This window comes from uncultured Polaribacter sp., assembly GCF_947501385.1.
Lineage (GTDB): Bacteria > Bacteroidota > Bacteroidia > Flavobacteriales > Flavobacteriaceae > Polaribacter.
On the sequence record NZ_CANMVP010000008.1, the window covers coordinates 115344 to 156560 of the forward strand.

Genomic DNA, 41217 nt, shown 5'->3' on the forward strand with positions numbered 1-41217 from the left:
TCAGCAAAAATTGCAAGTACTGGTTCAGTTGCATTTACTGGAACTATAAATACAACTGATGTAAATGATGTTGCTGTTTCTACTGCAGGAAATGGTTTTAATTTATTAGGAGTGCCTTATACATCTTATGTTAGTAGTCAAACTTTTTTAAATAATAATTCAAATTTAGACCAAACTCAAATTTGGGTATGGAAACAAGACAATACAACTGGAGGTAATTTTATTGCAATGACCGCTAAAGCAGATAATTTTATTTTAGCTCCTGGTCAAGGATTTTTTGTAAAAGCAACTTCTGGGACTACTGTTAATTTTGCAAAATCTAATCAAACTGCAAATGCAGATACTTTTCAAAAATCATCAAGAACAGAAGTTCAACTTTTAGTGAATGATGGTGAAGTTAATCGTTTTGCAAAGTTGTACTACCTAAATAATGTAACCAAAGGTTTTGATGCTGGATACGAAGGAGAAATTTTTGGCGGAATAAAAAATAGTTTTGAATTGTTTTCTCAATTAGTAGAAGGCAATCAAGGTAAGAGCTATCAAGTACAATCTTTGCCTTTATCAGAAATGGAAACAATAGTTATTCCTGTGGGAATTAAAGCAGGCGTTGATAAAGAAATTACGTTTACTGCTGATGCTCAAAACTTACCAAACGGAATTAATGTGTATTTAGAAGATAGGCAGTTAAATACCTTTACTCGTTTAGACGAAGCCAACACAAACTACAAAGTTACTTTGGATCAAGCATCAAATGGTACTGGTAGATTCTATATGCATACTGCTTCTAAATCATTAAGCACGGATACAGAGATTTTAAACAGCGTAAGTATTTACAAAACCAATAATACTAACTTAAGAATTGCTGGTTTACAAAATGGAGACGCATCTATTAAAATTTTCAATCTTCTTGGAAAACAAGTCTTACAAAAATCTTTCACTGCAAATGGTGCAAAAGATATTCCATTACCAAATTTAGCAAGCGGTATTTACATTGTAAAATTACAGAATGAAGAAGGTAGCATTAGTAAGAAAATAATTTTAGAATAATTAAAGAATCTCAAAAACGACAATAATTATGAAAAAAAATATAAAAAATACTCAAGATAAGACTGAAGAAATTTCAAGAAAAGATGCGTTAAAGAAGATTGGTAATTATAGTAAATATGCCGCTCTAACAGCATTAGGAACGTATATGATTCTAAGTCCACAAAAAGCACAAGCACAAAGCCCTGAAGCTCCTGGAACAGGATTTTAAAACAATAATATTTTATTTCATCTTAGATTTTTTTCTAAGATGAAATTTAATTAAATAAGAGAATTAAGAAATAAAAAATGTAGATGGGAATACGAAGTAAAATATCTGTAATATGCTTTTAAAAAAAATAAGACAATACATCCCAATGGTAGCTTTATTTGTAGTAGCTATTGGCTTTGGTCAGAAAGTTTTAGACTTAAATGACTTTGGTATTAAAATCACTAAAGATGCAACACCAATTGTGGCAGAAGCATTGAAGAAAGTCAAGGAAGAAGGAATAAGCAAGTTAGTTTTCCCAAAAGGTACTTATCATTTCTACCCAACTTTTGCTCCAGAAAGATATTGCGAAATTACAAATAATGATAACGGATTAAAAAGAACCTCTTTTCCTTTAATTGATTTTCATAATTTTGAAATAGATGCAAACGGATCTGATTTTATTTTTCATGGAAAAATGATTCCTTTTATCATTGAAGAAAGTACAAATATAAAAATCACAAACTTAAGCATAGATTGGGAAATACCATTTTCTTTAGAGGGTTTAGTAGTCGCAAACAACAAAAAAGATCAAACATTTGATATTAAGGTTAAATCACCTTATATAGTTCAATTTGGGCATTTATATCTTTCTTTAGAACGACCAGATTCACCATATGAAAGAAAATATGGAAAACGTTTTGCAACTTGGGAACATTATAACATAGAAGTTGGACAAAATATATTCTGGGATCCAAAAACTATGGCGCCTTTATACAATACCAGACAGTATAATATGCCTGAAAAAGGTATTTATGCAGTTGAACTAGAAAAAGGACTCATAAGAATATCAACAGAAATGAAACAGCTTCCACCAAAAGGTTCTGTTATGGTTTCTAAAGGAGAGTATTTACAAAACAGAACTAGTCCTGCTTTTCGTGTTTTTAAATCTAAAGATTTGGAATTTAAAAATGTTAACGTGCATCATGCAGGTGCAATGGGATTAATTGCAGAAAGGTCTGAAAATATAACTTTAGATTCTTTTAATGTAGTTTTAAAAGAAGGTTCTGGCAGAATGGTTACCACTACTGCAGATGCAACCCATTTTTGTAATGTAAAAGGTTTAGTTACTATTAAGAATTGCACGTTCGAAAATATGTTAGATGATGCAACAAATATTCATGGAACATATGTTAGAGTAAATAAAATAATTGACGACTATACGTTAGCAGTAGAAACTTATCATCCACATCAAAACGGATATTTGTTTGGAGAAGAAGGAGATATGGTACAGGTTATAGATCAAGAAAATTTACAATCTAGAACAGAGCCTCTAATCTTAAAAAAAGTAGAAAGAGTTAATGAAAAAATTTCTTATATCACTTTTAATGAATCTATTAAAAACAAAGTAAGTACATATGATGGTGTAGAAAATATTTCTTGGCATGCTTCTGCGATTATAGAAAATAATGTTGTTCGTAACAACAGAGCTCGTAGTTTTTTAATTTCTACACCGAGAAAAGTAGTAGTAAGAAATAATCATTTATCTTCCCAAATGGCAAATTTTAGACTAACAGGAGATTTAGGACTTTGGAATGAATCTGGACCAAATACAGATTTGCTTATTGAAAACAATACAATAGAAAATTCTGTTTACGGTGGAAATGGGCCACAAGCAATTTTTTTAATTGATCCACAATACGCAGATAAAAAGGATATTGAAGGAGTTTACAGCAAAAATATTGTGATTAGAAATAATACTATAAAGACCTTTGATAGCTCTATTATGATAGCGATGTCTGTTGACGGATTAGTATTTGAAAATAATACAATTATACAAACTAATACTTACAAACCAATTTTTCCAAATGAAGATAACATACAAATCATAAATTGTAATAATGTTACCATCAAAGGAAATGAATTTGAAGGGTTAAAAAGAAAAAAAGAAATAATTACTGTTGACGATAAATCTACAAATGTTAGCATTTCAAGAAAAGATGATTACAAACCAAAAACCAAAAAAAATGAATAATAAAAAGATAATTTTTCTGCTGTTTTCAATAGTAATCTTTCAATTTGGTTTTTCTCAAACCACAGTAACTGGTAAAGTTAAAGACGTTAATGGAGACCTATTACCAGGCGTAACCGTTTTAATTAAGGGAACAGAAATTGGAGCAGTTTCTAATTTTGATGGAGAATATAACATAAATACAAACCAAACCAAGTTCACTTTAGTTTTTAGCTATTTAGGAATGAAAACCGAAGAAGTAGAATACAATGGACAAAAAGTTATTGATGTCGTTTTAGAAGAAGAAGCGAATAGTCTAAATGAAATTGTAGTAATTGGTTATGGAGTCCAGAAAAAAGGTGACTTAACTGGTTCTATAGCGGGTATAAAATCAGAAACACTTGTAGAATCTCAAACTACAGATGTGTTCTCTGCAATGCAAGGAAGAGTAGCTGGTGTTAATATATCATCCGATTCAGGTCAGCCTGGAGGAGGAAGCAACATTACAATTAGAGGTCAAACGTCAATAAACGGTACATCATCTCCGCTTTTTGTAATAGATGGTGTTCAGATTGATATAAATTATGATGAGGTGGCATCTACTGGTTCTTCACAAGCAAGAATCAATCCGTTAACAGGTATAAATCCTGCCGATATTGAATCTGTTGATATCTTAAAAGATGCTTCTGCAACTGCTATTTATGGTTCAAGAGGAGCAAATGGAGTTGTAATTATTACCACAAAATCAGGATCATCAGATGGACGTTTAACCGCTGAGTATACGTATAATTTGGGAATTTCAGAAGTGATAAAAAAATTGTCTGTCTTATCTGCTGATGACTATTTAATATATCAACAAGAACGAGGAAATACACAATTTTTAAATCAAGATACTGACAATGATGGTGTTTTTGAAACACCTAGAAATTTTGACGAATTACCTTCTTTTGATTGGCAGAAAGAAGCCTTGAGAACAGCATTAAGCGGACAACATCAGTTATCTTTTAGAGGAGGTAATAAAACAACCAATTATTCTGCTGGTTTAGGTATTCTTGACCAAGAGGGACTTGTAATTAATAACAATTACGATCAATATAATTTAAGATTACGACTAAAAACAGAAGTTAACGATAGACTTGGTATTACATTTAACACCAATAGTTCGTATTCTATATTGAGTGGTATCGCAAACAACGGTGGGCCAGATAGCTTTACAGGAGTTACTCAAATGTTAGTTATAGGTAATCCATGGAATATAAGAACAGATGATATCGATTTTGCTGATGATGCTTTTGTGAGCCCGTTGGATTTGATTAGAGAATCCGATAAACAAACGAGTATTTTTAGATTTATCGGAAACATGAGTATTGACTATAAGCTCACTGATAATTTAACCTATACAGGTTTTACAGGAGGAAATATTAGCCATTCTAAAGTAAAGGAATTTTACAATTCTAATACTGGCTGGGGAAGATTACAGAATGGTCGTGCTCGAGTGAAAGAAGTAAACACCTATTCTATTAATCATTCCTCACAATTAAATTTTAAAAAGAATTTTAATCCAAATCATAGAATTGATGTGTTAGCAGGCGTTGAGGTATTTCATTATAATTTTGAAGACTTCTCGAATGAGATTATTGGGTTCGAAAACCAAACAACTGGTGTTAATAATATTAGCGTAGGAACTTCAGTTAGTGAGTACAGTACCCGAAGATTTTCAAATAATAGGCTTTCTTTTTTAAGTAGAATTAATTACACTTTATATAAAAGATTTATTATAACCGGAACAATGAGAGCTGATGGATCTGATAAGTTTGGAGCAGGTAACAGATGGGGATATTTCCCTTCTGCAGCATTAGCTTGGAAAATGACTAATGAATCATTCATAAAAACTATCAAAGCTATTTCTAACTTAAAATTAAGGTTAAGCTATGGAGCTAGTGGTAACGAACGCATTCCTGCTTATAGTTCTTTAGCTCAACTAGACCCAGCTTTCTATGCTAGTAATGACAATCTTATTTTCGGTCTTGCACCTTCTAATTTAGCTAACCCTGATTTAAAGTGGGAAACAACCAAACAATACAATGCAGGTATAGATTTAGATCTCTTCAAAAATAAGATAAGCCTAAGTGCCGATGTTTATAAAAAAATCACCACAGATTTATTGTTAAACGCTCCTATTCCTTCACAAAGTGGATTCAATTCTCAATTTCAGAATATAGGTAGAATTGATAATTCGGGACTTGAATTACAAATAAGCACTGTAAACATAAATAAAAAAGGATTTAAGTGGGAAACAGACTTTAACATCTCTTTCAATGAAAATGAAGTAAAAGATTTAGGAGGAGCAGAGTTTATACCAATAAGTACTTTTGGAGGATGGCAGGCCAACGTTGGTAGAGTTATAGTTGGAGAACCAATTGGAACTATGTACGGCTACAACTTTGAAGGAATCTATCAAATTGAAGATTTCACATGGGAAAACAATAGTGACCCTAGCATACCCTTTGAAGATAGAACTCTTGTTTTAAGAGACAATCTCCCAGTGTATTCTGGAACTGCTCTTCCAGGTAGAATGAAATACAGAGATATTAACGGAGATGGTTTTGTGAATGATGAAGACAGAACAGTAATTGGTGATAGTAACCCTGTTCATTTTGGTGGAATAAATAATACATTTAGATATAAGAACTTCGATTTATCTGTGTTTTTTCAATGGTCTTATGGTAATGATCTTTACAATGCTGCCAAAGTAAGACTAAATGGGGTAGCACCGTGGATGAATATTTCACAAGATTATTTTGAAAATCACTGGACTCCAGAAAACCCAAGTAATACAGACCCTGCATATAGAGAAATTGATCAACAAATTGCATCATCATATTATGTAGAAGATGGATCTTACCTTAGGTTAAGAACTGTTTCTTTAGGTTACAGACTTCCAAAAGATATCACAAAAAAATTAGGATTTAGTTCCTTGCGACTAAACATCATAGGAAATAATTTGGCCACTTGGACTAATTATTCAGGTTGGGATCCTGAAGTTAATTTTAATAATCCTCTATTATCTGGATTAGACAGAATAGCTTATCCAAGAGCAAGAAATTTCACGTTAAGTTTTAATGCAACTTTTTAAAAAATACATTATGAAAACTAGTATAAAATTTATATCATTTTTAGTTCTTTTTTTAACAATGTCGTCTTGTGATGATATTTTAGAACCAACACCATATTCTTTTACATCACCCGAAAATTTTTATAAAACGGCACAAGATGCTGAAATAGCATTGGTAGGTGTGTATAATACGCTTACTGCAGGAGATATTCAAGGACAAGGAAATGCAGATTCTTTTAGAAGAGATCTTTATGAAATGTTAGTAGGGGGTACAGGTGAAGGTGTTGTTCCAGTAAGATTTGCAAACAATAGAGGATCGCAGTTTGGGACAGCAGCTTTTACAAGTCAAGATAATGAAATTAATTTCACTTGGTTTTTCCTTTACGCAGGTATTAGTAGAGCAAATAGTCTTCTTGAAAATTTACCAGACATTCCTAATGATGATTTTAACGGTACAAGAAAAGTAGAAATTGAAGCAGAAGCTAGACTTTTAAGAGGTTTTTATCATACAATATTGACTATGATGCATGGAGCCATACCTGTTTATACAAGAACAGATGAAAACCCAACAAAAGCAAGACAGTCTGTTGAAGAAGTTTATGCACAAATTCTTTCAGATTATGAATTTGGCTACCAAAATCTCCAAAATAGAGGTCCTTTAGCTTCTAGTGTTAATAAATGGACTGCTGCAGGTTTGCTGTTAAAAGTACATACTTATCTAGCAAGTATGAAAATTAATGGGCTTAGTGATTTTGGATATGCACTAAATAGTTTCAATTGGGTAGACGCAGATGCTAGTTATGGAAGTGCAGTTACCATATCTCAAGACATCGTTAATAATAGTGGTTATGGGTTAACACAAAACTATGATCGCCTCTTTAGAGAATCAACCAAATCTGCACAGGCAGCAGAAGTCATGTTTGCTGCTGAAGGTTCGTCAGATGCCTCTCAACAAGTAATTACTATTGTTGTAAATAATTTTATACCTCAAGGAAATCCTATTAGAACTGGTGCTGGTTCTGGTTGGACACGTCCAACAGGAGAACTTTTTGACCTCTATAATTCAGATGATTTCCGTTTTAGTCACAATATTTCTGGAAATTTAGGTGGTAATCCTAGTGTGCTTGACGTACTCGAAATAGATGGAGTTAGGTATTACCAGCCAAGAAATTTACCTGGTAAAAACGCTGGAATTATGAGCGTTGGTAAGTACAGAATGAAAGATCCTGCTCAAAAAAACTATGCACCTTGGGCTTCTGGTATATCATTTCCTTTGTTAAGATATGGAGACATTCTTCTATTGAGAGCTGAAGCGCTTTTTTATACTGGAAACGAACCTGGGGCTAGAGCAATATTAACGGAATTACGTCGACGATCTGTTGTTGCACCTGCTTTGGTTGAAGACCTTAACGCCGCTTATTTTAATCCAGATTTTGTTAAAGAACTACAAGAGGAGCGATCTAGAGAGCTTTGTTTTGAAATCTGGAGAAGGTTTGATTTGGCAAGATTCAATATCTATGACACAACCATTAATTCGCTCGATGTAAATAATGGATTCTATAATGATGATGTAGTCTTATTACAACAGAATTGGATACCAGAGAAAGTATGGTTTCCCATACCAACACAGCAGATAGATTTAAATCCAAATCTAGAACAAAATAAAGGCTATTAGAATTCATAAAAAAATAGTCCTCTTTAATTAATAAAACAAATATGAAAAGGATAATTATAATTGCTTTAATAATGGTTGCATGTTCTAATTTGGGTCAGGCTCAAAAACAGAATCCAGTAATTGTAAAATCGAATAATGGAGATATGACACCCATTATAAGGGACATTATAGAAAATACCCAAACAAAAGATCTGCATTTAGTTTTTGAGAAAGGAACCTATACATTTATGCCCAATTATGCATTCGGGAAATACCTAAATATTACAAATCATGGCAATGGTTACAAGAGAATTGTTTTTGATTTAAGCAAATTTCGTAATGTAACTATAGAAGGCAATGGTGCTGAATTTATATTTCATGGACAAGTGATGCCATTTCTTTTTGACAGTTCTGAGGCTGTTAACATAAGTAATATTACCATCGATTGGGATATTCCTTTTACATTTTTAGGTGAAGTAATTGCTGTAAACAAAGAGGAAGGCTGGCGAGATATTAAACCATTTAAAAAAGGTTTTTCTTGGAAAGTTAAAAAAGGGCATTTAGAATTTCCTAATATAGATGGTTTTAGCTATAATTACCCAGGAAGCACATTGGCATTTGATGCTGTTGAAAAACGACCTATTCACGGAACATGGGATATTCACAGCAAACCAGAACGGGTAGAAGAATTACCTGGAGGTGTTTTAAGATTTCATGAAAAACTTAAGTATTATCCGCCAATAGGATCTTTGTTAAGTTCTAAAGGAGATCGTGAGCATGATCGTTATGCTCCCGCTTTTGACTTTAAAAAATCTTCAAACATCGAGTTAAATGAAATTGTTATTCATCATGCTTTAGGAATGGGTTTTCTTTTTGAGCGCTCTGAGAATATTCGAATACTAAATTCTGGTATTTATTTGAGAGAAGGAACAAATCGTGTGATATCTTCTACAGCAGATGCTACGCACTTTGCTAACTGTAAAGGAGATATTCTAATAGAGAATTGTAGGTTTGAAAATATGTTAGACGATGGCACCAATATTCATGGTACATATGTAGAACTAGATAAAGTTATTGACGACAATACATTAATGGTAAAATTAATGCATTTTGAACAGCAAGGTTTTGAGTTTGTGCTACCTGGTGATGAAGTGTGGTTCATCAAACAACCGTCTCCAAAACGCAAGGAAACTGCTGTAGTTAAGAATGTGAAATTCATAAACGATCAGGTTATGAAAATATCTTTTACCTCAAAACTTCCAAAAGATCTTAAATCTGGTGATATTTTAGAAAATAAAACATGGAACCCTCAATTTACCATGCGAGGTTGTACCATCAAAAATCATAGAGCAAGAAATGTGGTTCTTAAAACACCTTTAAAAACGGTTATAGAAAATAATTATTTTTCTTCTATGATGTCATCAATTTTTTTTAGAGGTGAAACATTTTTTTGGTATGAATCTGGAGCAGTTAACGATGTTCTTATCCAGAATAATAATTTTGAATATTGCGCTTATAGTGGAATGGAACATTCTGTGCTTAACATTACACCTAGACTTTCTAAAACGTTTGACACATCAATTACTTATGATTGTAACATTCGTTTTATAAATAATACGATACACACATTTGGAAATAGAATTGTAAGTGCAGATAGAGTTGATGGCTTAATCATTAAAAATAATACTATTATAAAAACTAAAGATTTTCCAGAAATTTATCCCAACACACCGTTGATAGAATTGAAAAACTGTGAAAATACTATCATAGAAAAAAACAGCTATAAAAGTGATGCTAAAATAAGTGTTGATATTGACGAACAGAGTGCCAAAACTCTTTTTGAAAAAGACAATAAAGGTTTCAAAATAGGGAAAATATTCAGCGATCAAAAACAATAGGACAATTTACTTTATAGCATACAAAAGCAATTTTTAACTTTTAAAGTTACAATTATCTAAAGATAAAAATTTTTAATAGATATTGTTTGGTATGTTAGTTACAGATAGTACTAATTATCAAAAAAAATACACAGAAGTTACATTATTTTAGTTTTTTGTTACATTACAAAGTGTGATTTAGCAACATATCATATAGCTTTGGAAGTGTATTTAGCATATTGCAAATAAGATATTTCTATAAGGATATTAAGAAATTATTTAGCTAGAAATAACCTTTAGAAACAAATAGTAAAAAAAAGCTTTAACTTAAAATAAAGGATATTAATAATTACTAAAACAACAAATCATGAAAAAAAATTACTTATCACTTATCTTATTATTATTTGTATCAATAATAACAGCTCAAAATAACGATTTTAATAACGGAGGAGGAGATTTTCTTTGGTCTAATTCAGCAAACTGGAGTCTTGGAACTGTCCCTGTAGCTTCAAATAATGTTAGATTACCATTAGTAGTAGAATCTTTAGTAGATACAGATATTACGATAGCTAAAATACAAACTGCTTTTGCTACTTCAGGAGATGCTGCAGTTGCTGGAGATAGCAACTTAACAATTGATGTAGCTGCTAATGCTGTTTTTGGGATTGAAAATGTTTCAAATAATAGTGTAAGCTTAATTTTTAAAGGAAACTTAACCATTAATAATTCAACTACAGCTGGAATAGCGAACACATTAATGCGAAATCAAAACGGCAGTAATAACTCAATTATTTTTTCTGACGGTTCAGTATTAAATTTAACTACACCGCTAGAAGCAAGAACTGGATCAAATAATAATTTTAGCTTCAATGGCAGTCTTGCTGGTACTGCTCCACTAAGAGTCAATGCGAATACCATTAGTACTTTTGGTGCTACATCTAATAATACTGGTTATGAAGGAGATTTTGTTTGGGTTGGTGCAAATGCATCAGTTATTGTAAATTCTGCTAATAATAACACTTTTTTACCAACTGATAGAAAAATACAAATAAATGCTATAAATGGAGCTATTGAAGTAAATGGTGAAAATGTTTTTAAAGGAAATATCTCTATAAATGGAGATCGTTCTTTTGCTTTTGATGTGAATAAAAATCAAAATAGTATGGGAACAATTACATTTGCTGGTGGTACAGCAGATGGAACACTAAATTTAGATATCGACTCTAGCATTACAGAACTTTCTTTTGCAGATAGCTCTGAAGTAGAATGGAACATGGGTACTTTAAACATTATAGGTTACAAAGAAGGCGTTTTAAGATTTGGTACAGACAATACTGGATTAACAGCAGCACAAATCTCTCAAATTACAGCAGATGGAGTTGCTGGTGGACAAACTTTGGCACTAGAGACAGATGGTTCCTTAGTTTTAGCTTCATCTTTAAGTATTGAAGATTATGACTACCAAAATAAAGGAAGGTTATCTTTTCCTACCATAGTTTCAAATAAAAATCTTCAAATTAAAGTACCAATTACTTCGTATAAAATATTCAATCTTATGGGGCAAAAAGTACAAAGCGTTTCTAGTAAAAGTGAATTTCAAGAAATAAATGTAGATAATTTAAAAGCTGGAATCTATATCTTATCTATAGAAGGTAAAGTTTCAGAAAGATTTATAAAGCAATAAAATAAAATGAGCAGTAGAAAGTTTATCATAAAAGGAAAGCAAATTTTAGCTATTTGTATGCTAATCTGTACTTTTAGTTATAGCACATTTGCACAGCAAATTACGTTTGAACCCATTCCAGATTTTTTTAGGATAAAAAGAGAGTTACCATTAATTGAACTTTCTACTGCTACTACCATTAATGTATCTGACTACGGAGCTATTATTAATGATGGTAATGACGATACACAAGCCATTACAGACGCATTAAAATTTGCAGAAGATAATGCGAGTGCAAGCAATCCTATAGAAGTAAAATTTAAAACAGGAGTTTATGATATTGGTAAAGCATACATAAATAATGATGATTTTGAAGTAAATGATGAAACTCATACATTTTTTATAGATAGAGCAAACAATATTGTGGTTAATGGAAATAATGCAGAAATACTTTTACATGATCCTTCAGTTGGGTTCATGAGAACTTCCAATTCCGAAAATATCATCATAAAAGATTTTATTGTTGATTATAGTGAGCTTCCATTTACACAAGGAACTGTCGTTCAAAAAAATTCTGGTGAAGGTAATTTCTATCTAGAAATAGATGAAGGTTTTCCAATGATGAACAGAGGACATATTAGAAATGCTCCTCAACGCTGGGGAATGTTAAAAAATACCGATGGAAGTCTTAAAGAAGGTGCTCCAAATTTAATTAGTACCTATGATGATGCGTTCCAATTTATAAGAGCAGGAACTTTTAGATACAGAGTATCCAATTCAGACCATTTAAATTATATGGAAATTGGTGATAAATTCGTCTTTATAGCAAGGTATAATGGTAAAACAACATTTACAACAAATAATTGCAAACAAGTAACCTATTTAAGAAACACTTCTTACACAAGTGTTGCAGGTTCTTACAATGGATCTAACAATAGAGAGTGGAATGTAATCAACTGTAAATTAACATTTAAACCAGACTCTAGCAGATTACACACAGCAAACGCAGATTGTTTTCATATTAATAGTGGTTTTATAGGACCATGGATACAAGGTTCTCTTTTTGAGGGTTATAGTGATGATGCTATGAATTTAAAACATACTAGAAGAGAAATACTTTCTGTACAAGCAAATAACCAACTTACATTACAGTTTGATGTTGTTGTAGGCGATACGTTACGATTTTACAACCCAAGAGATGGCATAGATTTAGGTACAGCAAATGTTACAGCTGTACAAAATTTAGGGAATAATGAGTTTAGAACTACTTTATCAAAAGCAATAAACATAACCACTATAAGTGGTAATGATCATCAAACAGATGATCGATGTTATATAGAAAATAGATCTAGCGAATCTTTTGTGTTAAGAGATAATGTTTTTAGAAATGCAAGACGCTATGGTTTATTAATTCAAGGAACCTACGGAATTGTAGAAAACAACACCTTTGAAAATTTGAGTACTGGAGGAATTAAAATACGAAATGCTGCTGGTTGGGGAGAAGGTTTTGCCGCCAAACATATTACCATAAACAACAATGTTTTTAGAAACTGTGGCTATGACACCACTTATTTAGAGGATGTTAAATCTGCTGCAATTACGGTCTACCTGTCAAAACTAGTCGAAAGTTGTTCCCCAAGTACAACAAGTAGATGTGACGTAGTACCTACTAACTGGCAAGGTATTGAAAACATTACTATAACCAATAATGATATAAGTTACAATAAAAAGGGTATTGACATGCGAAATGTGAATACTGCTTTAATTCAATGTAATACGATAAACCCAAATAGTTCTTTTATAGGTAGCGATTTAGGCAAAATAACAAGAGTTAATAATTCAAACGTTACACAAGCCAATGATAACTGTAATTTATCTATCAATGAATTTAAAAAACAATGTTGGGATTTTAGAATAAAAACGAATCAAATTGATTTTAATAATAATTGTAATGCTTCTGAAGGAAACTGGTTTTTATACGATTTGGCTGGTAGATTAATTTCATCAGATAAATTTGAATCAACTCAAAACGATTTCAATGAAATTAATATCAACCATCTTAAAACTGGAATTTATTTATTAACAATAACTTCTAACGAAGGTACAATCACAAAAAAAATATTTAAAAGATAAATATATGAAAAAATCGCTTTTAATAGTTTCGCTATGTTTTGTTGGGTTTTCATTTTATGGACAATATAAATTTACACAACCAGATTTTTTCAGAAAGCAAAGAGAATTGCCTTTGATTGATATGGTTACAAGTGTGAATGTAAATGTATCAGATTTTGGAGGAATTCCTGACGATGGTAAAAATGACAGACAAGCAATTATGAAGGCTTTGAATTTTTGTAAAAAAGTAGCATTAACAGGCGCAAATATTAAATTAATTTTTAAAAAAGGAACCTATGATTTATTTAGTGCAGAAACAGACAAAAAGTCGCACATGATCATGCTTAACGGTGCCAATAATATTTTAATTGAGGGAAACGGAGCAGAAATAATCATCCATAATCCATCAAAAGGTTTTTTTTCAATATTTAAAAGTAAAAATATTATAGTTAAAGATTTATTTATCGATTATGACCCTTTGCCTTTTACACAAGGGAAAATAGTAAATGTAGATCTTAAAGAACGATTTTTCGATTTAAAAATAGATGCAGGTTTCCCGCAATTAAGTCATGAAATGTTTCAAAAAGCAAATAGAGTTTGGGGAATGGTAATGGATGCTAATATTCCAGGAAAATTAAAAGATGGTGCTCCAAATTTATATGGTATTAAAAAATTTGAAGAAATATCATCAGGTGTTTTTCGCTTAAGAACAAAACGAATATTATTACTAAATCATTTAGCAGTTGGTGACCCTTATGTTCACATTGCAAGAACAAATGGAAGAACTATTTTCAATACAGCTGGTAGTAAAAATATTACCTACTTAAATATTACAAGTTACTCAAGTCCTGCAGGTAGTTATGCTGCTAACAGTATGGAAGAATGGAACGTAATTGGTTGTCAAGTAAAGCTAAAAACAGGAAGAATTCATAGCGCAAATGCAGACTGTTTTCACATTAATGGAGGCACTTTTGGACCTTGGATAGAAAATAGTCTTTTTGAAGGTTATAGTGATGATGCTATAAATATGAAAGCAACTAGAGCGCCTATTTTAGAACAAAAATCATCCACAGAATTAGTGGTAAAACAAGGCGTGAGAAAAGGTGATATTATCAAAATTTTTAACCCAAGAGAAGGTATTTTAATTGGCGAATTTGAAGTTATCGAAAATAAATTTTTAGGAGATAGGAAAATGCATATCACTTTAAAAACTCCAATAGAACAAACTTTAGATGTGGGAGGTACTAAACTTAATGATATTGCTTACGTAGATACTCAGTCTAACGAATCTTTTGTAATTAGAAATAATACCTTTAGAAATGCGAGAAGATATGGAATATTATTGCAAAATTCTTACGGAATTATTGAACGTAATGTATTTGAAAATTTAAGCCAATCTGCAATTAGTGCATATAATGGCGCAGATTGGGGTGAAGGTTTTGTGGCTCATCATATAAAAATTAACCAAAATATATTTAATAATTGTGGTTATGATGCCACTTATTTAAAAGAATATAATGCAGCAACTATTCGTTTAAATGTAAATAAATTGAAAAATTTAGAAGCAAAAGGTAAATGGAATGGTGTAGAAGCGACAGAGTGGCAAGGATTAGAAGATTTTACAATTACTAATAATACTTTTTTATATAACAAACACGCTTTATCTATTGAATGTTCTGTAAATACTATAATAAAATCGAATAAATTTATTAGAAACTCTAAAGATCTTTCAAAGAAAGGAGAAATTATTTTTAAAAACAATAATTCCAATTTAGTTTTCGAGGAATAAATATTGCTAAAAAACCTTTGCATATTAATAATTAATTTTGACTACTGTTTCTGATGAAAACTAAAAAACTTAATTACCTGATATTTTTACTTACAACTACACTTTTGTTTAGTTGTACTAGTAAAGCTCAATCAGAAAAAATCACTAAAAAATCACCTAAACCAAACATTATACTTTTTTTTGTAGATGATTTAGGTTGGTCTGATTTAGGGTTTAGAAACCCTGTTTTCGGAACTCCAAATATAGATGCACTTGCCAAATCTGGTGTAAGTTTTGAGCAAGCCTATATTGCAAGTCCAACTTGTAGCCCAAGTAGAGCAACATTATTAACAGGTCAGCACCCTGCAAGATTAAAAATGGTGCGTCATATTCCTGGAGGAAAAAAGAATGGGTTTGATAGATTCGATCGCACAGAAGTTGAGTTCAATTATTTAGAAAGAGATCCTGCTAAATTTCCTTCAAGAAATTGGTTGCCTTTAGAACATACAACTTATGCAGAAGCACTTTCTAAATTAGGATACTATAATTTGTTTGTTGGAAAATGGCATTTAGGTCATGAAAAATATCACCCAACAGCGCAAGGGTTTCATAGACAAATAGGTACTTCTAATGATGGGCATCCTAAATCATATTATCCACCTTATTTTAAACAAAAAGATATTTTTAAAGATGATAAAGGAACCTATTTGACAGACAAATTAACTAATAACGCTGTTGATTTTATAGCTAATTACAATAAAGAAAATCCTTTTATGCTAACCTTTTCTTATTACTCTGTGCATACACCTCATCAAGGAAGAGAAGATTTGGTGCAATATTTTAAAAATAAAGGTTTAGAAGATAGATATGCTAATTATGCCGCAATGGTAAAAGCAACAGATGAATCCATCGGAAAAGTATTAAAAGCAGTTAAAGAAAAAGGAATAGAGAAAGAAACCATCATTATATTCTTATCAGATCAAGGTGGCTTTTTTGAGAATGCACCATTTAGAGGAGGAAAAATGTCTGAAACCTTATTTGAAGGCGGATCTAGAGTGCCTTTTTTTGTGTATAGTCCTAATGTTACACAACCAAACAGCATTAATAATTCAGTAGTACAATCAACAGATTTATTTCCTACTTTAGTAGAAATAGCTCGTGGAGATGTTTCAAAACATAAAAATTTAGACGGAGTTTCCTTGCTTTCTACTATCAAAAATAACGATTATTTAAGACGAGAACCCATATATGGCTACAGAGCTTATGAAGATTTATATGTTTCGGTTAGACAAGATGATTGGAAATTATTAGCTTACAGAAGTGGTAAAATAGAACTATTTAATATTACTGAAGACATTAAAGAAACTACAGATGTATCAAAAAGTAATCCTGAAAAAGTAAAAGAATTAGTAAATGAACTAATGGAATGGGAAAAAGAAATGGAAGTGGAGAAATATTCTGGCATAAAATAAAATCAATTATGAAAACACTGCAATATTTTAATATAATCGTAATTTTTTTTAGCGTATTTATTATTTCAAAAAGTTGTACATCCCAAGAAAATAAACAGTCAAAAAAACCAAATATTCTTTTCTGTATTGCAGATGATGCCACTTGGAGACACATGAGTGCTTACGGTTCTAAATGGGTAAATACACCTGCTTTTGATGAAGTTGCAAAACAAGGAATACTTTTCAACAATGCGTACACACCAAACGCAAAATGTGGCCCATCAAGATCTATTATTTTAACAGGCAGAAATTCTTGGCAATTAGAAGAAGCAGCAAATCATTTGGCATATTTTCCAACTAAGTTTAAAACCTATCCAGAAGCACTTGCTGAAAAAGGGTATACAGTAGGTTATACAGGAAAAGGATGGGCGCCAGGAACTGCATTAAATGAAGATGGTTCAAAAAGAAATTTGTTAGTTAAAGCATACAATAAAATAAAGAAGGAAACACCTACAAAAGGAATTAATGCTGTTGATTACGTTTCCAATTTTAAAAATTTTTTAAAAGAAAAAAAAGACGATACTCCTTTTTGTTTTTGGTATGGAGGACATGAACCACATCGCTTTTATGAATATGGAACAGGTGTAAGTGTTGGTAAAAAAAAGCTATCACAAATAAATTCCGTTTTTTCTTATTGGCCTCAATCTGATGTTGTAAAAAATGATATGTTAGATTATGCTTTTGAGCTAGAATATTTTGATAAACAATTGGGAGGAATTCTCAAAGCTTTGGAAGAAAAGGGAGAATTAGAAAATACAATAATTGTGGTTACTGCAGATAATGGAATGCCTTTTCCAAGAGTAAAAGGATTAAGTTATGAGCATTCTAACCACATGCCATTGGCAATTATGTGGAAAAATGGAATTAATAATCCAGGAAGAGTTATCCAAGATTATGTCAGTTTTATTGATTTTGCTGCAACATTTATCGATTTTGCTGGATTTACTAATAAAGAATTAGGAATGCAACCTATTCAAGGAAAAAGTCTAAAACCTTTTTTTACATCAAAAAAAGAAAACCTTATAAAATCTAAAGATGATTATGTTTTGCTTGGGCAAGAAAGACACGATGTTGGTAGACCCAATGATGTTGGATATCCTGTAAGAGGCATTGTAAAAGATGGCTTTATGTATTTGATAAATTACAAAAATGATAGATGGCCTGCTGGAAATCCAGAAACAGGCTATACAAATACAGATGGAAGCCCAACAAAAACTGAAATTTTAGAGTTAAAACGAAGTGGAGAAAATAACGAATATTGGGATTTGAATTTTGGAAAACATCCAAAAGAAGAATTGTATCAGGTTCGTATTGATGAAAATTGTATGAATAATTTAGCTTCTAATAATCAATTCCAAAAAATAAAAACAGAATTAAAAAACATATTAGAATCGGAATTACAGAAACAAAACGATCCAAGAATGTTTGGCAGAGGTGATATTTTTGATAACTATGTTCCAGATAGAAATGTCAATTTTTATGAAAGATATATGAGAGGAGAAAAAATGAAATCAGGCTGGATAAATGATACAGATTTTGAAAAGAAAAAGAACTAATTTACTTTTAAATTTATAAATAATAACTCAATTTTTTTTTATATGAATGTATTAAAAAAACGAATTTTAATTGTGATTCTTGCAACGTTTTCAATATCGTGTTCAGCAGAAAAACAGAAGGGAAAACATCTTTTTATTTTGTCTGGCCAATCAAATATGGAACTTTTAAGACCTAAAGAATCTTTTACACCAGAACTCATTAAAAAATTCGGAAAAAAAAATGTGATCGTGGTTCAATTTGCCAAGGGTTCACAATCTATAAGAAAATGGTACAGAGACTGGGAGCCAGCAAAAGAAAACGAGTCTAAAGCAGAACCTTATTTGTATGATTCGCTAATGATAAAAATAAAAAAGGCGATTCGTAAAAAAAAGATATTAACTGTAACTTTTATCTGGATGCAAGGAGAACGTGATGCTAGAAAATCGCGTGGAGCCGTTTATGAAAAAAGTCTTTTAGGTTTGTACAAACAACTTTCTGCTGATTTGGGTAGAAAAGATATCAATTTTGTAATTGGCAGATTAAGCGATTGTGGTATCACTAAAAAAGGCTGGCCAGATTGGATGCAAATTAGAAATATTCAGGTAAAAGTTGCTGAATCAAACTCAAGATTTGGTTGGATTGATACAGATGATTTGAATACTGGTATCAATAGAAAAGGGAAAAAGATAAAAGATGGCATCCATATGACAGCAGATGGTTATGTAGTTATGGGAGAGCGTTTTGCTCATAAGGCTATAGAACTTATAAAGAACAATAAACAATAACGTTTATTGGGGCTCCATCTCATAAATGAAATAAAAATGCTTTGAGAAAATAACATTAACAAACTAACGCTAAAACCCTTTCAACAAAAGGATTAAAGAATACAAACGGAAAAGGATATAGAACTTTTAAAAATTTTAGAAGTGTAATTCTCTTTTTTAATAGAGGTTTAAATCTTTACCCACTAAAATGAGGGTAGAACCCGATATTAAAATGATCTAAAGCTCCGATCAATTCAGGAAGGTATTCTTCAAAAGTATTATACTTTGAATCCGATTCATATGTCTTAACTTGTCCTTCTAGGATTGGTAGAAAAATAAATCCCAATTCTTCTGTATGGTACGTCCTTAATTCTTCTGCCCATTTTATGTTTCCACTTCTTTCCGCAAGCCTAATTTCACCTAGTCTCACCAAATGTTCAGCTATGCAATCAAACTAATTATCATAATTTTGTTTTAGCATTACTTTCTGTAGAGATGGTGTAAACAGATATTCGTATTTTTCAACGATTCTACTATTTTTCTCCTTCGCCAAAATAGGATTGATAAAGGCGTGACCGAATTCGTGATAGGAATTCCTTAAAATGAATTCTTTGTTATTGAATCCAAATTCTAAGTAATCGTTTGCTAAAGAATCTTGACTAACGGGAAGTGTTGCGCTAATAACTTGATATATTAAAAGACCATCATCTGAATACACATAAGGTCCAATGCCTCTATATCCATATGCTCCTCCAGTTGGCATTTCTGGTGCTGGAATTATAGTGTACTTCACTTTGCTATCCCGATAGTAACTTTCTATTTGTTGTACAAAATCTTTTGGTGGTAAGTTTTTTTCTACTTCTGCACGAACACCTTTATAAAAATTTTGATGCTTATTTAAAAATTTCTCAACATTGGCGTCTTCGTAAAAGTCAGCTAGTTTCTCTATTCATTAATAACAACAGTTTTTTCTGAATATGGAGAATTTTCTAGAGAATATTTAAATTTTGTACTTGGAAACTCTTCAAGATATAATAGTATTTCTGTAAGTTCGTCAAAGTAGAAAATTTCATTTAAAAGTAGACTATCCGAAAATTTTACTGCTGGATGGTTTTTATAGGGTTCAAAATATGATTGAGCATCTACGACTACTGGTCTAGTAGGATAATTTCCAGGCCATACAAACAATTCTATAATATGTGAGGTTGATATATTTCGATTGAATTCTACGTCAATTTTTTTTGTTCTATGATTTGTTTATTTTCTGTACTTTGCTTTTCTTTTCGGCAAGAAAGGAATAACATTAAAACCCCAAGTAGTATCAGCTTTCTCATATAATTTAATTTTATAATTATTTAGTATAAGTTTTGTTTCATTTAAAGTTCTTTCTATGATTTTTCTTGGTTGAATATAGAATTGCTATCAATTTAAGTCACTATTTATAAATTTATTGACTTCACTTATTGGTTGCTCACTTTCAAGACCAACCCAAAGTAGATGTCCCCATTTATTAGCATAGACTTTTAAGTTAGAATTTCTTATGTTCTTATTTGCATAAGTAGCCATTTCAATACTAACAGATTTATCATTTTTACTATGTAAAATTAAAGTAGGACATTTAATCTTAGCTATAACACTAGCATCGATATTCTGTTCTAAATCTGTAATGAATCCTTCTTTAGATCTTTGATTAAAGGTCATTTGCCTTATTTCATCTATTTCTTGCTTCGTTATTTTTGGATTTTGTTTGGTTGAAAGTTCACCTATCAAAACTTTAGCCATTCTATTAGGAAAAAATCTAAAACAAATTCTATACAATTGCCAGATGAATTTCTCTCTTTTTGGCGAAAACAACCTTATACCTTGCTGATACATTTTATCTTTTGGATGTAACCATTTTTTTGTTACTGCTGAAATTAATATCAACTTTTCTACTCTTTCTGGAAAATTTGAAGTCAACTCAATTGCTGTTAGTCCCCCAGCAGAAATCCCTACTATAATTACTTTTTCAATATCTAATTTATTAAGCATAGATATAATTAGTTTTGCAGCAGCAATTGGTTGTTTGTTTTCGCCTAAAGGAGTTTCACCATATCCAGGTCTAGAAGGTATAATTAATTTAAAGGAATCAGTAGAATATCCTTTTAAAAACAAAGTTTCATGGCAGTTAGAGTGACCACCATGTAAAAACAGGATAGGTTTGCCTTTCCCTATAATGGAATACTCTATTTTGCCAAAATCAGTTTTAATTATAGTGTTCATTTCGTAAAAAATCAAAATTCATTATCTTTATTAATCACTTATTACCAGTTGTTTTTTGTTTCCTTGGTCATCAAAAGTATCAATATGAGGCTGTCCATCTTTGTCTACACATATCTGCAATTTTAATTTATTATTTTTGTCCATTAAAAAAAGCCCTGTTTGTTCGGCATACGTTCTACCAATAAAAAGGCGCTGTGGAGCACGATTTTCCACATCCTCATAAAACTGATTAAATTTCTTTTCACGAGCTACAGAATCGGTTATCTGCATAATATTATTATACTCTTTGTTGATGATATCAGATCTTTTAGGGGAGCGTTCTTGAATCAAAAGCCCATATTGTCTTTTCCATTCTCCATCTTCTAGGTATTCATCTTTGCGCAAAGCCATAATTTGATCCCCTTTATATTGATCAAAAGTTAAAAGTTGATACGTTCCTTCATCATCTATTCCGTAAACCAATCCACCAACTTCATCTCCTTCTTCGTTAAAAAACAATAGTCCAGCTGTTCCTCGTTCTGTTTTAGCTTCGTTTGAAACTTTTCCGTCTAGGGTTGCCAAGGCTTGTTTTTTAGGATTGCTCAATACCATAAACTTATTACCATCTTCGCCAACTATGTTTAGTCTTTCCGTAGTGATTTCTGGAATAATTTTTGGGTTTTCTGAAAGGTTTTCTTTCGATTTTGAAAGAAACAAATAAACAATGATTGAGAGCAATAGTATTAAATTGACAATGGATAGTTTTTTCATAATTGTATAATTTTTAAACGTTTTTTTCTATAATTATATTATATGCTCGAAATTTGTAAGAATGTCATCAATCACATCGCCATCAATATCACTTCCTTTTTGTTGTTGACCAATACTACGTAGTAGAGATAATAAACGTATGCATATTTGATTATTCATTATACAAATATTAGAGTTTTCAGAAAATCGGAAGACAAAATTACTAGTGTTTTTTTAAAGGGATTAGTCAGAAAGTCTTTTTTTTTTAATTTATTCATTGTTGTAAGTAACCCCATCTCATAAGTGAAATAAAAATTATTTGAGAAAATATAATTAACAAACTAACACTAAGCCTCTATCAATAAAGGGCTTAAAGAATATAAATACTTATTAATCAGTTCTTTCGAATTTTCGAATTACTAACTTAAGAAAAGCAACTTTTTCTTTTTTTTTGAATTCTTTTTCTACAATAAAATTTAGAATTGTTAAGTAGACTTTACAGAAAGTAACAAACATTTTTTAAGTTGTACTATTTTTTCATCATAGATGATTTGCAAGTCATCTATATTATGATTGATACTTGATGAGAATTCACTTCCTAAATATTTATGTGAATGGTCATTCTTCCAATAATAAGCTATAAAAGGTTTTATAGTTGATGTAAAATTAATTGTACTTTTTTATCTTACAAATAAAAGTGATTTCTTACTAAAAATAAAATCATTTTCGTTTTTTAAACCTTTTCGAATTTTCGAAAAAGTAATGCTAAAATATAATGTTTCGATATCTAAAAGGGGCTTAAAATACAATAACTCATTGATAATCAGGTATTAATTGATTCCATAGTAACACATAAAGGTGAGCTCATTTAAACCCATTCAAAAGTGTCAGTTTAAGACACTATCTTCTGATTTAATAGCATTCCCTAACATTATTCAATCATTTTACCTTAAATTCAAAATCTTCTTTTAAACCTCTAGATTTTGCTGTGATATTGATAGCTGATTCTGTATTACCAATCCTAATTAGTGCAGTTGCAATACCTGCTTCTGCCTTTATAGGATCTACATTTAAAATTTCTATGGCCTCACTTATACTTAATTCAATTGTTTCTGAAAAATTTGGATTTATAGTACCGTTATCATCAACCGCAGCGATATAACAAAACACGACATCATTAACACCTGTTTGCGGTTTTTTACCACTTTCGTCTATCCAAATTTTAAGCTTTGTTGGTTTTTGAGGTGTTTTTACCACATCTTCACCAACTTCTTTTCCGTTCATAAAACCAACTGCTTTTATAGTTCCTTTCTCAAATTTATTAATTTTAAAAGTAAATGGTGGATGATTTAGCTTATTGGTATTTTTCCCAGTGTCTGGTTTTTGTTTAGCTATTAATTCATCATTTAAATATAAACTAACTTCATCTGCATTAGAGAAAACTTTGATATCTAAAGGAGATTTCTCATTCCAAAAAGACGCAATTTTTAAAACAGCACCTTCATCAAAATCTCTTTGACTTTGATAAAAATAGTAACCAAATTTTGGTATTCTAAAAGTATCCATAATTCCAGAGCGTTCTATATCTTCATGATACCCCCTATTATAATCGTACATTACCCAATAACTGTCTGAATAAGCAACTGTATTTAAATTATCATTATGAGCCTCTTGTATATTGTGCGCTTGTTGTAGCATTCTCGTTTCTCCAAAACCTCTTGCTTGTCTACTACTCATTTCGTCTCGTAAATCTGGAGGTAAATTGTCTTGATTTAATCCTGCACTTTTAGAATAATATTCCCAATCTCCATATTCTGAAACTGAATAGGGTTTCTCAAAAGATGTTGGTGGGTGTAAAATTCGATGTTGACGCGCTTGCAGATAAATATCATAAACATCATCTTTCCAACCACAAGAAAATACGTTTTCTCCTGGATACTCTTCATGCACTATTTTATTCAATTTTTCCATAAAAAATAGAGGCATAGCTGTTTCGTTTAATGAGACTTCCCAAGCCAAAACTGAAGGTCTATTTCTATCTCTTTTAATTAATTCTTTGGCAGATTTATAACAGTAATTTCGAAATGCATCTGTATCATTATAATATTGCCAACCCATGATGGCATCAATAACTACCAAACCTAACTCATCACAAGCATCCATAAATGCAGGTGATTGTGGATAGTGTGATAATCTTATATAATTAAAACCAGCATCTTTTATTTTTTTTGCATCTCTATATTGTGCATTGTCAGATAATGCGTAACCAACAAATGGATATTCTTGATGACGATTTACGCCTCTTAAGAAAGTTTTTTCTCCGTTGATGTAAAGCTGATTTTCTTCATCAAAAGTAAATTCTCTAATCCCGAATTTGGTGATTTCTGAATCTATTTCTTTTTCATCAATAAAAATTCTTGTTTCTAATTGATATAAATTAGGATTTTTAGGTGACCATAATTTCGCTTCATTTATTTGAAACAAATTATTGAATTCAGTATCTTTTTTTGCTTCAATTTTTTGAGTTGATACTTTTTCTTTGACTAAAGCATCATCGTAAAAAATGCGATTTATTAGTTTAACTTCTTTGGCTTTATTTTCTTCGTTAATAATATGCGTTTTAACTGCAACTTCAGATTTAGCTTTGGTAACTTTTGGATAAGTAATAAAAACACCACCACTTGCTATTTTATCTGCTAAAACTGGATCAGAAATATATGTTTTTTCTGAAATATGCAACCAAGCATTTCTATATAAACCACCAAACATATTAAAATCTAATCGCTCTAGAGGTTTTGGTCCTGTAATTTTATTATCTGTATTGTCTAATTTTACTGCAATTATATTATCGTTTCCCTTTTTTACAAATTTGGTGATATCTACTTTTACAGGTAAATAACCTCCATGATGTTCTGAAACTAAAGAGCCATTAACCCAAACTTTAGAAAAGTTCATTGCTGCTTCTAATTCTAAAAAAACTTTTTTAGTATTTGGATTTACAGGAATATCAAATGTTTTTCTGTACCAACAAATGCCTTGCCATTGATCGTTTACAATTAAAGGTTCTATCTTTGCTGTATGTGGTAAACTTACTGATTCCCAAGAGGAAATATCAATGTTTTTTTCGCTAAAGTCTTTATTAAGGTTATTTTTATCCTCAATTCTTTTAAATTCCCAATTTTGATTAAAATTTACCTTTCTTTCATAGTTTGATGTAGAATTACATGCAACCAAACTGATAATAATGACTGCTAAAAAACTATACTTCAACCCTTTTTTGAAACTATTTTTCATATGATTAATTGTACTTTTTTATTTTTTGAAAATTCCACCAGAAAAAGGATAATGTTGATTTTTAACACTCTCTCTTTTTAAGATTCGATTGGCTTTTTCTACCAACTCTGGATATTGTTTAGAAACATCATGTTCTTCACTTATATCTATTGATAAATCATATAATTCTGTATGATAATTATCGTACATTCTTACAGCTTTCCATTTTCCAAAACGAGTGGCTTGTTTAAACCCTTTTTCACCTCTACCTTCTTGAATTTCAAAATAGAGAAAGTCATGTTTTTGTTGATTTTCTTTTCCTAATAATTCTGGCAACATAGAAATTCCATCAGTTGCATTTGGTGATGTTGTCTCTGCAACTTCTGCAAGAGTTGGCATCATATCATAAAATGTAGCTTGATGGTTTGTTGTTTTTCCTTCAGGTATTTTATTTTGCCAATATGCAAACATGGGTACACGAACTCCTCCTTCATACAAATCTCTTTTAAAACCCTTTAATCCACCAGAACTATCAAAAAACTGATAACTATGATGATTTTCGTTTGTTGGGCCATTATCGCTTGCAAACACAATTAATGTGTTTTCTAATTCACCAATTGCTTTTAATTTATAGAAAAGTCTTTTTATTTGACTATCTAACATCGTAATTCTTGCAGCATGACGTCTTTCAATTTCTGGCCATTTTTTAATTTTATCAATATATAAATCTGTTTTACTTAAAAAGAATTCATGAGCATGTGGTGTTCTATAAGACATATATAAAAAGAATGGTTTGTCATTTTCTTTGTCTTCTAAATATTCTAAAGCAAAATTTGTTCTAAATTCGTCTAAACAAGAATAATTATTATAATTATAAAAAACAGAATCTTGTCTGTTATTTACCCAGTGAACACGTTCATCTAATTCGTTTCCTTGTTCGTCTTCTCCCCATTGTTCTTGCACTGCATAATCAAAACCTCTACCTTTTGCCCAAGTAGACATGTCTTCTGGAGTGCCCATATGCCATTTACCAATCATTGCTGTTTGGTAACCAGCATTTTGTAACATTTCTCCTAGGGTTTTTTCTGATTTTTCTAACGGAACTCTATCCCATTTACCATTTACAATTCCTTTGTTTCCTCTGATACTTAAATGTCCTGTATGTAAGCCTGTCATTAAACTGGCTCTTGAAGGCGAACAAACAGAAGTACCTGCATAAAAATCTGTAAACCGAACACCTTTAGAAGCTAACGAGTCTAAAAATGGAGTTTTTATTATTTTTTGACCATAAGAACCTAGTTCTCCATAACCCATATCATCCGCTAATAAAAAAATGATATTCGGTTTTTTATTGGTTTTATTTTCTTTTTTAATTTGTGATGTTTCAGTTTTATCAGAACTAGTACAACCAAAGAATATAGTTGTAATTAGTAAAAAACAAAAAAAAATTAATGAGGATAATTTCATAAACATAGAGTTATTTTTATTCTATTTAAAAGGAAATAATTTGGAAGTAGAGTGCTCTTTTTTCAATATGTTTTTTATTTCTAGAACTATTTTTGGATGTAAATCTGCTACATTATTTGTCTCTTTTTCATCTTTTGATAAGTTATATAATTCTAATCTTCCTTTATTTTTCTCTTTAGAATTTATATTGTACCAAACTGCTTTCCACTTGCCTTTTCTCAATGCTTTTCTACCTCCTCGAATGTTAAACTCCCAATACAAAAACTCGTGTTCTCTTTGATTTTTTCTATCATTTAATAAAGTTGGGAGCAAAGAAATTCCGTCTGAATTGTAATTACCTTGTGCACCAGATATTTCTACAATTGTTGGTAAAATATCCCAAAAAGCAGAGACGTGATTTGAGATAGAGTTCTTTTTTATTTTTGATGGCCATGAAACAATAAAAGGTGCTCTAATTCCACCTTCATATAAATCTCTTTTTACACCTCTTAATCCGCCAGAACTATTAAAATATTTAGGGTTTGCACCACCTTCTGTATGAGGACCATTATCACTAGAAAACATGATAATTGTGTTATCTGCAATACCTAACTCTTCTACTTTTTTAACAATTTGTCCAACATATTCATCCATTCTATTTACCATTGATGCAAATGTTGCATACGGTTTTTCTTGTGACGAATATTCTTTTGGGACGATATCTTTACCATAATCTGAAGTATATCTACTATCTTTTGTATGCGGAACTTCTTCAAATTTATTCTCATACTTTTTAAACAACGAATCTTTTGGTGAAATGATTTCTGCATGAGGCAATACCAAAGGAACGTAAGCAAAAAAAGATTTTTCTTTATTTTTTTGTATAAATTCTAATGTTTTTTTCTGAATTACATCTGGAGCATAAGTTACTTTTTTTGTCCAGTCATTCCCTGATAAAGAATCTATTTTTTGATTATGATTCAGGTAAGGTGGATAATAACGATGTGCTAATTTTTGGTCATTATAACCATAAAACTCATCAAACCCTTGATTATTTGGGTCTCCTTCTCCAAAACCTAATCCCCATTTCCCAAACATACCAGTTACATAACCTTCTTTTTTTAATATTTCTGCAATTGTAATAGCATTTGCTGGTAAAGGTGTCTGTCCGTCACCAAATTCCTTATTTCCTCTAATTGGAGTATGACCAGTGTGTTGACCAGTCATTAAAGAAGATCGAGAAGGGGCACAGACAGAAGCTCCAGAATAATGTTGCGTAAAACGAATTCCTTGAGAAGCTAAATCGTCTAAATTGGGCGTTTCTATCCTTTTTTGTCCATAAACACCTAAATCTCCATAACCCAAATCATCAGCTAAAATATATATGATGTTTGGTTTTTTTTCTTGATGTTTCTCTTTTTTTGCGCAAAAAGAAATTAGTAACAAAAATGGTAATAAATGTAGTGCTTTAAACTTCATTTTAAAATTTATAAATATTACTAATCGAATGTGATATCTTTAGAGTTTTCACCATATTTTTTTCCTCTTATTTCTTCAAAAGTTTTGATCATTTCTTGAAGTTTTTCTGGTTTTGATTTTGCCAAATTGTTTTGCTGTGATTTATCTTCCTTCAAGTTATACAACTGATAATAAGGAAAACTACCAACTTCAATGCCAACAGCTTCTCTGTAATTTTTGCCTTTGTAAGGTGGAATCATTATCCAATTTCCTTCTCTTAAAGCAGTTCTAGAAGTAGCTTCAATGATTAAATGTTCTCTACCTTTTTCTGTCTGTCCTAAAAAAGTATTTAATAAATTTTCGCTATCTTTTAAGTCTTCTTCTGCGCCAACTAAATCTGCAATAGAAGCTAACAAATCTATTTGGCAAACTAAAGCATTTGATACTTGTGGTTTAATTTTTCCTTTCCAATAGATAATAAATGGTACTCTTGTACCAGCTTCAAAAATACTGTATTTACCACCTCTTAAACCTCCTTTTGGATCGTGATTTCCAACTTTTTCAACAGCATCATCATAATAACCATCATTTAAAACTGGCCCATTATCACTTGAAAAAACAATTAATGTGTTTTCTAAAATTCCTTCTTTTTCTAGAGTTTTTATAAACTCACCAACCATAAAATCTGCTTCTAAAATTACATCACCTCTTGGTCCCATTCCAGATTTACCTACAAATCTTGGATGTGGAGTTCTTGGTACATGTGGTTGTTGCATGGCATAGTATAAAAAGAAAGGTTCTTTTTTATGTGATTTTACATAATCTTGTGCCTTAGCCAAAAAGTGATCTGCCATATCAATATCGCTCCATTTTGCTGCTTCACCACCTTTCATATAGCCAATTCTTGGTATTCCGTTTACAATACTGCTGTTATGTCCATGATGCCATTTCATAGTTAGCATTTCTGGGTTAGATATTGCTGTAGGTTCTCCTTCGAAATTTTCTTTATAGTTAATTTCTATTGAATCATTTTTATCTAAACCAACTACATTTCCGTCCTTTATATAAACTGTTGGCACTCTATCCTGCGTAGCTGCAAGAATGTATGAATCATCAAAACCAACTTCATTTGGTCCTGGAGAAATACGTTTATTCCAATTAACAACTCCTGTTCCTAAACCTAAATGCCATTTACCTACAATTGCTGTTTGGTATCCTTTATTTTTTAATAATTTAGGCAAGGTTTGTTGTTCTGTTCCTATTAACAAAGGTGCTGTTCCTGGTAAAATTTTAGCGTTTTTATTTCGCCAAGGATAAACACCTGTTAATAAGGCATATCTACTTGGAGTACAAGTTGCAGATGAAGCATAACCATTTGTAAACTTTATACCTCCACTTGCTAAAGCATCTATGTTTGGAGTTTGTAATTCAGTTGCTCCATAAGAAGATAAATCTCCATAACCTAAATCGTCTAAATAAATAATGACGATGTTGGGTTTGTTAATTTGTTTTTCTTCTTCTTTTTTCGTTTTGCAAGCAGAAAAGTAGATAGTTGAAAAAATTATGCTTAAAAAAATGATTTTTTTATCCATTATCGAATAATATTAAAATTTAAATTGTAGTTTATCTGTCTTCAAGAATTAATAAATCGAAATTATCTAACCATAGTTTTTGAACAATTGCATCATTTTGTCCATTTTCGGTAATATTAATATCAAATCGACCTGCAGTTAGATCAGGTAAAGTTACTTCAGGTAAAGTAAGTCTTACCCATTTTCCTTTTTCTGTTATAGAAATATCAAAATTAAATGTACCTTCTACAGATGCTGTGAAATTATATTGAATGTTAGTCATCGTTGTTGCTGGATCTATAAAAACCCAAACAGATGGAATATAAGAACCTGCACTCACAGGACTTAAATTACCATACTGACCACCTTGCAATCTTGCCAACGTTGGAATACCAGCAGCAGGTGTTTCAAATTTCATAGAACTATTGCCTTCGAATGCCATAGAATCATCTCTAAAATAGTATAAAGGTCCGTTCTCATTATTTGCATTATGCTGTGCAAAATAACCTTCTGTGTTTGCTTTTTTAAATTGATTTCCAGAACCACCCCATTCTATCTCGTAGCCAGTATAACCATCAATATTCATAGCTCCTTGGAAATTCATTTCCACTGCTTGATTGCTAAAACTTGCTAAATTTCTCTGATCTACAGAGGTAATATTCCCTGCCGTGTAAGAGAGAGTTATAACGTCTGTATTAAAGATTGGTTGGGTTAATACCAAATCTATTTGCGTAGCATCATTAGAATTTATCGTTACTGATGATACAGGGATATTTTGGTCGAAACCAGCAGCCATATTTACAACATGAACTGTAAAATTACCTTCTTCTCCAGTAACATTTGCAACTTCTCCAGTAACGTTAAATGATAATACTTCTGACTCGTTTTCTACGATCTCTCCATTAATTACAAAAGGTTTTGTAGATGGAATTACTTCTATATTTACTGGGATTAGTTTGGTGGCTATGCTTACAGCACTCTCAACATCTGTTCTACTTGATGTGATGCTACCACCAGAAAAATTTCCTAAACTGTTGTATAAAACACCAACTGAGTCTAACACACTTGTTGGTATATTTCCTCCATCAAAAGTCCATGTTCTTAAATTGGGTTGACCAACTACTGTTTTGTCTAAAAAAACAAGTTCTTCGCCAGCTTCTATCGTTAGTTTTTTCCATGATGCTTGATTTGAAATATCTGGCATATCTGTTTCATCAATATCTAAAACAATTTCTGTACCTCTTAAAATTTGAAAAGCTGGTTTAACATCGTCATAAACAGTAACAGTAAATGTTTTTTCAACTAACCAGGTGCCATCTTCTTGTTTTGTTGATTCTGCAACAGAATCTTTAAATACATTGTTTAACACAATTTCTTTAACTCCAGGTTCTGTAAATAAAACATTTAACAAATCTTCTTTAATAGTTAGTGGACCTGCTTCTTTAATAAAATCGGTATAAATTGAATCTTTTTCACTAAAAGTATTTTCTAATAAGCTTGTGCCAGAAGGAATACTCCAACTATGTGATATAGCATTTTTAGAAAGATCTGTAAACCCAACGTAACTGTTTAGATTTGTGTTATAATTACTTGCATCAAATCCTTTGGAAGTAAACCATAGAAAGCTTGAGAAATATCCACTAGGTGCTATATAATCTTCATTATTACAATTTGTAAATAGAAGAATTATTAAAACGTATAATATGTGTATTTTTTTCATCCTTTTTATTTTTATTAGTTAGTAACAGCGTTGTTATTGAGAGTTTCAGACGTTGGTATTGGTAAATAACCATTTGTATAGAGTTGAGCTGTTCTAACATATTCTTTAATGATTTGAGGATCTACCGTAGGATCTGGACTTACACCAAATCTTACCAAACTATTTTCTCTTGTTTGTATTGTTCCAGTAGCATCATCAAAATAATTATAATCTACTAAATAATAATCTCTTGTTGCTAACTCATTAAATCTATCACTTGCTATTCCCCATCTTCTTAAATCTATTACTCTGATAGAAACACCTTCTACAGCTAATTCTAAAGGACGTTCTACATACATTAAATGCTCCATTAAGCTGTTTGGCGTGTATGGTGTTCCGTCAACTAAACTGGCGTTTTCGTCTAATAATTCTAATCCCCAGCGTTCTCTTACAAAATTAATATTAGTTATTGCAGCAGAAATATTATTGTCTCCTAATAGTAACGCTTCTGCATACATTAAATGAACATCTGCTAATCTATTTAAAATAATATTTTTACCAGATTTCCAATTATTATCACCTAAATTATTTTCGTTATCTATGATATCATGATTGGTGTATTTTTTGAAAAAACCATATTTTCTCTCTCCAATGGAGCTAAAGTTAACAGCTATTGCCGCAGATGGTTGACCGTAATATTCTGTATCTTCATCATTTACCATTGCTATCATTGCGGAAGCTCTTAAAGATACTTTTCTTGGTCTTAAAGCATTTGTACCTCTATCTATTACCAAATTTCTTGGATCTGATAAATCTAATGGTTCTGTAGCAAAAGCATGAATTAGCCAAGAAGATGCTGTAAATTGTTCATTTGTATTTCCACCACCAACAGCAAATGGTGCAGAATACCTTGCATTTCTGGTAAAAAAACTTTCTTCATCAAAATTATTGTCTTCTGGTTGTTGACTATTTGAGTAATTTATTTCTAGAATTGATTCTGAATTAAAATCACCTGCAGCTTTAAACATAATATTAGCATCTTGAACTAATGCGTATCCGTAAGGACCATTGATAACATCTTCAAAATATGTTTTTGCTATTTGGTAATCTGCTGGATTATCTGAGGCAGAGTATAGATAGCTTGTTCCTAAAATTGTTGCTGCTGCACCAGCAGTTGCTTTTGTTTTCTGTGGAAATTGTGCAGGTAAATTTTCATAAGCATACAACAAATCTGCTCTAAAAAAATCCATCACTTCTTGAGAAGTACTTAATGGTTTTGAAAACTCTTCTTGTGAACCAGGAATTGCATCTCTTATTACAATTCTACCTTCATTAAATAGCGAATGTAAATAAAAGTGAGCTAAACCTCTAAAAAAACGAGCTTGTCCCATTTGATTTCTCCATTCAGTTTGACTTTTTAAGTCTTCTGACATACTGTTTAAGCCATCAATTACTTGGTTAGATCTCCAAATAACTTGGTATAAGGCGTTCCATCTTAAATTTAAAGAATTATCGTTTTCTAAAATAATATGTTGGTAATAATTTAGTGCATTTACACTTATTCTACCTTCTCTAATACCTGGGAAAGCCATATCTGATCTCCAAGCTTCTTCTTTTGGACTTGTAATCCAACTATTTAACATTGCACCATAAACGGATGTTAATACGGTTTGAGATTCTCCTAGATTTTGAAAATAGGCATCTGCAGAAACCTCGTTAGGATTTGTTTCATCTACATAATCTGAACAAGATTGAGTAAATGCTATAATAACAATTGTTACAAATATTTTTACATAATTTTTCATATTCTTATTTTTTTAAAATGATACTTTTAAACCAAATGAATAAATAGCTGTGATAGGATATCTTGAGCTGTCAATACCTCTTCTAGCAACGTTAGTTCCACCAATTTCTGGATCATAACCTTGATAACTTGTAAATGTAATTGGGTTTTGGGCGCTTAAATAGAATCTTAATCTATCTGCTCCTATTGCTTCTGTTGCATTTTTTGGAAACGTAAATCCTAGAGTAATTTGTTTTAACCTTAAATAATCTCCATCTTCTAGCCAATAGTCTGTAGTTCCTTCGTAATTTGGATGAAATCTAGAAGTAGAAATAAAAGAAGGAATATTTGATGTTGGATTGTCTGGAGACCATTGATTTACCAAATCTTGATGACGTTGAAAATTATAAGTAGCAGCTTTGTTACCATTCAAAATTTCTGCACCAACTGTTCCAAACCAATTCATAGATACATCAAAAAGCCCCATGCTCCAATTAACGTTCAAACCATATTCAAAATCTGCTAATCCGCTACCATGATAGGTTCTATCTTCGCTTGTTATATTTCCATCTCCATTTGTATCTACATAAATTAAGTCACCAAAATTTGCACTACTTCTTGATGGAAATTGTCTGTAAGCATCAAGTTGCTCTTGCGTTTTAATTATACCATTTGTTTCATGTAAAAAGAAAGCACCAACTTCATAACCTTCTGCAATTACAGATACTACAGATGTTGGATCATTACCTATTAATCTTGAGTTGGCATTATAGATGATGCCCTCATTAGCTACTTTAGTGATTTCGTTTTTATTAGTAGTAAATGTTGCTCCAAAATTAAGTTTGCTTTTACCCAAATTAGCTTTATAATTTGCTGCTATTTCTAAACCTTGATTTGTCATATTACCCACATTAAGCACTAAATTTTGACCGTAATATGCACCGGAAGAACCTGGTAATGTTACTGGAAATAACATATCATTCTTTCTTGTATTGTAATAATCTACCATTAAACTCAATTTATTTTTAAACATAGAAAGATCTATTCCTATATTATCAGAAACAGAGGTTTCCCATTTAATATCTCTATTCGCATAAGATCTTATAGAAGAACCAAAATCTACAGCACCATCATTTTCATCAAAAATATAATCTGCAAAGGGTGCTATTGTACTTTGAAATTCATAATCGCTAAAACTATCATTACCAACTTCTCCGTGACTTAATCTTATTTTAAAACTATTAATGGTTTTTCTTAATGGTTTCCAAAAGGATTCTCTATGAACGTTCCAAGCTGCAGCAACAGAAGGAAAAACACCCCATCTGTATGTTTCTCCAAAACGGGAAGAGCCGTCATATCTTGCTAAAGCAGATATTATATATTTACCTGAATAGTTGTATTGTACTCTTGCCAACGAACCAACTCTTTTGGTTGTGTAATTAAAACCACTACCAACATTCTCATTTATGGTACCACCATTTAATATGCTTACGTTATTATTTGTAATACCTTCTATGGAAGCAAAGAAAGTCTCAGAATTATCTTCTTCTAAAGTAAAAACTGTTTGTGCAGTAATATTGTGTTTTCCAAATTTCTTTTTATAGGTTAAACCTGCATCCCAACTAAATTTTGTAGTTCTGTTAGAAGTTGCTGTAACACCACTTCTTGTTGGGTCTGAATCTAACTCACCTGTTTCAACATTAAGCAAATCAAAATTTGGTCTAAAAATATTTCTACCATTATTTATAACTGCACTACCAATATTTGTGATAAAATCTAACGATTTAGAAAGTCTTCTTCTTACTCCAAAATTAAGATTTGTTCTGTCTCTGGTACTATCATCTTTTCTTTTTAATGCTTCAGACAAACCAATAATTGGTGTTTGTGAACCTGCGGTTTCATTAACCAACGCAACGTTAGAACTTAAATCTATTGCTGGAAAATAAGGTCTAAATCTGCTTGCTGTAACAATAAGACCTTCACTAGTTCTTCTTCTATTTTCGTTTGTGCTTGCTATACTTGCATTAATATTCCAATTATCTGTTTTGTAAGTTGTTGAAATACGAGCATTATAACGTTTAAAATTTGAATTGATGATTGAACCATCTTGGTCAAACAAACTTCCAGAAGCATTATATGAAAATTTATCTGTACCTCCAGAAATATTTAAATTGTAAGTTTTTACTTCTGCTGCATCTACTAAAACAAAATTATCAAAAGTGTTATCATTATTTATCCATTCAGGCGTGTTTGCTGTTAACGGACCGAATCCGCCAAAGTTATTAAACGAAGTAACTTCATAAAAAAGCTGGTCTCTTGTATTCATTAAAGGAGTTCCTTCTCCTAAAAATTGAAAACCTTGATTAGCTTCAAAATTAATACTCATAATACCTTCTTTACCTTGTTTTGTGGTTATTAAAATAACACCTGCAGCACCTCTAGAGCCATAAACCGCCGTAGAAGCTGCATCTTTTAGAATATCTATAGTTTCTATTTCATTTGGTGCTAAACCAGGATCTCCAATTTGCGGAATACCATTTACAACAAATAAAGGTGTATTAGAGCCACTTAAAGAAGTTATTCCCCGTATTTGAATATTTGCTGGTTCGCCTGGTTCTCCTGAAGCAGAAGAAACACTAACTCCAGCTACTTGTCCTTGTAATCTAGAGGCAACATCTGAAGTTATAAACTGATCTATATTTTCTGATTTTATTCTATTTACAGCACCCGTAATTTCCTTTTTATTAACTTTACCATAACCAACTACAACTATTTCGTCTAATGATTCTGTATCTGATTCTAGAGAAACATTTAATTCTGGCTTTGTTATTTTAACTTCTTTATTTTTCATTCCTAAATAAAGAAAAGTTAACGTTTCTCCAATACTTGCTTCAATTGAATATTTACCATCAAAATCTGTAGTTGTTCCCCTAGTTGTATTTTTAACAAATACAGAAACTCCAAACAAGGGCTCTCCATTTACACTATCTGTAACAGTTCCTTTAACCTTGGTTGTTTGTGCTTTTATATTAACGCTACAAAATAGCATAACAAAAAAGCTTAAAATCCAGTACTGTAAAATCTTATTTTTGTTTTTCATATAAGTTTTGGTTTACTATTTATTCTTTATTTAAAATTTTTCTGAAAATCTTTATCAGCTACTATAATTTTATTTGCTTTGCCTTTGTAAATATTACCTTCAAAAACAATATTTTTTGATGATTTAATTTTTATTGCTGGATTCTCAGGAAATAATTGAGGAAAAGTACCAGAATTTGTGATTGTATTTTCTTTGAAAATTAAACCATCTGTATTTGTAATTAGTAATATTAAATTGTCAAACTGATTAAAAGTATTTTTCGAAATTTCTATATTCTTAAATGCTATGTTTTCATTATTATCATCTGTAGCGAAACGAATCACTGGCCTATTAAAACCACTATGTTGGCTATCTTGAAAAATATTATTTCTAATAATAACATTTGTTGCGTTTCCAGACTCAAACCAATGGCCACTTTCTACAGGAATTAAAATAGCTTCCATTTCTGTGCTAAAGTAATTATCTTCAATAACAGTATTTATTGGGTTAGATATTAATAAACCTCTTGCTCTGTTGTTTTGTATTTTGCAATTTTTAACTAATAAATCTGGGTATCCATCCAAATTTTCAATTAAATCACCTGTTTTTAAGTTTGAAGGTAGTTTTTCATTAAATGTTATTATTTGATACCTATTATTTATGTACTCTACTTTTTTAATAGTTCCTTTTTCGTAAGAATGAAAAGATTTTTCTAATCTTACAAAGCCAAGTGTTTCGTTAGGCTGTCCTATTACAAATCCTTTTTGCTGATAATGCATCATTCTTACACCAATCTGTGTATCACTTAAAATATCTACGATTTTTTGATAAGTTCCGTGCACATTTGTTGCATCATCTAACTGATTTTCGAATGTTGAATTTTTTAAAACTACTTTTCCGCTACAACCTACAAAATGTGTAGCATCTGCAGTTGTAGAAACCATTCTACCTTTAGAAGGTGTTACATTAAAATTATCTAGTATTAAATCTGAAGAATTTTCTGCAATTAGACCCATTCCTCCCGCATGATGGATAGTTACATTTGTACCCTTAAAACCTTTTGTGTGCTTAATTCTAAAAGCTGGTGCAACTCTATTATATGCCTGATCTCCTTTCATAGTTAAAATCATACCAACAGGCGGCATTAATTTTTTGTGTCCATAAATACGCACCAAACCTGGTTTTAATTGTACCACTTTTAAGTTAGATTCTTTTTTTAGGTTTTTACTTACTAATGATCTTTCGTCATTAATATATTTGTATTGTAAGTTTTCTAAACCGTTATGGACATTATTTTTTTTGGTTGTGGTAATGTTAGTGTAAGATTCTGTATTGTATGCAACTGCTTTTCTGCTTGGATCATATAGAATAGATTGACCTAATGTATGCTCATAGTATTCTTTGATAAAGTAGATTTGATTATTCCTAATTTCATAAGGATATTCGTCAGAAATTTTCATATCAAAAGTTTTATTTTTCTCATCGCTTGCTACAATTAATCCTTCGCTGTGGAAGGGTTCACTCCAATCTATAGACAAATTTTTAATGTTAATATTTGAGCTATTTTCAATAAAAAAAGGGATAATAACTCCATGAAAAATAAATGTAGAACCTTGACCATCTATAGTAAGGTTTTTAAAGTTTTCTATTGGAAAAGGTGTATTCACCATCAAATCACCATGATTAGAAATGTATGCAAACCTTTCTAACCCTTTATCTGGATAAAAATGATAGATTCCTTTTTCAAACTTTATTTCTGATATAGGATTATTTTTAGCATCTAGTATCCTTTTTAAAACTGTTGCGGTTGCATCCTCTTTAATGTTACTTTTAAAAGTTACCACTTTTGGTTCATTGTATTGCGCAAAGCAGCTTGAAAAAAGTAAAATACAAACTAGATAAAAAAATGTCTCTTTTTTTAAATGGTTAATAAATTTCATCTTAAATGTGTTCATATAAAAAAGTATAAGTTTTGTAAATTTGACGTTTTATGTAAACTTTAATAGTTTTATCAGTAAATTTTATGTGTCTGATAGTAAATTTGAAAAATAAAAATAGATAATTCGCTATATTTCAGATAATTAAAAAAATATCATTTATTGTGTTTTATCCATGTTTTCAAGTAAGAAATGGTATTTAAAAAGATGAAGTTTAGTTTTTTTTCTTTTAAAATCCATGAAATATAAATATCTAATCCCCTAAAAAAATTCTTTCTGTAAATATTTTTATTGGTCTTAAAAAAAGTAGTCCTCTTTTAGGATTTTTTTTTACTTAAAGATACATCTAGTTTATCTATAAATACATTTTTCGAAACATATTACTCGAAATTTGATTATTTAAAAATAACCACGTAAAAAAGTAATTATGTTAAAAAAAGCAACAAACCTTTTTAGTCTTAAGATAATTTTATTTTCACTTTTAATAATTTTTTTCTCTGCCTGTTCAAAGACAGATCCTGAAGAGTTTATTGAAGAAGAGGAGGGTGATGATGAAGTTGTAGAAGCAGTAGAACCAGTAAACGAAGCAGATTTTTATATAGAACCATCAAGTTTTGCTGTTGAAAAAAATTTGGTTACAGATTATGGTGCAGATATCATTTTTAGCACAGATGACAGTACTATCCTGCAAACTGCAATAGATGATGTAAATTCTCTCGGAGGGGGGAAATTAATAATACCTGAAGGAAATTTTACTTTCGAAGATATTAATCTAAAATCTAACGTACATTTGAGAATAAGTGATCAAGCAGTCATAAAACCAATGGCAACTGGAACTAGAGGTTATGTAATATTTAGAGTGACCAATGATACATCTTCAACACCTTTAGAAAATGTAAGCATTATTGGTACAGGTGGAGGAAAATTTACTGTTGACTTAAGAGACGCTCAGAATGATAAAGTACGAGTAATACAATCTTGGAATGTAAAAAATTTTAAATACAGTAATATACTTGTACAAGATAAGAAATCTATTTTTGCTGCTGTTGAATTTAATGGAGTAGAAATTGGTGATAAAGTCTACGGTCCAAGATTTGGTGTGGTATCAAATATAGATCTTATCGATTCACACTACGGTTATGGAGTTGTTCAATTACAATTAGGTCGTGAAATTTACTTTAATAACTTATATGGAAAAGGAGGTATTACTTTAAGAATAGAAACTCACAATAAAACACTATACGATGCATCTAAATATGTTGCACCTGATAATCTTTTTGGTAGAGATATTAGATCTGAAAATGGAAATTGTGCTGTAATGTTATCTCCACATTTTGTTAAAATTGGAAAAGCAGATATTGGTATAATAAAATCAGTAGGAAGTGGTTATGCCGTAAGAGTTGAAAAAGGATTTGTTACAGCTAAAGAACAACAAGATTCAAATGTTACGTTAACCGATGGTAGCTTTAGTACTGAAACTTTAATTAGAAATGTAGAAGTTACTTACCTAGATAATACTGCTCAAATAAAAAATAAAGATTTTAAGTTTATGCCTTGTAATATTAGACCAGAACAATACGAATACACTAATGAGCCAGGTTTTACTTTTGATACTTATATCTATGAACAAGTGGCATCAATTGGTGGGGGAAAAAATGTTGCTAATTATACCATAGATTTTAATCCAAATCAAATTACAGTAATTAACTCATCCAATAGCGGAGGCAGAAAAGCATTTATTGAAGAAGATGATACTATTAATTGTAATTAAGAATTAATCTTTTCTTTTTCTATTTATCTGCATCTAAAGCTGATTTAAATTTTTATGAAATAAATATTTTTAGATTCATTCTATAGCAGATGATTCCCTGAAAATAATGATAGTAGCAAAGCAGCCATATTATTCCAGGTTGTAGCAGTTTAAAACCGTAAAAATTGAAAAACAATAAACCTCTATCAAAATTCATATTATTTCTAACAGTATTATCTGTTTTAAATTCTTGTGTTTCTAATAAAAAAGAAGGGAATAGTTCTTTAAATGAAAGAGCTATTCCCTTTAAAATTAAAGAATCAGACTTTTATGAAGTTCCTAAAGCATTTAAAATAACAAAGATTTTTAAAGCACTCGATAATGATTTTAATACTAATGATAGCCAAGAACTGCAAAAAGCAATTAATGATTTACACAAATTAGGTGGAGGTAAATTAATTATACCTAAAGGAAACTACACGTTTTCGGAAATTAGTTTAAAATCTAACATACACTTAAGTATAAATTCAGAAACGGTAATTAGACCTTATGAAAATAGTGAAAATGACAATTATGCTGTTTTTAAAATTACTAATAATTTCTCTTTTGAACCTATTGAAAATACAAGTATAGTAGGAAATGATGGTCAATTTACAATCGATTTAAGGCATTTAAAAAATAAAAATTTAAGAGTAATACAAACTTGGAACGCAAAAAATTTTGTGTATAGTAATATTCTTATTGAAGATAATTATTCAAGATTTTCTGCATTAGAATTTAATGCAGTGGAAATAAATGATAAAATTTACGGATCTAAAAATGGAGTAGTAAAAAATATTAAAGTAAAAAATGCACATTATGGTTTTGGAGTTGTGCAACTACAGTATGGTAATAAAATATTATTTAAAAATTTATTGAGTTATACGTTTAGCTTCTGTTTTATTAATTTTTGATATACTGGCTTTTCTTCAACCATCCTACAAATCGT

General features: G+C 30.8%; 25 protein-coding genes and 1 pseudogene (1 of these 26 cut by a window edge). 14 read left to right on the top strand and 12 right to left on the bottom strand.

Annotated features, from left to right (window positions below):
- The 12 genes from Q0998_RS07225 to Q0998_RS07280 form a co-directional block, all read left to right on the top strand.
- Window positions 1–1047 carry the 3' end of a T9SS type A sorting domain-containing protein gene (locus Q0998_RS07225; protein WP_299668204.1) on the top strand. 1518 nt of this gene lie to the left of the window's left edge, so the window shows 1047 of its 2565 coding nt (coding positions 1519–2565); its start codon lies beyond the left edge, outside the window; it ends in the stop codon at window positions 1045–1047.
- Between the two features lie 28 nt (window positions 1048–1075).
- A complete protein-coding gene (locus tag Q0998_RS07230; RefSeq protein ID WP_299668207.1) occupies window positions 1076–1255 on the top strand; it encodes a hypothetical protein in 180 nt (59 codons plus the stop codon).
- Between the two features lie 112 nt (window positions 1256–1367).
- Window positions 1368–3266 carry a right-handed parallel beta-helix repeat-containing protein gene (locus Q0998_RS07235; protein ID WP_299668210.1) on the top strand — a complete coding sequence of 633 codons (1899 nt, stop codon included), beginning with the start codon at window positions 1368–1370 and terminating at the stop codon, window positions 3264–3266.
- Window positions 3259–6378, top strand: a complete 3120-nt coding sequence (locus Q0998_RS07240; protein WP_299668213.1) for a TonB-dependent receptor — start codon at window positions 3259–3261, stop codon at window positions 6376–6378. Before Q0998_RS07235 ends, Q0998_RS07240 begins: the two co-directional genes overlap by 8 nt.
- Before the next feature lie 10 nt (window positions 6379–6388).
- Window positions 6389–8032, top strand: a complete 1644-nt coding sequence (locus Q0998_RS07245) for a RagB/SusD family nutrient uptake outer membrane protein (protein ID WP_299668216.1) — start codon at window positions 6389–6391, stop codon at window positions 8030–8032.
- A gap of 41 nt (window positions 8033–8073) precedes the next feature.
- Window positions 8074–9909, top strand: a complete 1836-nt coding sequence (locus tag Q0998_RS07250) for a right-handed parallel beta-helix repeat-containing protein (protein ID WP_299668219.1) — start codon at window positions 8074–8076, stop codon at window positions 9907–9909.
- A 346-nt stretch (window positions 9910–10255) separates the two neighbouring features.
- Window positions 10256–11572: a T9SS type A sorting domain-containing protein gene (locus Q0998_RS07255; RefSeq protein WP_299668222.1), complete on the top strand. Its 1317-nt coding sequence runs from the start codon at window positions 10256–10258 to the stop codon at window positions 11570–11572.
- A 6-nt stretch (window positions 11573–11578) separates the two neighbouring features.
- Complete coding sequence (locus tag Q0998_RS07260; RefSeq protein WP_299668224.1) at window positions 11579–13684, top strand: T9SS type A sorting domain-containing protein; 2106 nt, start codon at window positions 11579–11581, stop codon at window positions 13682–13684.
- A 4-nt stretch (window positions 13685–13688) separates the two neighbouring features.
- Entirely contained in the window at window positions 13689–15452 is a 1764-nt protein-coding gene (locus Q0998_RS07265) for a right-handed parallel beta-helix repeat-containing protein (protein WP_299668227.1), read from the top strand.
- 53 nt (window positions 15453–15505) lie between these two features.
- Window positions 15506–16903, top strand: a complete 1398-nt coding sequence (locus Q0998_RS07270) for a sulfatase (RefSeq protein WP_299668230.1) — start codon at window positions 15506–15508, stop codon at window positions 16901–16903.
- Window positions 16858–18498 carry a sulfatase gene (locus Q0998_RS07275; protein ID WP_299668233.1) on the top strand — a complete coding sequence of 547 codons (1641 nt, stop codon included), beginning with the start codon at window positions 16858–16860 and terminating at the stop codon, window positions 18496–18498. The genes Q0998_RS07270 and Q0998_RS07275 overlap by 46 nt, the downstream gene beginning before the upstream one ends.
- Before the next feature lie 156 nt (window positions 18499–18654).
- Entirely contained in the window at window positions 18655–19263 is a 609-nt protein-coding gene (locus Q0998_RS07280; RefSeq protein ID WP_299668236.1) for a sialate O-acetylesterase, read from the top strand.
- Window positions 19264–19438: 175 nt separating this feature from the next.
- Here Q0998_RS07280 and Q0998_RS07285 read toward each other — a convergent pair.
- From Q0998_RS07285 to Q0998_RS07340, 12 genes and pseudogenes are all read right to left on the bottom strand, one after another.
- A pseudogene (locus Q0998_RS07285) lies at window positions 19439–20191 on the bottom strand (DUF4932 domain-containing protein).
- A complete protein-coding gene (locus tag Q0998_RS07290) occupies window positions 20188–20430 on the bottom strand; it encodes a hypothetical protein (protein ID WP_299668239.1) in 243 nt (80 codons plus the stop codon). The pseudogene Q0998_RS07285 and the gene Q0998_RS07290 overlap by 4 nt, the downstream one beginning before the upstream one ends.
- Window positions 20431–20664: 234 nt before the next feature.
- A complete protein-coding gene (locus Q0998_RS07295) occupies window positions 20665–21504 on the bottom strand; it encodes an alpha/beta hydrolase (protein ID WP_299668242.1) in 840 nt (279 codons plus the stop codon).
- Between the two features lie 30 nt (window positions 21505–21534).
- The gene (locus tag Q0998_RS07300) at window positions 21535–22254 is read right to left on the bottom strand and encodes a hypothetical protein (RefSeq protein ID WP_299668245.1); all 720 of its coding nucleotides are present in this window, start codon (window positions 22252–22254) and stop codon (window positions 21535–21537) included.
- 918 nt (window positions 22255–23172) lie between these two features.
- Window positions 23173–25527: a glycoside hydrolase family 2 TIM barrel-domain containing protein gene (locus Q0998_RS07305; RefSeq protein ID WP_299668248.1), complete on the bottom strand. Its 2355-nt coding sequence runs from the start codon at window positions 25525–25527 to the stop codon at window positions 23173–23175.
- 18 nt (window positions 25528–25545) lie between these two features.
- Window positions 25546–26973, bottom strand: a complete 1428-nt coding sequence (locus Q0998_RS07310) for an arylsulfatase (protein WP_299668251.1) — start codon at window positions 26971–26973, stop codon at window positions 25546–25548.
- Between the two features lie 21 nt (window positions 26974–26994).
- Entirely contained in the window at window positions 26995–28431 is a 1437-nt protein-coding gene (locus Q0998_RS07315) for an arylsulfatase (protein ID WP_299668253.1), read from the bottom strand.
- A 20-nt stretch (window positions 28432–28451) separates the two neighbouring features.
- Window positions 28452–30002 carry an arylsulfatase gene (locus Q0998_RS07320; RefSeq protein ID WP_299668256.1) on the bottom strand — a complete coding sequence of 517 codons (1551 nt, stop codon included), beginning with the start codon at window positions 30000–30002 and terminating at the stop codon, window positions 28452–28454.
- Window positions 30003–30033: 31 nt separating this feature from the next.
- The gene (locus Q0998_RS07325) at window positions 30034–31701 is read right to left on the bottom strand and encodes a hypothetical protein (RefSeq protein ID WP_299668259.1); all 1668 of its coding nucleotides are present in this window, start codon (window positions 31699–31701) and stop codon (window positions 30034–30036) included.
- A gap of 14 nt (window positions 31702–31715) precedes the next feature.
- Window positions 31716–33485, bottom strand: a complete 1770-nt coding sequence (locus Q0998_RS07330) for a RagB/SusD family nutrient uptake outer membrane protein (RefSeq protein ID WP_299668262.1) — start codon at window positions 33483–33485, stop codon at window positions 31716–31718.
- Between the two features lie 12 nt (window positions 33486–33497).
- The gene (locus Q0998_RS07335; protein ID WP_299668264.1) at window positions 33498–36563 is read right to left on the bottom strand and encodes a TonB-dependent receptor; all 3066 of its coding nucleotides are present in this window, start codon (window positions 36561–36563) and stop codon (window positions 33498–33500) included.
- 26 nt (window positions 36564–36589) lie between these two features.
- Window positions 36590–38482: a right-handed parallel beta-helix repeat-containing protein gene (locus tag Q0998_RS07340; protein WP_299668266.1), complete on the bottom strand. Its 1893-nt coding sequence runs from the start codon at window positions 38480–38482 to the stop codon at window positions 36590–36592.
- Window positions 38483–38906: 424 nt separating this feature from the next.
- Between Q0998_RS07340 and Q0998_RS07345 the strand changes: the two genes are divergently transcribed.
- Together Q0998_RS07345 and Q0998_RS07350 are read left to right on the top strand one after the other, a co-directional pair.
- Complete coding sequence (locus Q0998_RS07345) at window positions 38907–40250, top strand: hypothetical protein (RefSeq protein ID WP_299668269.1); 1344 nt, start codon at window positions 38907–38909, stop codon at window positions 40248–40250.
- Window positions 40251–40414: 164 nt separating this feature from the next.
- Window positions 40415–41182 carry a hypothetical protein gene (locus tag Q0998_RS07350; protein ID WP_299668272.1) on the top strand — a complete coding sequence of 256 codons (768 nt, stop codon included), beginning with the start codon at window positions 40415–40417 and terminating at the stop codon, window positions 41180–41182.
- The last annotated feature ends 35 nt before the right edge of the window (window positions 41183–41217 follow it).

What these genes read in the sequence shown, in the direction of transcription:
- Q0998_RS07230 (WP_299668207.1), top strand. Translation starts at nt 1,076, where the DNA reads ATGAAAAAAAATATAAAAAATACTCAAGATAAGACTGAAGAAATTTCA.
- Q0998_RS07235 (WP_299668210.1), top strand. Translation starts at nt 1,368, where the DNA reads ATGCTTTTAAAAAAAATAAGACAATACATCCCAATGGTAGCTTTATTT.
- Q0998_RS07240 (WP_299668213.1), top strand. Translation starts at nt 3,259, where the DNA reads ATGAATAATAAAAAGATAATTTTTCTGCTGTTTTCAATAGTAATCTTT.
- Q0998_RS07245 (WP_299668216.1), top strand. Translation starts at nt 6,389, where the DNA reads ATGAAAACTAGTATAAAATTTATATCATTTTTAGTTCTTTTTTTAACA.
- Q0998_RS07250 (WP_299668219.1), top strand. Translation starts at nt 8,074, where the DNA reads ATGAAAAGGATAATTATAATTGCTTTAATAATGGTTGCATGTTCTAAT.
- Q0998_RS07255 (WP_299668222.1), top strand. Translation starts at nt 10,256, where the DNA reads ATGAAAAAAAATTACTTATCACTTATCTTATTATTATTTGTATCAATA.
- Q0998_RS07260 (WP_299668224.1), top strand. Translation starts at nt 11,579, where the DNA reads ATGAGCAGTAGAAAGTTTATCATAAAAGGAAAGCAAATTTTAGCTATT.
- Q0998_RS07265 (WP_299668227.1), top strand. Translation starts at nt 13,689, where the DNA reads ATGAAAAAATCGCTTTTAATAGTTTCGCTATGTTTTGTTGGGTTTTCA.
- Q0998_RS07270 (WP_299668230.1), top strand. Translation starts at nt 15,506, where the DNA reads ATGAAAACTAAAAAACTTAATTACCTGATATTTTTACTTACAACTACA.
- Q0998_RS07275 (WP_299668233.1), top strand. Translation starts at nt 16,858, where the DNA reads ATGGGAAAAAGAAATGGAAGTGGAGAAATATTCTGGCATAAAATAAAA.
- Q0998_RS07280 (WP_299668236.1), top strand. Translation starts at nt 18,655, where the DNA reads ATGGAACTTTTAAGACCTAAAGAATCTTTTACACCAGAACTCATTAAA.
- Q0998_RS07295 (WP_299668242.1), bottom strand. Translation starts at nt 21,504, where the DNA reads ATGAACACTATAATTAAAACTGATTTTGGCAAAATAGAGTATTCCATT.
- Q0998_RS07300 (WP_299668245.1), bottom strand. Translation starts at nt 22,254, where the DNA reads ATGAAAAAACTATCCATTGTCAATTTAATACTATTGCTCTCAATCATT.
- Q0998_RS07305 (WP_299668248.1), bottom strand. Translation starts at nt 25,527, where the DNA reads ATGAAAAATAGTTTCAAAAAAGGGTTGAAGTATAGTTTTTTAGCAGTC.
- Q0998_RS07310 (WP_299668251.1), bottom strand. Translation starts at nt 26,973, where the DNA reads ATGAAATTATCCTCATTAATTTTTTTTTGTTTTTTACTAATTACAACT.
- Q0998_RS07315 (WP_299668253.1), bottom strand. Translation starts at nt 28,431, where the DNA reads ATGAAGTTTAAAGCACTACATTTATTACCATTTTTGTTACTAATTTCT.
- Q0998_RS07320 (WP_299668256.1), bottom strand. Translation starts at nt 30,002, where the DNA reads ATGGATAAAAAAATCATTTTTTTAAGCATAATTTTTTCAACTATCTAC.
- Q0998_RS07325 (WP_299668259.1), bottom strand. Translation starts at nt 31,701, where the DNA reads ATGAAAAAAATACACATATTATACGTTTTAATAATTCTTCTATTTACA.
- Q0998_RS07330 (WP_299668262.1), bottom strand. Translation starts at nt 33,485, where the DNA reads ATGAAAAATTATGTAAAAATATTTGTAACAATTGTTATTATAGCATTT.
- Q0998_RS07335 (WP_299668264.1), bottom strand. Translation starts at nt 36,563, where the DNA reads ATGAAAAACAAAAATAAGATTTTACAGTACTGGATTTTAAGCTTTTTT.
- Q0998_RS07340 (WP_299668266.1), bottom strand. Translation starts at nt 38,482, where the DNA reads ATGAAATTTATTAACCATTTAAAAAAAGAGACATTTTTTTATCTAGTT.
- Q0998_RS07345 (WP_299668269.1), top strand. Translation starts at nt 38,907, where the DNA reads ATGTTAAAAAAAGCAACAAACCTTTTTAGTCTTAAGATAATTTTATTT.